This is a genomic window from Caballeronia zhejiangensis (assembly GCF_000698575.1).
GTDB classification, from domain to species: Bacteria; Pseudomonadota; Gammaproteobacteria; order Burkholderiales; family Burkholderiaceae; genus Caballeronia; species Caballeronia zhejiangensis.
Genome location: NZ_JFHD01000009.1, coordinates 114356 through 172026, shown reverse-complemented (window position 1 = coordinate 172026; position 57671 = coordinate 114356). Strand labels below are relative to the sequence as shown.

Below are 57671 nucleotides of genomic sequence, written 5' to 3'. Positions count from 1 at the left end.
CGCACGCGGCCGAAGCGCTCGTCGGCGCGGCGGCGGGCGCGCGCGACCGGTACGCGTTCCGTCAGGCCGTGAAGGTGACGATGTTCTGGTCGGCAATCGGCGCGGCGGGCTTTTCCATCGTCTTCTGGTTTAGCGGCGAATGGATCATCGGCAAGCTCACGGATCAGGCGGTCGTGAAGGCGGCGGCGGTGCGCTATCTGCCGTGGGCGTCGGTTCTGCCGCTCGCGTCGGTCGCGGGCTTTCAGCTCGACGGCGTGTTCATCGGCGCGACGCGCACGCACGAGTTGATGAAAGCGATGGCCGTCTCGCTTGCTGTCTTTCTGCTTGCTGCGTGGGCGCTCGCGGGATCGCTCGGGAATCACGGGCTGTGGCTGGCGCTCACTGTTTTCATGGTGGCGAGAGGTATTACGTTGGCGATTCAGGTGCCGGCGATCGAGCGGGCTTCGTGTGCGACTTTGGGAAGGTGAGGTATGGTGCGTCGGGTTCCAGCGCGGATGGCAAGTCTGCCCTCGCTTCGTCCAACGATTTTCTTGGAGGTCGGCACAGTCAGCATCGACAAGAGAAGACCTGCCATAACGTGCGCCAGATAATGGCCGCCCTGCGTCGGCGTGGCACGATCATGGTCACGTTGAGCGAAATCGCAATGCAGAACAGCCAACGAAACTTTGCGAGCGAATCGAAGCTATTGCCCCGCCAGCCCCTCCAGCAGCGCCTTATGAAACGCCGCCGGATCCTGCATCTGCGGCGCGTGCCCAAGCTCCGGAAACTCGACGAGTTTCGCGCCTTCGATACGCTCCTTCGCCAGCTTCGCGAGATCCGGATATCGCCCGAGCATCGGTCGAATCTCGGGCGGCGCGAAGTCCTTGCCGATCGCGGTCGTATCCTTGTCGCCGATAAGCAATAGCGTCGGCGTCTTCAACTGATCGAATTCGTAGACGACGGGCTGCGTGTAAATCATGTCGTACAGCAACGCCGAGTTCCACGCGACGATGTCCTTGCCCGGTCCGCGATACATGCCCGCCAGCATCTGCACCCACGGTTCGTAGTCGTCGCGCCACTGGCCCGAGTAGTACGTGCTCGTCTCATAGCGGCGGATGCCGTCGGCGCTCGTCTTGAGCTCGCGCGCATACCAGTCGTCGATGGAAATCGACGGCACGCCCTTCGCCTTCCAGTCTTCGAGCCCGATCGGATTCACGAGCACGAGCTGCTCCGTCTCGCGCGGATACATGAGCGCGTAGCGCACCGCGAGCATGCCGCCCGTCGAATGCGCGATGAGCGTCGCCTTCGACACGCCGAGCGCGGTCAGCAGCGCATGCGTGTTGCGGGCAAGTTGCTGGAAACTGTATTGATAGCGCGCGGGCTTCGTCGATTTGCAAAAGCCGATCTGATCCGGCGCGATCACGCGATAGCCCGCATCGCTCAAGGTCTGGATCGTCTGCTTCCACGTCGCCGAACAAAAATTCTTGCCGTGCAGAAGTACCGCGGTGCGTCCATTCGGATGCGCCGGATGCACATCCATATACGCCATGCGCACGACCTGGCGCTGCGACGTAAGCGCGAAGCGCGCGACCGGATACGGATAGTCGAAGCCCTGCAACTCGGGGCCGTATGCGGGGCCGTCGTTGCCGGCCGCTTGCGTGGCTTCGTCGGCATGTGCTTGTAAAGCGAAGGACATCGCGAGACACAACATCAAGGATCGAACGACGGACGGCTTGCTGCGCGCTGGTTTCATTTTTTGATCTGAAGATGACGTCGGCCGACGCATTCTAGCGCGGCTGAATTTCGCACGCGCCCGCATGCTGTATTCAGCGCTTATACTTTGCGACCCCGATCGTCGTCAGGATCATTCCAAGCATGCAACGCCGCATCAAGGCATTCGCCGCCGCGCTCCTCGCATTCGCGTGCATCAGCGCATCCGCGAGCGACTGTCCGCAGTTCAGCCCGAACGGCCGCGCGCCGGTCGTCGTCAATTCGAAGATGCGCGCGTCGACGCAGGAAGTCTGCTATTCCGACTTCGCGCTGCTGCACTCCGGCATCACGAAAGGGCCGCTGTGGTCGGCGGAACATCTGACCGCGAGCAGTGTCGACCAGGCGAAGAACAACACGCGCACGAATCGCTTCTTCGTCGACAAACGTCTGCCGCCCGACGAGGCCGCGCAACTGTCCGACTACAAGAGGAGCGGTTACGACCGCGGCCACATGAGTCCCGCGGGCGATCGCGCAAGCAAGAAAGGCATGGCCGAATCGTTCTCGCTCGCGAACATCGTCCCGCAGGATCCGTCGAACAACCGGCGCATCTGGTCGCGCATCGAGCAAGCGGTGCGCAGGCTCACGGAGGAATCGGGCGAAGCGTATGTCGTCACCGGGCCGCTCTTCTCGGGACGTCAGTTGCAGACGATCGGCGAATCGCGCGTGTTCGTGCCCACGCAACTGTATAAAGTAGTCTATTTGCCGCAGCGTCAGATCGCGTTCGCGGTCGTGATCGAAAATACGCCGACGAACACGTACACGATGAAAACCGTGCACGAACTGGAAGCGATGAGCGGACTCGCGTTTCCCGGCATCCCGGACGGACTGAAGGACAAGCGAATTGGAGGATTGCGCGGTGTTTAAGCCATTTGCAAACGATACGGATGTGATGAACATCGCGGGCGACGCGATCAACATCGAGAACGGCGTGAAGCGCCTCACGATCAGCGGCAATTTGACGATCGCCCGCGACAAGGCCGGACTCGCGAACGCGCTGGCGCTTCAGAAGGCGATCGGTGCGATCGTCGAAGCGTTGCAAAGCGATGCGTCGCTGCCCGCGAAGCTGCCCGACGAGCCGGATGCGCCGTCAGGCACCGCCGATAATCCGTTCATCTGAAGCGGCCGTCGCCGAAGACAGCCGCGCGGAGAATCGAAGTGATCGAATGCCATGTCGGCCCGAGCCCGCTCGGGCACATTTTGTATCGCGCCGAAGACGAATGTCTGACGGGTCTCTTCTTCATCGGACAGAAGTATTTTCCCGATGGTCTGCACGCGCCGACGCTGTCGGAGACAGCGCCGAGATCCCGCGTGATTGCCGATGCGCGCGAGCAGGTCGGCGAATACTTCGCGGGTACGCGTCGGAAGTTTTCGATTGCGGTGCAGTTTCGCGGAACACCCTTTCAGCGACAAGTCTGGGACGCGCTTTGCCAGATCCCTTTCGGCGACGCGTGGACGTACAGCGATCTCGCGCGCCGGCTCGGCTTGCCCGCGGGCGCATCGCGGGCCGTCGGCGGCGCGAACGGACGCAATCCGGTCGCGATCATCGTGCCGTGTCATCGCGTGATCGGCGTCGACGGGGAATTGACCGGCTATGCGGGCGGCGTCGAACGCAAACGCCATTTGCTCACGCTGGAGGGCGGTCCGGGGCGCGAACAACTCGCGCTCTTCTGAAGCAGCGCACAGTCGGCGACAAAACAAAAACCCCCGCGAACCATCGGTTCGCGGGGGGTTTTTTTCGACATCGTCCGATGATGAATTACGGCGTAAGCATCACTTCCACACGACGATTTTCCGCACGCCCGACGCTCGTTGCGTTCGACGCAATCGGATTGGCCTTGCCGAAACCCTTCATCGCGAAGTTCTCGGCGCTCAGGCCATGTCCCTTCAGGTAGTCGAGCACGGCCTGCGCGCGACGCTGGGACAAACCGAGGTTGTAGGCATCCGGGCCCATCGAATCCGTGTAGCCCTCGACCGTGACGGACGCGAAATTCGCACCCTTCGAGTCGGCGACGAGCTTATCCAGAATGCTCCTGGCCTTCGGCGTCAACGCGGCGCTGTCGAAGGCGAAGTTCGTCTTTTCGTCGAGCGAAATCTTGCGCGGCACGACAGCCGGGGCCTTCGCTGGCGCCGGTTCCGGCGTTGCAACGACCGGCTGGGGCGGCGTCACGCAGTTGAAGATTACGTTGCGCGGATCGCTCGGCGTCTTCGTTCCGGCGAGCGTCTGAAGCACGTTCACCTTTTGATCGCCGCACATCTTTTGAGCCGCGGTCATGCAGGCGCTGCCGTTTTCGAACAGACCGTAGCATTCGGCGCGAAAAGCCTTCTGGCCATCCGACGTTTGAATTTCGCTGATATTGAAGGCCGGTCCCGACGTGGACGAACAGCCCGCAAGTACGGCAGCGGCGATAAGACTAACAGCAAGGGTTTTCGTGAGCATCTTGGTGGTCATGCAAGTCAATTTCAAAGTGCGAGCCGCTGAGCGCGCACCTCGATTCCGGGCCGGGGAACAACCCAAAGGTGACGTGAAAAATGATGGATCGATTTCGGGTGCGCCAAACGTTCGATAAGCAATCCGAAAGCTGCGCGATTGTAGCGTGACAATTCGTGCGATTTAAGCGGACAACTCCCAAATACAAGGCCGGCGGCGCCCGTATCGAAACCCCTATTTGGGCGGGACCGGAAGGTCGCCGTCGGATTGCTTCTGAAGCTCCTGCACGCGGGTCTGCAGCGCGCGAAGTTGCGCCTGCGCCGCTGCCTGCTCCGTGCGAAGTTCGCGGATCGCATTCTGCTGCTCCACTTGATAACTCGTCACCTGATTTTGCTGCGCGCGTGCAATATCGAGATCGGCTTGCAGCCGGTTCGCGCGCGCCTGCTGGGCGGCGATCTGCCGGTCCGCATATGCCTTCTCCGCTTCGAGCTTGATGCGCTTTATTTCCGCATCGGCGAGCGTGTTCGACGTCTTGGCGAAATCCGCATAGACCGTTTCGGCCCGCGCGTCATTTTGCGTTTTGAACACGCGCCAGATATTGCTTTGCTGAAACAGCGCGGCGTAATAAATCATCTCGTCGGGATAATACGAGAGACTCGCGCCATAACTGCCATTCAACGTCCTGCGTAACGCCGTGATTTTCCCGGCGGCAAGCAGATTCTCGAGTTCCGCGACATCGCCATTGCTCGCAATAGCCGCTTCGGGCCTCATCGGCGATGAATCAGCGGCCCGCGCCAACGGACCGGACAAACCGGCGGCAATCAGCACGATTTCCGCAATTACCCAGCGCTTCATTGCGATTTTCCGTAATGGCAACGCGCGTCGCCCGGAAAGAATTATGGCGCGGCAAGGCAATCGATTCCAGACGACTCAATACTTCATTCGAACGCCGTTAATCCGTGCGTCTTTAAATGGTCGATGTGCGCTTGAAACTTACTTGCGACAAACGCGGCTCGCTCAGGTTGCGGATCGTTTCGACCGGCATGAAGATGCGCGAATCGGACGGCTCCACGGACATGCGCGAAAAAATATGGCGGTCGCCGTGGAAAACGAAAGGCGCGGCCGAGAGAATGCGCGCGTCGGGCAGGCTTTCGGTGGCGTGCGGCGCGGCGGCCGAAGCTGTCGCGGCAAAAAGAACAAAAAAGCTGGCGGCGAGCGCAAGAGCGCCCGGAATCGAGTGCGAACGGTGCATGGCGAGATGAAGGCAATGAAGGCGCGCGAGCGCCGGAGTGAAGCGGCGGGAGAAAACACGGCGCCTCTGTAAGACGTTCGTCATTTCATCACCCGCTGCTCCGAGTGCCCATGAGACAGTTCTCAAAGAATTCCTGTTGGCGGGCAATCGCTCCCATCCGCAAAAACGCTCGGGCGCAGAAAATGCGTGCATGATGCATTCGCCCGCGCGCGGCCCCGGCGGGCTCGCTTCAAAAGGCCGCAGCGACGACGCAAAGGCGCGTGGCCGCCCAAAACCGCGCACGCAAAGGCGCGACGGCGGGCATGAGCGGTATGGCTTCCAGCACGGCTTGCCAATAGTCAGCCATAATTCGCCTTCTCAAAAAAGCCGGTACGCCGAGTAAAAAAGAAAATCCCATGAACCAAGACGACAAGCACTCCACCGCTCAACCCCGGCAACACGCTGCCAACGACGGCAACGTGACGACGGGCGTCGCGGGCCTGGATGACATCCTGGGCGGCGGGTTCGTCGAGGGCGGCCTGTATCTGATCGAAGGCATGGCGGGCGCGGGCAAGACGATTCTTTCATCGCAGATCGGCTTTCATCGCGTCGCGCAGGGCGACATGGTCCTGTACATCACGCTGATCGCCGAATCGCACACCAAGCTTTTGTCTCATCTTCGCGGACTGTCGTTCTACAACGCCGACGCCATCTCCGACCGGATGCTCTTCGTCTCCGGTTATCACGAACTGATGCGCGACGGCCTGTCCGGCTTTCTCGCGCTGATCGCGGCGACGATCAAGACGAGCCGGCCGCGCTTCATGGTCATCGACGGCTTTCGCAGCGCGCGCGAATTCAGCTCGACGGAACTCGAACTCTCGCAGTTCATCCACGAGCTTTCGGCGTTCGTGAGCGCCGCGCGCTGCACGACGCTGATCCTCGCGCCGCTTTCGGGCAACGAGCCGCATCCGGAGCACACGCTCGTCGACGGGCTCATCGAACTGAACCGCTACAACACCGGCATGCGGCGTGCCCGCGAAATCGAAGTCCACAAGCTGCGCGCCCGCGATCATCTGCTCGGCAAGCACTTCTTCAAGATCACGGAGAACGGTCTCGTGACCTTTCCGCGCATCGAGGCGTCGCCCGCGAACGATGACGGCGCGCCGGACTTCAAGAACAAGTTGAGCTTCGGCTTTCCCGATTTCGACCAGATGCTCGGCGGCGGCATCGTGCGCGGCTCGACGACGACGCTCGTCGGGCCATCGGGCATCGGCAAGACGCTGCTGTCGCTGAAGTTCCTGCAGGCGGGCGTCGAACGCGGCGAGCGCTGCGTCTACTTCGGCCTCTACGAATCGCCCGAGCGGCTTCTCGCCAAAGCGTTGTCGGTCGGCATCGATCTCGCGCCGGCCGTGCAGGACGGACGTCTCGCGATCCGCTGGCATCCGGCTGTCGAACTCGCAATCGACGAGCTCGCCGTCGAACTGATGACCGCGGTGCGGAACACGAATGCGTCGCGGCTCGTGGTCGACGGCATCGACGGCTTTTTTCAGTCCGCGAACCGCACGGAGCGTTTCGGCCTCTTCCTCAACGCGCTCACGCACCGTCTGCGCGACGCGGGCGTGACGACCCTGCTCACCGAGGAAATGCCGCTCTACGGTGATTCGGTGCAGCCCACGACGTTGCGCGCGTCCGCGATGACCGAGAACATCGTGCTCATGCGTTATGTCGAGGCGAATTCCTCGCTGTATCGCATGGTGTCGATCGTCAAGCAGCGCGAAGGCCCGCACGATTCGGCGATCCGCCGTCTCACGATCGACTCGCGCGGCCTGCATATCAGCGAAGGCTTCATTGGCTCGACGGGTATCTTGTCCGGACACCCGTCGATCGCCGCGCCCGCGCTGTCTGTGTCGGACCCCGGCGCGCGCGCATGAAGAAGATCCTCGTCGTCGACGATGAATTCGACATTCTGACCACCTGGCGCCTCGTGCTCGAAATGGAGGGCTACGAAGTTTCGACCGCGTCCAACGGACGGACCGCGCTCGACGCGGCGCGCTCGAATCCGCCCGCCCTCGTCATCACCGACTGGATGATGCCGCACATGGACGGCGTCGAACTGATCCGTCAACTGGCCGCGAGCGACGCCCTCGCACGCGTGCCGGTGATCCTCATGAGCGCGGCGGCGCATGCGCCGGCGCTCGAGCATCCGCATGCGCAGTTTCGCCGCAAGCCGCTTTCTATCGACGATTTGATCGACGCCGTGAAGGGACTGATCGGTTCGGCCTGAATTGGCCCGGGCACGCTGCGTGCTGCTGATGAGCGTTCCGGCGAATCCGGATTTACGAGAAACCGCTCAACCGAAGGGAGGCACCATGGTGCAGGATCAAGTGGAAGGCGCGGCACAGAAGGTCGTCGGCAAAGTGCAGGACGCAGTCGGCGCACTGACGGGCGATGAAGGCACGCAAGCCGAAGGCAAGGTGCGGCAGGCTTACGGCAACTTGCAGCAAAGTTATGGTCAGACCGTCGACAACGTGCGTCTCGCGGTCGCGAGCCAGCCGATTCAGGGCGTGCTGATCGCGGCGGCCGTCGGCTTCGTGCTCGGCGCGTTGTGGAATCGCGATCGCTGATGTGTCTCGGGCATCGCGATGCAAAGCCGGCGCGAAGGTTGCGCCGGCTTTGTCGTTTCATGGCGTCTCGCGCACGATGCCGACGAGCGTCGCCGACCGCGTGCAGCCGACGGCGATCGCGACTGCCGCCACGACGAGCGCGCCATGCGAACCGCCGATCGCTGCCGCGAGCGCAAGTCCGCCAGCCGCCGCCGCGCTCATCGCGTATGCGACCGGCGCGGCCGCGTTGCCGCCCATCGCGAGCGACAAGTGCGCGCCGATGAGCGCGAGCATCGCGATGACGGAAATCACGTCCGACTGAACGCCGAGCACATAGGCGAACGCCGCGCATGCGCCTGCGCAGGCGAGATGCATCGATTGAAGGTTCGCGCTTGCTCCGTTCGTGTGCCGGCGAACGACGACGCAAGCCAATGCCGCCAGCGCGCCGCCCGCCAGCACCGCATACGCGCTGTCCGGGCCCGGCAGCGCCCACGCGACGAACGCCATCGTCGCGAAGAGCGATTGCGCCGATACACCCGGCGTCGCACGCGCGGATCGATACCCGATGAATCCCGCGACCAGCGCGAGCACGAGCGCGGTTCCGCCCGATGCGCCGCTCGCGAAGCACGCGGCGGCAACGAGCGCGCCCGTTTCCCGCCTTCCGCGCGACGCACGCATCGACGAACCCGCCGACAGCGCCGCGAGCACGCAGAGCGCGCCCGCGAGTCCATCCGCGATCATGCTTCGAGCACGTTCGACAGCGTGCCGATTCCGGCGATCGACACATCCACGCGCGCGCCGTCCTTGATCGAGCCGACGCCGATAGAGGTGCCGCACGCGATCACGTCGCCGGGAACGAGCGTCATGTCTTGCGACAGCATGCTCACTTGCTCGGCGGGCGAGAAAATCATGTCGTCGAGCGGATAGTTCTGGCGCTCGACGCCTTCGAGTGTCGTGACGACGCTCGCCGTGCGCCAGTCGAAGCCGTTGCCCGTCGTGACGATCACCGGCCCGAGGCAGGTGAACGTGTCGAAGCCCTTCGAGCGGCACCATTGCGCGAAGTTGGGATCTTCCTGCAGCAGCTCGATCGCGGTGACGTCGTTCACGCACGTGTAGCCGAAGATCGCGCTTTCGGCTTCCTCCACGGACGCCCCGCTCACCGTCTTGCCGATCACGATGCCGAGTTCGCCCTCGTACGCGATCTTGCCGTGATAGCTCTTCGGCCGGCGGATCGACTCGCCCGGCCCGATCACCGACATCGGCGGCTTGATGAGAAAGAGCGGATGCTGCGGCGGCGCCTTGTCGAGCTTCTGCGACAGCGCGTAATAGTTGTTCCACAGCGCGATGACCTTGCTCGGCTGACAGGGCGCGAGCAGCGTCAGGTCGTCGACGGCGAACGACATGTCGGTCGGGCGCGGATTGTCGAACATCGCGCCGTCGTGCTGCACGACGCGGCCAGAATGCTGATCGAGCGTACCGAAACCGATGCTGCCGCCGGCATCGCGAAAACGAATCCAGTGTGTCAAGTGTGTCTCCCTTATAAAGGGCGCGGACATACGTGGTCCGCGCCCCTGTCCCCTCCTCCAAACCTCAGATCAAACCTGCGCCGCGCGCCCACTTGTACTTCGCGCCGAGCACGGCAACGGGCAGTTCCGTCGAATAAGCGTAGGCCGGCACGCCATGCTCGTACAGGTATTCCGCGGCTTCTTCCACTTGCACGTCGCCCGCGAGCGACGCCACGATCGGCTTCTCGATGCCGAGCGCCTTCATCTCCTCCTTCACTTCGATGACGAGTTTCGCGAAGACCATCGGCGGCGTGATGATCGTGTGCCAGTAGCCGAGGATGATCGAATGGATGCGATCGTCCTCGAGCCCGAGGCGGATCGTGTTCTTGTACGTCGACGGCGGCTCGCCCCCGGTGATGTCGACGGGATTTCCGGCCGCGCCGAACGGCGGGATGAACTTGCGGAACGCGGCATCGAGATCGTCGGGCATCGCCATCAGCGAGAGGCCGTTGTCGACGCATGCGTCCGACAAGAGCACGCCCGAGCCGCCCGCGCCCGTGATGATGACCGTGTTCTCGCCTTTGGGCGTCGGCAGCTTCGGAATGCCGCGCGCGAACTCGAGCAGATCGCGCAGCGACCGCGCGCGGATCACGCCGCATTGCTCGAAGACGTCTTCGTAGATCTTGTCGTTGCCCGCGAGCGCGCCCGTATGCGAGCTGGCCGCGCGCGCGCCGAGGCTCGTGCGCCCCGCTTTCAGCACGACGACCGGCTTCTTCTTCGACACGCGCTTTGCGGCTTCGGCGAACGCACGGCCGTCCTTCAGATCCTCGCAATGCTGCGCGATGATTTCGGTGTTGTCGTCCTGCTCGAAGAACGTGAGCAGATCGTCTTCGTCGATATCGCTCTTGTTGCCGAGACCGACGATCGCGGAAACGCCCATCTTCGCCGAACGCGAGAACCCGATGATGGCCATGCCGATGCCGCCCGACTGCGACGACAGCGCCGCCTTGCCTTTCACGTCGTACGGCGTGCAGAACGTCGCGCAAAGATTCTTCGGCGTGTAGTAAAAGCCGTAGATGTTCGGGCCCATCATGCGGATGTCGTATTGCCGCGCGATTTTGACGATCTCTTCCTGACCTTCGTGATTGCCCGTTTCCGCGAAGCCCGACGGAATCAGCACCGCGCCCGGAATCTTCTTCTCGCCGACTTCGACGAGCGCCTGAGCCACGAACTTCGCGGGAATCGCGAACACGGCGACATCGATCACGCCGGGCACGTCCTTCACGCTCTTGTACGCCTTGCGGCCCATGATCTCGTCGGCTTTCGGGTGAATCGGATAGATCGTGCCCTGATAGCCGCCGTTGATGAGGTTCTTCATCACCGAATTGCCGATCTTGCCGTCCTCGTTCGACGCGCCGATCACCGCGACCGCATCCGGCTTCATGATGCGGTTCATCTGCGCGACGATCTGCTCTTGCGTCGGCCGATAGCGCGGTTCGGCGGGCGCGAAATCCATCACGATGCGCACGTCCGCCGCGACCGCGCCGTTCGGGCTCGCGAACACCGGATTCAGGTCCATCTCGGCGATTTGCGGGAAATCGTCGACGAGACGCGACACGCGCTCGATCAGGGTAATCAGCGCCTCGCGATGTACCGGTTCGGTGCCGCGCACGCCGCGCAGCACTTCTGCGGCCTGAATGCCGTCGAGCATCGATGCGGCTTCTTCGCGCGTGACGGGCGCGAGCCGGAACGTCACGTCCTTCAGCACTTCGACGAGCACGCCGCCGAGACCGAACGCGATCAGCTTGCCGAACGACGGGTCCGTCACCGCGCCGATGATGACTTCCTGCCCCGCGCCGACCATCTGCTGAATCTGCACGCCGACAAGCGTCGCCTTCGGGTCGTACTTCTTCGCGTTCGAGATGATCGTGTCGAAACCGGCACGCACATCGGCTTCATTCTTCAGGTTGACGAGCACGCCGCCCGCTTCGGTCTTGTGCAGGATTTCCGGCGAAACGATCTTCAGCACCACCGGAAAGCCGATGAACGACGCGAGCTTCGCGGCATCGTCCGCCGATTTCGCGACGCCTTCCTGCGGCACCGCGATGCCGTATGCATCGCAGACGAGTTTGCCTTCCGGCGCGGTCAGCGACGTGCGGCCTTCCGCCTTCACTCGGGCGAACACTTCCGCGACGCGGCGTTTCGCGTCGGGCGCGTGGAGCGGAACGACCGCCGCCGCGTGCGTGGATGAATTGGCTGCTTCGCCGCGGTCCTGGGCAACCGTGCTGTTCATTTGGTGCGTCTCCGTTATAGGGGCGTGCAGGGGCCTGCGCCGCCCTCTTTCGAAGGCGGACGTCAGTGCAAGGCAATGTGCTCAGATCGCGCCGAGGCTCTTCAGCGTGGCGATCTGATCCGGCGTGTAGCCGAGTTCGGCCATGACTTCGTCGGTGTGTTCGCCGAGCAGCGGCGAGCGCACGACTTCGGTCGGACTGTCGGACAATTTGATCGGATTGCCGACCGTCAGATACTTCCCGCGCACCGGATGATCGACTTCGACGACCGTTCCCGTCTTGCGCAGCGACGGCTCTTCGGCGATTTCCTTCATCGACAGGATCGGGCCGCACGGAATGTCGTGCTTGTTGAGGATTTCCATCGCCTGGAACTTGGTCTTCGACATCGTCCAGCGCTCGATTTCCTCGAAAATCTGCTTCAGATGCGGCAGGCGCGCGTTCGGCGTCTTGTAATCCGGATGATCGATCCATTCCTCCTTGCCGATCACCTTGCAGATTTCGCCCCAGACCGGCGCCTGCGTGATGAAGTAGATGTACGCGTTCGGATCGGTCTCCCAGCCCTTGCACTTGAGAATCCAGCCCGGCTGGCCGCCGCCCGATGCGTTGCCCGCGCGCGGCACGGCTTCGCCGAACGTGCCGTTCGGATATTGCGGGTACTCCTTCATCACGCCAGTGCGTTCGAGGCGCTGCTGGTCGCGCAATTTCACGCGGCAGAGATTGAGCACGCCATCCTGCATCGCGGCGAGCACTTTCTGACCACGTCCGCTCGTGTTGCGCTGATACAGCGCCGTGACGATGCCGAGCGCCAGATGCAGGCCCGTGCCCGAATCGCCGATCTGCGCGCCGGTGACGGTCGGCGGACCGTCTTCGAAACCGGTCGTCGACGCCGCGCCGCCCGCGCACTGCGCGACGTTCTCATACACCTTGCAATCTTCGTACGGTCCCGGGCCGAAGCCCTTCACCGACGCGACGATCATCCGCGGATTCAGTTCCTGGATGCGCTCCCACGTAAAGCCCATGCGATCGAGCGCGCCCGGGGCGAAGTTCTCGACGAGCACGTCGCACTTCTTCACGAGCGTCTCGAGCACCTTCTTGCCTTCCGGATTCTTCGTGTCGATGGTGATCGAGCGCTTGTTGTGGTTGAGCATCGTGAAGTAGAGGCTGTCGGCGTCGGGGATATCGCGCAACTGCTCCCGCGTGATGTCGCCCGAACCCGCGCGCTCGACCTTGATGACGTCGGCGCCGAACCACGCGAGCAACTGCGTGCAGGTCGGTCCCGACTGAACGTGCGTGAAGTCCAGGATTCGCACGCCGTCCAGCGCCTTGCCAGATGTGTTCACCGTCATGGCTTTGTCTCCCACTCTCTTTCGACGTTTATAGATTCGCGATTATTTGTACATCGTCCCGCGCCGTCGTGCCCGGAGCGCGTAGACCGTCGGACCGCAAAGCGACCCGCCTCCTGTGATATACAATATTCCACACACAGTATTAGTCAACCGTCCGCCGGTCGATGAAAACCCTGTGATGCAGCGCACGATCCCTTGAACGCCGCTGTGAGCAACGCTCGACCGATTTTTAATTCTGCAGTGCATCAATCACCGTCGTCCGCCTCGGCCCGTTAAGCACTCATTTAACGCTGCAGAAGCCCGCAAACGAAAGTTTTGCGCGTGGTGAAATCTGATATACAGTATTTCAGCGCGCCGACGATGCTGTTGCTCGGCTCGCTCATTCCCATCAGAGGACATCAGGAGACGAGATGAACATCCACGAATATCAGGCGAAGGCGCTGCTGCGAAAGTACGGCGTCGCGGTTCCGGAGGGCCGCGTCGCCTTTTCCGCGACGGAGGCCGCCGATGCGGCGCGCGCGCTGCCCGGACCCGTCTGGGTCGTGAAGTCGCAGATTCACGCGGGCGGCCGCGGCGCCGGGCGCTTCGCCAACGATCCGGACGGAAAAGGCGGCGTGCGCGTGGTGAAGTCGGTCGACGAAGTGCGCGAGAACGCGCAGAAGATGCTCGCGTCCGTGCTCGTGACCAAGCAGACGGGGCCGGCGGGCAAGGAAGTGAAGCGGCTCTACGTCGAAGAAGGCTGCGATATCGCGCGCGAGCTGTATCTCGGCATGCTGGTCGATCGCGCCAACTCGCGCATCACGATCATGGCGTCGACGGAAGGCGGCATGGAGATCGAGGAAGTCGCGCATCGCACGCCGGAAAAAATTCTCAAGGTCGCGATCGATCCGGCGACCGGGCTTCAGCCCTTTCACACGCGCCAGATCGCGTTCGGACTCGGGCTCACCGGCAATCAGATCAAGGCTGCGTCGAAGTTCGTCACGGCGCTGTATCAGGCGTTCGTCGATCTGGATGCGTCGATCGTGGAAGTGAATCCGCTCGTCGTGACCGGCTCCGGCGACGTGATGGCGCTCGACGCGAAGCTCAATTTCGACGACAACGCGCTGTATCGCCATCCCGACATCGAGAAACTGCGCGACGAGGACGAGGAAGATCCCGCCGAAATCGAAGCGGCGAAGCACGGTCTGAACTACGTCAAGCTCGACGGCAATATCGGCTGCATGGTGAACGGCGCGGGCCTCGCGATGGCCACGATGGACATCATCAAGCTCTACGGCGGCGAGCCGGCGAACTTTCTCGACGTCGGCGGCGGCGCGACCCAGGAGCGCGTCGCGACCGCGTTCAAGCTGATCCTGCGCGACCCGAAGGTGCAGGGCATTCTCGTCAACATCTTCGGCGGCATCATGCGCTGCGACGTGATCGCGCAAGGCGTCGTCGCGGCCGCGCGCGAGATCGATCTGAGCGTGCCGCTCGTCGTGCGCCTCGCAGGCACGAATGTCGATGCGGGCCGAGAGATTCTGCGCACGTCCGGTCTCACCATCATCCCCGCCGAAAATCTCGCCGATGCCGCCGACAAGATCGTCAGCGCCGTCGCTCAAGGAGTGGCCCAATGAGCGTTCTCATCAATAAAGATACGAAGGTCATCTGCCAGGGCTTCACCGGCGCGCAAGGCACGTTTCATTCCGAACAGGCGATCGCGTACGGCACGCGCATGGTCGGCGGCGTGACGCCGGGCAAAGGCGGCACGACGCATCTGGACTTGCCCGTGTTCGACACCGTCGCCGATGCCGTCGCGAAAACGGGCGCCGACGCCTCCGTCATCTATGTGCCGCCGCCCTTCGCCGCCGATGCGATTCTCGAAGCCATCGACGCGCAGGTGCCGTTCATCGTCTGCATCACGGAAGGCATTCCGGTGCTCGACATGCTGCGCGTGAAGCGCGCGTTGAGCGGTTCGTCGAGCCGGCTCGTCGGGCCGAACTGTCCGGGCGTCATCACGCCGGGGCAGTGCAAGATCGGCATCATGCCGGGGCATATTCACCGGCCGGGGAAGATCGGCGTCGTATCGCGTTCGGGCACGCTGACCTATGAGGCCGTCGCGCAGACGACCGCGGCCGGCCTCGGGCAGACGACGTGCATCGGTATCGGCGGCGATCCGGTGAACGGGACGAACTTCATCGATTGCCTGTCGCTCTTTCTGGAGGACGATGCGACCGAGGGCATCATCATGATCGGCGAGATCGGCGGATCGGCGGAGGAAGAAGCCGCGCAGTTTCTCAAGGACGCGAAGACGACGAAGCCAGTGGTCGGTTTCATCGCCGGAACGACCGCGCCGCCGGGACGCCGCATGGGTCACGCGGGCGCGATCATCTCGGGCGGATCGGGCACGGCCAGCGCGAAGATCGACGCGATGAAATCGGCGGGCATTCACGTCGCCGATTCGCCGGCCGCGCTCGGCGAAACGATGCTGCACGCGATGCGTTAGTCACGCGGGCAACCGGCGCGGGCCGAGCAAGGGCGCGCGCTATTGCTGAGAAAGGGCAGCATCGATAGACTTGCGCCTTTTTTCCGCGCCATGTTCGTCTACCTCGACTCTGCGATGGCGGTGGCCTTGCGCATCGGCCAGGTCACTGCCCTGTCGTTCGCGACATCGCAAGCCGTCGCGCCGGCTCCGAGTCATGCGCCCGGCTTCGTGCCCGTCGAGACGCGCGGCGCGCTGCCGAGCGACGACTATCCGCTTCGCGCATCACCGTTTCGATCGACGACGAAATAAAAAAACCGCACGGCGAACGCCATGCGGTTTTTTGCTTTCCAACTCAATCCGTCATCAGTCCAGAAAGTCGCAATTCGCCTCGACGAACGCCGCCAGATCGAGCGAATGCTGCTTCACGAGCCGCTCGACCAGCTCCGTGTCGCGCTTCTCCAGCGCCTCGATGATCCGCATGTGATCGACGATCGAGCGCGACGCCCGGTCGCTCTGCGAGATCGTCATCTTACGGATCGCGCGGACGTGCACGAAGATGTTCTTGATCGTGTCGAAGATGATTTCCGACTTCGACAGCCGCACGATCGCCGAATGGAACGCGATATTCGCTTCCGAATACTCGTCGATATGCTCGGCGGGCGTCGAGTCGCGGAAATTGTCGAACATGTGGCGCAGATGGGCGATTTCCTCGTCCGTCGCGCGCTGCGTCGCGAGGCGCGCCGCCATGCTTTCCAGCGCCGCCCACATGTGAATCATCTCGACGATCTCGCGCTTGGTCTTGCGCAAGATATAGACGCCGCGGCGCGGCACCGTGCGCAGAAAACCTTCCTGCTCGAGCAGCGTCATGGCCTCGCGAATCGGCGTGCGGGACACGCCGAGCGCTTCGGTCAGTTCTTTCTCGTCGAGACGGATTTCTTCCCGCGAACGATAGATGTCCGCCTCGGCGATCGCCTGCCGCAGCTTCGCGTACGCCTGATCGCGCAGCGAAACCGTGGCATTGATCGGCTCCAGCGAAAGCGTCAGCCCGGGCGGACGTACATCGGGGCGAACTTCCGGACTATCTACGGATTGAGTATCAGATGGCATTGATGGCTTGATTTCCCAAGTGCGGACGGCGAGCGTCGACACGCTTGCCCGAACCGCCGTTCTGGTCATCCGCCGCGAGACCGGCGAAGCGACCGTGATCCTGTGCGCGCTGCAGCATGCTTTGCGGCACGGCCGACGCAATCATAAACGTAACACCTACACCAACGGCAACCAGCGCGAATCCGACAACAACCAGCAGGGCGATGCTCATTTCAGGCTCCAGTTGAATCACTCAAGAGCCCTCAGTATATGCTGCATCGCAACAGCACGCAAGTATTTTGCATCTTGTATATCAGAAACAACGCTGGTCCCTTCGTCTGCAGTTTAGGCGGCTTTTTGAGATTGCGGGAGCGGCAGCGGCTTCGCCGTGCCCTGATTCACGCCTTCGCGCAGCTTGATCAATGCGAGAACGGCATCGAGCATCGGAGTTTCGACGTGCACGAGGCGGCCGATTTCCTGCACGACCGTCATCAGCGGATCGATTTCCATCGGGCGTCCGGCCTCGCAGTCCATCAGCATCGACGTCTTGTGCGCGCCGACCGCGCCCGCGCCGTTGATGCGCCGCTCAACGTCGACGCGGAAATTCACGCCGATCCTGTCGCCGATCGCCTTCGCCTCCAGCATCATCGCCTTCGAGAGCGCGCGCGTGCCGGGATCGCTCGTGAGCACGTCGAGCGTCGCGCCGGTCAACGCGCTGATCGGGTTGAAGCACAGATTGCCCCAGAGCTTCAGCCAGATTTCATCGCGGATGTTGTCGCGCATCGGCGCTTCCATATCCGCCTTCGCCATCATGTCGTGCAGCGCCTGCAGACGCGGCGTGATTTCGCCGCTCGGCTCGCCGATGGGAAATTTCTTGCCGTAGTGATGTTCGATGACGCCCGGCTCCGCGATTTCCGCCGCCGGCAGCAGCACGCAGCCGATCGCGCGTTCCGGACCGAACACGTCCCACTGGCGGCCGCCAGGATCGACGCTCTGCAGTTTCGTGCCTTCGAGCTCGCCGCCGTGTTTGTAGAAATACCAGTAAGGCAGACCGTTGACGGCCGTGACGATCGCGGTTTCCGGGCCGAGCAGCGGCGGAATCAGATCGACGACGCCCGGAATCGAATGCGCCTTCAGCGCGACGATCACGTAATCCTGCGGGCCGAGTTCGGCGGCATTGTTCGTGCAGCGCACCTTGACGGTGTGCTCCTCGCCATCGATCCGGAGCTTGACGCCGTTCGCCTGCATCGCCGCGAGATGCGGCCCGCGCGCGACGAAACTGACGTCCGCACCCGCTCGCGCCAGTTGCGCGCCCATATAGCCGCCGATCGCTCCGGCGCCGTACACGCAGATCTTCATGGTTCGTCTCCTGAGGGTTGTAGCTTTATATCTCTCTGATATACAAGATACTACATTCCGAGTGCAGACAGGACAAGGCGAATCGTGCGCTCGCAGACGAGCGAAAACCCGCATGCGCGAGATGCGCCGCGGGCTTCCTTCAGCGGCAAGAAGTCGGTCAGACCTCGACGGCCTGACCCGAGATGAAAGTATGCGACGAGGATGCGACGATGTGTGACCAGACGTTCGCCGCGCTCGAGCGCAGCGCGCGGCTCTTGCGCCGTACGAGCATGATCGTGCGCGACGTGTCCGGCACGAGCGGGATGATGCGCGTCTGCGCGCAGTCAATGGCAGCGCGCGCGTGCATCGGCAGGATACCGACGCCGAGGCCGGCTTCCGCCATGCGCGCAACCGCGGCAGCTTGCGTGAATTTCTGGCGCACCGCGCCCGCGACGCCGTGCAGCGCGAGCGCAGCCTCGATGGCGCCCAGGCTGCCGGTGTCATCGTCGAGCAGGAGAAGCGGCGTGCCGCGCAACTGCTGCCAGTCGATGCCCGCCGCCGCGCTCAGTCGATGTGACGCGCTGACGACGGCAGCAAGTCCATCGGCGAAAAGAGGCTCGGCGGCGAGTTCGTCGAGATTGTCGGGCGCGATCGCGACGCCCAGTTCCGCCTCGCCCGAACGCACGAGTTGCAGCACGGCGTTTTGCGGCCGATCCATCACGATGATCGTGACTTCCGGCAGACGTTCGCGACACGATGCGAGCATCGCGGGCAAAACGCTCGCCGTGAGAGCGCAACTGCTCGCGAGATTGACGACGCCCGGCTCGCCGCCCTCTTGCGCGCGCGGCCGCAGAGTCGCTTCCAGTTCCTCGACGAGCGGCGCAATGCGGGCGAGCAGCTTGCGTCCGGTTTCGGTGAGCGCGACCTGACGCGTCGTGCGATCGAAGAGCCGCAGCGCGATTTCATCTTCGAGTTCGCGAATGCTGCGGCTCACCGCCGATTGGGTGATGCCGAGATCGTCGCCCGCGCGCGTGAAGCTGCGATGCCGCGCGAGGGTGACGAAAAGCCTCAGTTGATGCAGCGATACGCTCAACGTCGGCGTGCCCTGTTTCATTGAATCGAGCCGGTCCGTAACGACGCGTTGATCGACGATTCGGCCGACGACTCTTCCGTGAGCGTGTTTTCGATCCAGCGCTTTCGCATCGGCGCGAGAACGAATTTCGCGCACAGTCCCGCCGCGATCGACGTCACCGCCGCCGTGATGAACACCGCGTTCCACGACCCGATCGACGCGAGCACCGAAGCGAGCGGCACCAGCATCGACGCCGTGCCTTTCGCGGTGTAGAGCGTGCCCGCGTTGGCGGCGGCGTACTTGCTGCCGAAGGTGTCCGCGCAGGTCGCCGGGAAGATCGAGAAGATTTCGCCCCAGCAGAGGAACGTCATCGCCGCGAACAGCATGAAGAGATACGGATTGTGGCCGAACTCCATCAGCCCGAGCAGCGCGACGCCTTCACCGAGAAAGATGATGAACATCGTGTTTTCGCGGCCGATCTTGTCCGAGATGAAGCCGCACAGCGGACGCGTGAAGCCGTTGCACAGATTGTCGATGGACAGCGTCATCGCGAGCAGCGGCAGCGTTACGCCGAGCAGATTCACCGGCATCTTGGCGAAGCCGTATTCCTTCGCGATCGGCCCGAACTGCGCGGTCGCGATCACGCCGCCCGCCGCGACGAACACGAACATCAGATACAGCACCCAGAAGAGCGGCGAGCGCACCATCTGTCCTGTCGTGTAGTCGATCTTCGTCGACACGATGCGCTTGGCCGGCACGATGCCTTTCGGCGGATTCGGCCGCACGAGCATCAGCGCGAGCACGAAGATGCACGCGCCCTGCAGGATGCCGAAGAACATGAACGCGTGCTCGTAGCCTGAGCTCTGGATCATGTTCGAGATCGGAATCACCGTGACAGCCGCGCCCGCGCCGAAGCCAGCAGCGGTCAGGCCCGCCGCGAGACCGCGCTTGTCCGGGAACCACTTGAGCGCCGTGCCGACGCAGGTGCCATACACGCAACCGGCGCCGATACCTGCGACCACGGCGGCGATGTACAGATGCGTGAGCGTGGTGGCGTGGGCGTCGATCATCCAGCCGATGGCGGCGCAAAGTGCGCCGCCCATCACGACCGGGCGCGGTCCGAATTTATCGACGAGCCAGCCCTCGACGGGCACGAGCCACGTTTCAGTGACGATGAAGATGGTGAAGGCGGTTTGAATCGCCGCTTGACCCCAATGGTGCTTCGCATCCATCGGAACGACGAAAAGAGTCCATGCGTACTGGAGGTTGGCGACCAGCCCCATGCATACGATGCCGACTGCGAGCTGGATCCATCTGTTGTGGTGACGCCCGTGCGATTGCCCGGACACAACCGTGTCTGCGCTTGCCATGTCTGTCTCCGTTATCTGTCTTAGCGCTCGTACGGCGCTTGATGTGCTGCGAGAAGCCGGCGCGGTGCGTCGGCGGCGAGCGGTCGGTCAGGGGAAATGCTCGGTCCAGGCGGCATGGGCGTGAGGCCGCCGGTCACGGGTATTGCGCATGTCGCGCGTTTTGAGGTGGGCGATCGATTCGCACATCCGGCAAACATCCGCTTCAGGCGATCGAAGAATCATTTCAAAGCGATTCCCAATAAAGTCCGGATGGGTTGTGCAGCCTTTGCAGGCTTCCATGCTGCGAGTGTGCTCGTGTTGCTTTGCGGCAAACTGGCCGATGCCTGGGGTCTGGCGTGGCCGGTTCGCTCTTGGCGCAACCGTCCGCCTTACAACTTTCGCGGACGTGAAAGCATCGTGGGGGAGAAAAACGATTAAGGAAAGTTAGAAAAAATTATTGTATAAATTAGTGATCGTTAATGGATGAGGGATTGCTGTGCTGCGCAACGCCACCCTGCGTCAACTCAAGATCTTCGAGACCGTCGCCCGTCGACTGAGTTTCTCGCGCGCCGCTGAAGAGCTCTACCTTACGCAGCCGGCTGTTTCGACGCAGGTGAAGCAACTGGAGGAGCACGCCGGGCTGCCGCTGTTCGAGCAGCTCGGCAAGAAAATCTATCTGACGCCGGCCGGAAATGAAATGCTTCACTACAGCCGCGCGATTCTGGAGCAATTCCGCGAAGCCGACGATGCGATGGCCCGACTCAAAGGCATCGCGGGCGGCACGCTCAACGTCGCGGTGATCAGCGCGGGCGATTACTTTTTCCCCCGCTTGCTCGCCGCGTTCACGCAGCGCAATACCGATGTCCGGCTCAATCTCGCGGTACACAATCGCGAGGAACTGCTGCATCAGCTGTCCGACAATCTCACCGATCTCGCCGTGATGGTCCGCCCCCCGCGCGATATGGACACGGTGAACGTCTCATTCGCGCCCCATCCGTACGTGATCGTCGCGCCGCCGGATCATCCGCTCGTCGGACGGAGGAACTTGCCGCTCGAAGCGCTCGCCGACGAACCGTTCATCGTGCGCGAGCGTGGCTCCGACACCTGGAATTCGATGGAAGAAGGATTCGGCGGACGGCTGCCGAACCTTAACGTCGCGATGGAAATCACCAGCACGGAGACGATCAAGCAGGCGGTGATCGCCGGCATGGGCCTGAGCTTCTTGTCCGCGCACACGATCAGCATGGAATTGCAGGTCGGAAAGCTGGCGGTGCTCGATATCGAGGGCTTTCCCGTGATGCTCAACTGGTTCGTCGTGCATCGGAACAACAAGCGGCTACCGCCGGTGGCGCTTGCGTTCAAGCAGTTTCTGATCGAAGAAGGCGCAGCGCAGATCGAAGCGATCACGCAAATCGTCGCGAAGACGGGCAAACCGAACGCATAATTCTTTCTGAATAGATAAGCGAAAAAACTTTAACTATCGCATATGGATCGACTTTTCTATCCTGCATTCAAGCCCCACGGCCATACAGGAGACGATCATGATCCATGCAACGCACGACGATGACCGCGAACTTCAGGCGCAAGTCTGCGCGTTCAACACGGCTTTCGAAGAACTCGACCTGATGTTCCGCTGGGATGTGCAGACGTATCGCGCGCTGGCATCGGCGGATAGCGATTACGGGAAGATCGCACAGTACATCGCAACCCATTCCCCGCATTTGCTGACGGCCTACAGCGCCGAGTTTCTTTGCCAGGCGATCGTCGAGCGCAAGAATTCGACAATCGAAGCCTGCCGGCAAAACACGGTCCAATATGAAGACAGCACGCAGCGGGCGCGGCTCTGGCGGGCGCGCAACGAGGAAACGGCGCGCGTCTGACGGGTCTTTCCGATCCAAACGGGCGGTTCGATGAGTCGGACCGCCCGTTTCCCTTTCGCCGCGGTTGGCCGCGGCGTTCATTCCGTCAAGGCGTCAGCGCCACCCAGACCGCCTTCGGCTCGGTGAAATTCTCGATGGCGACGTCGCCATGTTCGCGGCCGAAGCCCGAGTCGCCGCCGCCGCCCCACGGCAGGCGCACGTCCGTGAAACCGTAGGTATTGACCCAGACCGTGCCCGCTTTCAATTCCGCGGCCATGCGATGCACGCGGCCGATATCCGCGCTCCAGACGCCCGCTGCGAGACTGTACGCGGTGCCGTTGGCGATGCGCAGCGCGTCGGCTTCGTCGTCGAAGGGAATCACGCTCGCGACCGGCCCGAAGATCTCTTCCTGCGAGATGCGCATCTCGTGCTCGACGTTGGCGAACACCGTCGGCTCCACGAAATAGCCGCGTTCGCCCGCGCGCTTGCCGCCTGTCACGAGCGAGGCGCCCTCGCCCGTGCCGATGTCCACGTAGTCGAGCACGCTCTTCATCTGCTTGGCGGAAATGAGCGGGCCCATGTTGGTTTCGCGTTTGGACGGATCGCCGAGCTTGATCGTCTGCGCGCGCTGGGCGAGGCGCTCGACGACTTCGTCGTATACGGCGCGCTGCGCGAGAATGCGCGAGCCCGCCGAGCAGACTTGCCCCGCGTTGAAGAAGATGCCCGATGCGGCCGCGCGCACGGCGCCGTCGATGTTCGCATCCGCGAAGATCACGTTGGCGGACTTGCCGCCTAGTTCGAGCGTGACGCGCTTGAAGTTGCCCGCCGCGCCCTGCAGAATGCCGCGCCCGACGGACGGCGAGCCGGTGAACGTCACCTTGTCGACGCCCGGATGCGCGACGAGGGAATCGCCGACGACCGAGCCCTTGCCGGTCACGATGTTGAGCACGCCCGGCGGCACGCCGGCTTCCAGCGCGAGCCGCCCGACCATCAGCGCCGAAAGCGGCGTGATTTCGGCCGGCTTGACGATCAGCGTGCAGCCGCACGCGAGCGCGGGCGCGATCTTCCACATGCCGATCATCAGCGGGAAATTCCACGGCACGATCGCCGCGACGACGCCGATCGGCTCGCGCACGGTGTAGGTCAGCGCGTCGGGGCGTGCGGGCACGACCTGGCCGTTGATCTTGTCGCACCAGCCGGCATAGTAGGCGAGCGTATCGATGGCGGCGGGCACGTCCTGGCGTTGTACGCCGGAGATCGGCTTGCCGGCATCGAGACTTTCGAGCGCCGCGAGTTCTTCCTGATTTTCGCGCAGGAGATCGGCAAGCTTCATCAGGATTCGGCCGCGTTCGGCGGCGCGGATCGCATTCCACGGCTTGAGCGCGGCGCGCGCCGCCTGCACCGCGCGGTCGACATCGGCGGACGTGCCTTGCGCGACGTGGGCGATCGGATTCTCGTTCGAAGGATCGAGGTTCGTCGAGTAGTCGCCTCCGCTCGGCGGGACGAACTCGCCATTGATCAGCAATTCATAGCGCTTCAAATCCGCGGTGCTTTCCATGTCTCGCTCCAGTTGCTTTTTCGGATCACTTCATGTTGAGGGAGAAGAACCATCTATGAAAGCAAAACATTTTTATTGTTTATATAGGGCGGAATGTATGAGCGGATATAGCGCAGGCCGCGGAATCGACTCTTGTCCCAAATTTCTCTGATTCGTCCGATAGGCCGAGATCCGGCGCGCTCCTACCATCTCAAAACTCGCACTGATTGCAGGGAGATAAGGGTGGTGTCAGTCATCTCGCGCTCGAAAAACGATCTTTACATCGTGATGCGGCGAGGCGCGCTGCGCGCCATCGTTGGTACTGCCTGCTCGGTGGCGGTGCTGGCGCTGGCAGGCGGTCTCGCGCTGGGCCAGTATGACGTTCAGATGCGGCGTGCGCAGGAGCCCGCCGCCGTCCGATACGCCCAAGCCCCTTACAACGCCGATGAGCTCGCGCGTCTGAAGGCGTCGAACGCCGCGCTCGATGCGCGCGTGGAGCGGCTCGCTGCGCAGTTGGACACGCTCAGTGGGTTCGATCAACGCTTGCGCGCAAAACCGCCGCGCGCCACGGCGACCAGCGCAGTGGCCTCGGTGCGCGCGGCCTCCAGCGACGCAGCGGGCGGCCCAGAGCTTCCGCCCCGCCCTTGCCAGGCCGCCGACGCGCGACCGGAGCCGCGAAACCGAAGCAACGAACTCGACTGCCTGGCGACGACGCTTGGCGCGCTCGAACAAGACGCGGCGCAGCACGAGGCGGCGTGGGAAGCCTTTCCGGGGCGTCGTCCGCTCGCGTTCGGACGAACGAGTTCATCGTTCGGGAACCGTCTGGATCCGTTCAATCGTCACCTGAGTTTCCACCCGGGCGTGGATCTGGTCGCCCCGACAGGTACGCCGATTCTCGCGGCCGCCGGCGGCCGCGTGATCCACGCCGGACCGATGCCGGGCTATGGCAATACGGTCGAGATCGATCACGGCAACGGCTTTATCACGCGATACGCTCACGCTTCGAAGATCGAAGTGCGCGTCGGACAGCAGGTCGAGCCGCGCGAGACTATCGCCGAGGTGGGCTCGACGGGTCGATCGACGGGACCGCATCTGCATTTCGAGGTGCGTGTGGGCGGGAAGCCGGTCGACCCGGAAGGATATCTCGCGCTGTTTGCGGGCGACTCGCATGCGTGAGACGAGGTAAGAATTGGTCTGCCGGGTGGACCATTCCGACACGTTCAATTTGAAAGCAACCCGCCGGCGCTCTTCGAGAGCGAACTTGCGCTCGCTTTGGCGCTTGTGAGCGCGTCGGTCGCCGTGTTGACGCTCTGCGCCGCCGCTTTGCTCGCGGCGGCGGCTCCCGAGACACTCGACGCCGCCGACGCGGCAGCCGCCCCGGCGTTCGATACGGACTGCTGCGGCGCATCGCGTTTCACGGCTTTCGGATCCGCACCTTCGAGCACGAGCAGATTGCTCTGCACACTGATTCTCACCGGATCGGTGTCCTTCCACTGCTTCTTCGGAATCAACAGCTTCCACACGCCGTTGCTGCTCGGCGAGCGGAAGAACGCCACTACGCCAACGTACTCGGCGTCCTTCTGCATCGGTTCGGCAACGCTCGCGCTCGCGCCCGGGCGCAGCACGACGTCCTTGGTGGCGACGAGATCCGTCTTGAGCAGTTCGAGATCGGCGTTCTGCAACTGGACGTATTCGAGTTGCGCGAAGGTCTTCGAATCCTTGAGCTGATAGAACCGCACCACCGTCGAAAGCGGCTGGCCGGTCGCGTTCTCGTTCAACGCGGCGCGACCGTTCAGTTCGACGTTCATCGACTTGACTTGCGTGGTGAAGAGCCACTCGGCTGCGCTTACCGTGCTGTCCTTGGTGGCCTGCCATGCGCCGCAGCCGGCGAGCGTAAGCGCGCCGATGAAAAAGAGCGCCGAGTTCACGCTTCGGGTCGCGCGGGCGACGAGGCCATCGCCGCGTAATTCGTTCAATCTGTTGTGCCGCATTGCTGGTTATTGTCGATTTCGATTCGGTTTGATGTTTGAAGCCATCGGTCTTTTGTCGCGACCGCCCTTTAGCTACGATGGCGACGACAGACGCTGCCGCGCGTCATTTCTTGCCCGCCTTCGCCTTGCTTTCCATATCGAGCTTGCTGTCCGCCAGCGTCAGCTTTACCGGCGCGTCGTCAGGGAGCTTCCTGGCCGCGATGACCTGCTTCCAGCCGCCCGCCTGATCGGCGTTCCGATAGAACGCGGCAATTGCGATGAACGCGGTCTCCTTTTGCATCGGCTGCGACACGCTCGCCGATGCGCCGGGATTGACCACGGCAGACACGCTCGCTTGCAGATCGCGCCCAAGCACGCTGCGGTCGTGGTGGAGAAGCTCGTTGAACGACGCGCTGTCGAAGCGCGCGCGATCCTTCAACTGATAGACGCGCACCGCCACCGGATGCGGATGGCCCGAAGCGTCCGGATTCAGGCCGGCACGGGCGCGCATGTCGACGTCGACCGCTTTCACGCGCCAGTCGGTCATCGCTTGATAAGCGCTCGTGGCTCCGTCGGAGGTCGCCTGCCAGAGGCCGCAGCCTGACAGCCCGAGAATGAGCAACACCGCGCAGGCCATTTGATTCGGTTTCGACATCATTCGGCCTCTCATGCGGCATGCGGTTCGAGGTATGGGTTCGGCTGCGGTGCCGGAAACGCTTCGCAGACGCCCAACTCGACCGTGATCTCGCGTTCCTGCCGAACGGGCAGCACCACCGTCCAGCCCAGGCGCGGCGATACGGGCGCACGCGCTTTGCCCACCATTGGCTCGGGCGTGAATCGCGAGGACATCTGCATGCGCAGATGCACGTCCGCCTTCGTGCCGATATAGAGCCGCGCCAGGGCCATCAAATCGCGATGGAGCCACGCACCAGGCAACAAGTCGTGCGCCTGTTGCGCGTTCGTCGGACGCAGCGTCACGCGCACCGCGCGACTGCGGTAATGCACGCGCTTGCCGAGCACGTAGCCGCCGCCCAACCCGCGTGGTTTGCCTTCCATCATCGCTTTCGCGCTTAGCGGCTGGCCTTGGCCCGCGCGCCTCGCCACGGGCCAGAATTCGTCGACGCGCACATCCACGCCCGGCGCACCCAAAGCGATCACGCCCGCCAGCCCTTCCGGCGTGCGCGTGCGCTGAATGAGCAGACCAAGAAGCGCGAGCATGCGGGAGTCGGGCAAGCCCGCACGCGCGGGTTTATTGCCCCAGCCGAAGCCGGCGAGACACAGCAGGTTCCTTGAGTACGGATCGGCGCCGCCGTGCCGGAAGGTCTCCGGGTAGCGGTACTTCTTCCACGCGCGATACAACAGCGTCACGAACCGGTGATTGAACTGGTCCAGAAACGCTTCGACGGCTTCGTGCCCTTCCTCGCGCATGGCGATGTCGTCGAGGTAGTGCGTCGGCATCACCGCGTCTACGCCGTACAGGCCCATGAAGGTCGTGCGGATCGTCGGCGGCAGCGGTTCGCCGTATCCGCCGTCATCGAGGTCATCGAACTCGACGGCAGCGATTTCGCCAGCGGGAAAACCCATGCGCGCGCGCGACCGGAAACGCACCGGCTCGTGCGCGGGCGTATCGCGTTCACCGAAACCGGGACGATCCGGCGCGCTCGCTTCGAACAGCCGGCACAACTGCATGAAGTTCATGCGCGGGGCGCGTGCGAGCAACGCCGCGACCAGCGGCTCGACATTCGGAAAATCGCGCGGCTTCATAGCGGCGCCCGATGCGTCTTGCTGCGCGGCCATTCGATGCGCGCCTTCGATGGCAGCGTCACCAGCGCGAGCTTCGTGAAGAGGTTCACCTCTGCATACAGCTCGAAGAAGCGATGCAGCAGCTCCCCGAACAACATCACATCGCCTTCGCCCGAGAACGCTTGCGAATCCAGCGTGACTTCGACCAGCACGCCGCGCTCGACCGCGCCGCCCGTGATCTCTTCGAGCAATTCCTCCGACACATGCAGGATGCCCGCCAGCCGCCTTCGGTTCAACTCGTCGTTGGTCCAGTCGTAGAGCGCGAGGGCGCCACGCAGCACTTCTGCGTTCATCATCGACAGGAAGTTCGGCGCGAGATGCGACAGCACGCGCCATTGAAAGCGGTCGCCCGTGGGCGGATAGAGCGGTAATGTGGGCGCCACGAGATTGCGCACGCCACCGACGTTCGGCGTACTCTCGGCGAGTTCGTCCAGACGTGCTTCGCGCAGGCCCTTGCGCGGCAGCAGCCCGTTGGTGCCGGTCACGCGCAGCGACAGGCTTTCCTCGGGCAGATCCGCCATCGACTCCCATGCGTTGCCGCCCAAGATCAGCCACGTTTCATGCAGACCATCCAGCCCCGCGCGCACCCGCGTATGGAAATACCGCTCGGGCGACTCGTGCCGCAGCATCCCGCCGCGATGCCGAAAGGTCGCGAACGGCACGTACTCGTAGCGCTCCGAGGTAAGGTGATCGAACGACTCTACTGCGTCGACGGAATACGTTTCGACGTGCCCGCCCTGATAGCCTGCCGGCACCACGCGATACTCGGTCTCGTGATGATCGATCGTGACGGTTTCCGCGTCGAGTTGAAACAGATTGATGACCGGCGAACAGAACAGGCGCACGTTGTCCTTCGTGAAACGCTGGTCTGCCGGATACGCCTTCTTGAGCACGAACTCCAGTTCGAATTGCGTCGATGCTTCGGGAAGCTGATTGAGATCGAATCCGCAGATATCGACGAAGAGGAACTTCTCGCGGAACGTGAAGTATTCGAGCAGCAGTTGATAGCCGGAAAACGCGGCGTCCGCCTTCGGCCACAGGCGTTCTTCCGGCGAGAAACCCGCTGCTTCGAGCGTGACGCCCGAGAGCGCGCGCGCCTCGCCATCGCGTATTTCCGGCACGCGCCATTCGATCGATTCGACATGGCGGGTAAGCGCCAGATGCATCGCGAAAGCCGTCGGAAGTTCCGCGCTCAAGTGAAGGCGGATGCGGGACAGATCCGTTTCCGCCCGACGCGTCGAACGATCCAGCTCGAACGCGATGCGAATGACCGATTTGCCGTCGTTCCGCACGGCGGGGCCGGCGCGCGCGATCTGGATCGGCTGAAGCGTCACGGCCTGCGTCGTGCGATAGAGGCACTGCACCGTCTCGGGCGTGATGCCTTCACCGCCGTCCTTCGGGACCGGAATCGGCGCGGACCGTACAGCCACGCCCGCGGGGACGAGAATCGTGCTCTGCATCTTCTCGCCGAGCGGAATCAGCTCCACGACCGACAACGACGGAATCATCCGCAGATAGTGCGGCCACAAGAGGCTGACGAGGCCTTCGGTCAACTCGGGCAGTTCGTCGTCGAGCTTCTGCTGCAGACGGCCGGTCAGGAACGCGAAGCCTTCGTAGAGCCGCTCGACATACGGATCGCGGTCGCCGACGCGGTCCAGATTGAGCATGCGCGCACGGTCCGGATGCGCGCGGGCGAATTCGCGCCCGGACTCGCGCAGATAGCGCATCTCGGCTTCGTAGTAGCCGAGCACCGGATCGTCGTAACGGCTGTCGACATCGGCGTTCAGATCGCCGTCGATTACGTAGGGGTTCTTCATTGCCTTGTTATGAAAGCGTCAGCGCGCGGGCGGGATCGAGCACGGTCAGTTCGTTGCGCAATTCGTTGATGCGCGAGCCCAGAGCGATTTTGTCGGCGTCTTTGCGCGTGGTTTGCGTTTTGAGCGCGCGCATCAATTGCTGCTTTACTTCGAAGACCAGCGCCGGTTCCCAGCGCGTGAGCGGCAGCGAGTGCGACGCGGCGTCCAATTCGGCGAGCAGCGCGAGCGCGGTATCCGCACGGCCCGCCGAGTCGGCGACGCGCGCCATCACCAGGCGTTGCAGATATCGATGGCGTTCGGTCTTCATGCCCGGTAACGCATCGAGCCACGCAAACGCCGCTTCGATGCCTTCGCGTGACGACAGATCGCGCGCTTGCGCTTCGATTTCGGGCCAGTCGCCTGCCGCGTGCTCATCGGCATCCGCGGATACCGGCAGCGACGCCACGCTCTCGCCCGCTTCCAGATCGCGCACCACGGCGTGGCGGGCGATCCATTCGAGCGTGGCGTCGTCGGCGAACGGAGTGCCGTCGTTGAACGCGAGCCGCTCGATGCCCGGCAGCCGTTCGAGAAAGCGCGCGAAGTCGGCGCGCAGCAGATCGCGCCATGCGTTGTAGGGCGCGCCCACGTTATCTAGCGCGACGTGCTGGAAATACTGCAGGTCGAACCACAGATGGTTGACGCCCTCCATGAACGCGCCTTCGACGCGTTCGAGCAGTTCGTTCCACTGTTTCTGCAGCACGAGCCGCTTGAAATGCTGGCGGATTTCGCTGCGTGGCGGCTCGATCCGCGTGCGCCCGCTCGCATCCCCCGGCGGCACTTCGTGCAGCGTGTCCCAGCGGATGCTGCGCACCAGACGCGCCGCCGGCAGATAGCCGTTTTCCTGATCGCGCAGCCATGCGGCCATCGTGCGTGCCTGATCGAGCAGATCGCGTGCGGAGACTATCGGACCGCATGACGGCAGCGACGAGCTTGCGGGAATCGGCGCGCTCGCGCTCGGTTCGGCGCTTTGTATGGCGTCGTCGTGGCGCTCAACTGCTCGCACGCGCGAACGATCAACGCGTCGTCGATATTCGAGAGCTTGCCCGCTTCGTCCTTCACTTCGAAGAAGGCATCTTCATAGCCGGGATCGCGGCCGACGCCGTTCTCGCCAGACAACGGCGTGAGCCACGTGTTCCATGCATCGAGACGCGCTCTAGTGAGCTGATCGGCGTCCTGAGACGGGAGAAGTTTCTTGAGCAATCCGGCCAGCATCATCGACCTCCCGGCAGCGGCACGCCAACTTTCTGCGCCGCTGAGAACGCGCCTGGCGGTAAAGGCGGCGGGTTCGGGCCCGAACCTCTCTCAGCAACGGACTTTGTCATGAAGATGTGCGTCGGCAGCGTGAAGTGGCGCAGCGCCAGCACATCGAGCGGCCCCGCGCCGCTTTCAGCGCGCAGTTGCACCGAAAGCGCCGGACCCACGCCCTGGTCGGGCGTCCACGACAACACGTAGCGCGCGTTGTCCTGCTGCGAGACCTTGGCGCGCTCCATCAGACGGATGAGCGCAAAGCGGCCTTGCGCGTACATCGTCGAGCGCAGGCCGCCTTCCTCCGTTTCCCATTGAAGCTGCGCGTCGTTATCCAGCGCCTGGCCTGGCCATTCGAACGGCACCCACTGTTCCATCTGATTGAAGTAATGAAGCTGCTGTCCCGATGACACCAGCTTCATGTCCGTGATGCCCGGTGTGGGCGCGCCGCGTAGCTCGAAGCGCACGCGGGCGTCGCCCGAGGGGAACAGCGCGGTCGATACACGCGTCAGCTTGTTCAGCGCAGCGAGGAACGCGGGATCGAGCGTCAGCGTGCCCTGGTCGGATCCCTGCGCCGCGACCCACTGATCACCTTGACGCTTGACCACGCCCGCCAGTTCCGTCGCCACAAACTGAGCGATGACACCGTTATCCATTCGCATGAAGCGCGCCATGTCGGGCAGCGACGCGTCGTTGTCGGAATCCGCGAACGGATAGCGTCCGCCAAACGCGCGGTTCCAGTCCGCCAGAATCGACGTGCGCCAGATCTCGTTCAGGCTCGATGACGCGGGCTGCACGACCACCTGCCAGGTCTGCTCGAGCGGCGCTTCGAAGAGCCGGCCGAAACCCGACCATTGCTCACCGAGGCTGGCCGCCAGCCGGCTTGCGTAGTCGCGACTGTCGGCGATATCGGATGTCTTGCCTTGCAGCACGGCTTGCGCGGCCGCGCGCGACATCGCGTCCGGATCGGCGCTGGCCATCATCTGCTGCGTCTTCAGGCGCATCGCGGTCACGCGCTCCAGATAGCGCGGCAGGCTCAGTTCGCCGAGCGCGGCGCTCTGTGTCGGCGACTTCGCGTTGGCCGGTGCGGGCGCGGTGAGATCGGCGCCCGTCAGACGCAGAATCGGGCCGAAGGCGACCGCCAGCGGAGCCAACTGCGGCTGCGCTTGTTTCGACGGATCCTTCTCGTCCTTGCCCGCCCACTGCTGCGCCTTTGCAATCAGATTGTCCGAGAGCGATTGCGTCGACGCGCCCGCACTCGCCTGATAGACGATCGCGTTCATCAGCGCGACCAGCGGCGAGCGCTGTGGATCGCCAAGGAGCGTCAACTGATCGACCGTACCCGAGAGCGACGATGCGCTCTGCCAGCGGATGCTATTCAGAAACAGCGCCCATGCGCGCGTGTAGTCGTTGAAGTAGCGCTGGCGCAGTTCGGCTTTCAGCGTCGTAGGAGCAGTGTTGTCGAGCTTGGCGTCGGAGAGCACCCAATCGCCCGTGACCGTGCGCTGTTCGCTCGCTTCATCGATCGCCTTCGGGATGCGTTCGTCCCACGCCGCGCGGGTGAAAACACCGGGCACGGTCGCCGTTGTGTTGAAGAGGCCGCGGCTTGGGTGATCGCCCAAAAGCGTGGCGAGCGTCACCGGTGGGTACTTCGGCTTCGTCTCCTCGATGATTTGCTGGTAGATGGCGTCGGTCGAGTTCTGGATGCCGCGCACGCCGATGATCGTCTGGCGGGCGGCGGCCACGAGCGCAACGTCCGGGGTGATTGCAGCCGCTGAGTCGCGCTTCAGGTGGCTGGCATAGAAAGCGATTGCGTGCTGGCGCGTGTCTTCCCACGTACCCGGCGTCACCGATGCGTTAGACGGGCGCGCCGGTGCGTTGGTGGCCAGCATATGGGCGCTCAGAAACGACGCGTCGGCGTGCTCCGGGTGAGCGAGCATCAGATACGTCTTGAGCGTGTCGTACGCGGCTTGCACCTGCGCGTTGCCGCCGCTGGCGATCTCGGCGTCGGAGAGCGAAGCGAGTTGTCGCAGCCGCTCCTCGAGCTTCGCCTGGATCGGTGCAATGAGTATGCGCGAGGCTGCCTTTTCGTAGGCCGGCCAGAGGGCATCGTAGAGCGCAGCGTCATGATTCAGGCCGAAGCGCAGGTGCCACGGCGCGCCTTCCGCGCGATGGGTTTCGAGCGTGTCGAGTTGCTTGTCGAGCGCATCGAGCGCGAGCAGGGAGTGCGTGGGGTCTTGCGTTGACGACGCTTCGATCAGTGCGGACGCCGCCTCCTGCATCGCAGACCGGTTTGAGGCGAAAGAGATCATCGAGCCGAGCAGCCAGACCGCGACTATGGCGGTGGCGGCCCATGCCGCCGTGGTCGACCATGAGAAGCCGACGCGACGGCCATAGAGTTTGCGGCTGTGCGCGGCAATGTCTTTCCACACCGCATGATTGAACAGCGCTGCGCGTGACGATTCCGTCCAAGCCTGCTTGCGTTGTTCACCACCTTCCGATTCGCGCGCGTAAGGAATCGCGGCGAACAGCAAACCATGAATCGCAGTGCGCCATATCTGGGGGCTTCCGACGCGCACAGCGAGATCAGAAAGGGCTGCGCGCAATTCCTCCAATCGCTGCGCCAGTTCCGCAACGACCCCATCGTACGGATCGAGCGAAAGACGCGCAACACCCAGATCGGACAAATCGCCCGCGAGTCGTGCAAGTGTGCTTTCGATGTACTCCTTGTCGGCGGGTACGCTCGTCCAAACATGCCCGACGCTTTCGTCGTGCTTGAATACAGAACCTTCGCATTCCGTCAAATTCACTAAATACGTGGGCGCGGCCCAACGCAAGACGCGCGCATGTCGCGTCAAGCGTTGTCCGACAGTCTCTGCGTCGAACGGATTGTCGATCAAATCTTGGGTGTTTGTGACCTCCACGATTGCATCGATTGCTCGACGACCGCGTAGTTTGCGCAGCCCATTGAGCCAGTTTATATCCGGTTGCCCGTCACTCTGGCTTCCACTTAACAACAGCGCATCATCTACGAGATGCCAGCCAGTGGCTGGAAGACCCGGCACTAGCCGCTCTACCAGCGAATGGTCCCCATTCACAAGCAGCCAGCGCGCTTTATATCTCCAGCGCATACCATACCGATCACGCAACGCATCGCGCAGCGATTGCATGCGTTTCGAGATCTCATCTGTCGCGATTCCGGCTCGTCCGACGCGCGATTGACTCTCCTTGTTCTCATCGTAGCGACGAAACCAGCGAATCGCCTTCAAAGAAGCGGTCCAAAGCACCGCTCCTTCAATTAGCTTCACGAAGAGGAGAAGAACAAGGAACACCGATAGCAACGAAAGTTCGGCGATGATTAGCCCGGGACCCGACAGGCCGACGCTCGGCCCCTTCACCGCCAGAGTCAGGGCAAGCGCCAAATAGATGATGACTATAGCGATCCCTATGAACAGCCAGACGGGTGTTTCTACTTTCTGCTTTTCTTTGACTGCCTTCACGTTTCCTTCCTGCATACCAACGCGATCAATTCATTATCCTGGGCACACAGAACCAGTTGAGGGTTTGCGGTCGAATCGGCATTGGCCGCAGCAAGCGCGCTGGCAAGCCACTGCCCAGCCCCCGCGCAGTCACCGACCGAAGCCTCGATTTGCCGCCATTGTGTCCCCTCCTGAAGACTTGCGGCACGGCGTATCTCGCCAAAATCATCGGCCGGCAAGCCTTGAATCCACATCGAGTCCAGATTCTTCGTGTCTGCTTCGCCCCAACGACTCGCAAGCCCGAGCACGTTTCCCACCTCGTTTTTCTCGCCCCGCGCGGGACGGTGAAGGCGCAGCGCTTGAACATTCGTGCCTTTCAATGATGTCGGTTCGCCTAGCAACAGAGCCGTCCCGACCTCGGCTACCCCAGCGTCGAGCAGTGTGCTGATGGCTTCACGAAGTTGCATTGCAATCACCAAATGAAGCGCCTTTTCGTCCTGCAGATCCAGCCATGCATCCGTGGCGAAGATTGACAACGTTTGGTCGTATTCGACTCGCGTCTTGAGCAAAGGGTGCCGTTCGTATAGCTCCCGGCGCACGTGCTTCACCACGCGCTCCGGCTTGAGCCGAGATTGAAGGCAGAGATGCACATGCAGCGACATATCCCACGGAATATCGGCGAGAGGCTCCGCGAGATCGTTCAGGAGGCTCGCAATGAGCCAGTCGCACACAGCCAAATGACGCGTATGCTCGCCGAGCTCGTTGCCTGGATAGAACGGCTCTCCCGGCACGTCGATCCATCGGGCATGCACGTCTTTGCCGGGGAAGGCCCCACTCGGGCGTAGTTTCGACTCAACTTTCCCTCCCAGAAGGCTTTGTAGACTGTTTTCTTCCTTGTCGGAGGAAAACCGCCAACCGTAACCGAAAATGGCCAAAGGACGACTGGCCGCGGTATGACATGCCTGTTCCGCCTGTTCGCTGACCCAGTTGCGAGCAAGTGCCGAGTGAAGCGCTGTATGTCCATAGGCCAAGCTCGCGGCAAGCAAAAAGCTCCATCCGAGAACTGGGTAGCCCACCGCGCACAGCCAAAACCAGGCACTGGCTACCGGACTTCCACCGGTCCAAGACAACACCGTTATAGTCGCCCCGATGCAAAGCGCCAGGCATAGCAACGCAAGCCAGAGCAGAGCGGACGGACGTGGCGCCATGGGCACGTCGGCCCGCGGCGGGATTCGCTCGAAATCAATGGGCATTGGCTAACGGACGCACGCTCCACTTGGGGACCCGATCAAATACGCGCCACATTGCGTATGATCGCCGTAACGCGAGATCGGCATCCTGCCGTCTTTGACGCGTCGACTCCCCTCGACGATCGGGTGGTCGCCATGCGTCGGGCATGAAACTATGGCTCTGACACGAGCGGCTCTCCGCCCCTTGAGCTCGGTTCGACCTGAACCTGTCAGCACATTGCCGTTGTGGCTGGCGGTGTCGCCTTCGTAGACAAGCCCTTTCATAGTGTCTGTTTATCCTTACATAATACGAGGCTTTGAATTCCATTTATGGCTCGCCACGGAATACATCTTCCATTGATAAACGCTTTTTTGGACAACCTATTTCTCTAACGCTCTCTATCTGCGAGCGCCTTTGGTCACGCGAACCACGACGCGACGCGGGATTTTTCCCTTGACGCCCGCGCTTCAACCTCGGGTATCTATATTATCTAAAAATTGGAACTGGCAGACCATGAAAACCAGCTTCCCAATAAGCGGCTGTGAGGTTCAGTTTAGCCACCGAACGATCCGTAACTTCAAGAGCGATTAACCGGAGCAACACCATCACGTTGCGATTCGTTAACGTTAACGAACATATGACGACGCCTACGGCCGCGAGGGCATCATGTTTTACATTGCTTGTTTCGTGACTTCATTTTTTACAATTTACAGCCCTGAGAACTTATCGCCACAACTTTTTAGCCGATTTCCAACGCCGCGCGGCGCCGTTCGCTTGAGAATGAGCCTGATAGCTTATTCATAAAGTAGGCGTGAGCACGGTCTCCAGTGACCAAGGAGACTTGATTCAGCAAGCTCCCATACTTAATCAGACCATATAACTTTTATTTAGCACCTATGTCCCTAAATTCTTCTCGCGGTAAGACTTCGTAGCCCCTTTGTCGTACTGACGCGTCATTGTCGCACCGACGGTCGAATACCTTTCGACCTTTTCTAAATGCGATCACTCCAGCGCTGGAATCGCTTTCATCCCTCGCCAGCACCATTCTGTCGAACAAATAATAAACGTATCCGTCGTTCTCGAAACGCACATGCACCTCGCCGCCACCAACCAGTGGCCTAGACGATAAATAGAACTTCGTCTTGCTGTCTTTGCTTGATAAATCCATACGAACTTTCCCTCGCAGTCCTGCTCGATAGATGACAGAACCATCACTCGACTCGCATAGCGAGCTCGTCGACCGAGAAAATTCACAATTAAAAATTACCGCCTCTTTAGTTGAACACAACCCTTCGGCACGAGCCGTATCACCACATAAAAGTTCGAATATGCCTGCGGCAAGTAACGCAAATTTTTTCATTATCGCTCCGCTGGCAGATTCAGTAACTGTGCGATTCGATTGAATCTTGCCAATCGATCAGCAAGCCCCTTTTGCCCGCCGTTAACTCTTCTCGTAACATTGACCACGGTTCCGCTGTCAGCGATCGCGTTAAGCGAATTTCTAGACCAAAAGACGTAGGCAGATTCGACTGCATAGTTTAGATCTGACAATAACTCTGGGAACTGAACGAAATCCCTCACGTCCTCGGGCGAACGACGATTATGCTCTTCCATGAATGATCTGTAGTTCGCGCGACCAGTGGTTTGGATGAATCCCCGTCCGCGATACTTATAGCCATCCCCACTCTCTTCGTCGCCATTTCCATTTCGATTTGCGTAAACGTAGTTCGCAAGATGTTCTGAATTGTACGCATAGTACTCAGATTGCGTCCAAAGCTTATCCCTCAGCCTACCCATCGTGCAGTCATCGCAACCTTCATCGTAACGTTTCTCTCCTCCCTTGCATCCGAAAGTCCTTCTCATTTGCTTCGGACTGTATCTAAGCCTTTCTTCCGCGGCCCGAAGGAAGCTTTCGTGAGCAACTTGAGACAGAAAATGTGCAATCCTTCTAGGAGAATCGACGGAATATAATCCGGCATAATCGTTAATCGGATCCAAAATTGTCTGGTAATATTCTCTCGAGTTTTCAGGTCCAACCGCTAATAGCATTTCAAGGGAGATCAATCGAGGCTTTTCCTGAAAATTCCCCACCAATCCCACAGGATGCAGATGAAACACATCCGCCTGAGGAAATCCCGGAACCTTCGCCTTCACCTCATCCCACCACACGAGCTTCTCGATACGCTTCTGCTCTTCTTTGTACTGGGGGTTCGGCGTGGCGTTCTCGATTTCCGTGTAGAGCTGTCGCCACTTCTGCGGATTTGTCCACTCGCTTTCATGCTTCACAATCAATCGGGATGCCGCTTGCATCAGCCATGGATAGTGGCCTGACTCACCTGCATAGGCTAAGCACAAGTCGTCTGCAGCACGGCTGCCATCGCCTTGCGGAAACAGCTTTCGGTACACCGCCTGCATCATTGGACTCAACTTGCTCAAGGCCTTCGCATCTGCAGCACCGGTATGACTGGCAAAGTCCACCCACGCCTTGGTCCTCGAGAACATGGTGTGAGCCGGATCTTGTGCCCCGTCGATACAAGCGAAGTCCACCCATTTCTGGGCGAACTCTCGCGTCACAGTTCCGCCCGCGAACTGCTCTTCACGCACCCATCCCTCGATCGCTTGTCCTCGCTGATCCGCGCTGCCAACGCGCCACCAGTTCATCTTTCGTCCGTTGCGATCCGCCGTCGCTTCAGCGTGTCGCTTGTTCGTATCCCGCGCCAGTTCGGCCAGTGACCACCGCTGCACCACGCCCGTCACCGGCGGTTCACTACCCGCCTGCTCCGCGTTGCGATAGAGCTTAGTCCCCTCCGCGATACGCAATAGCGTCGGCTCGGAAGAAAGCCCCAGCCGCTTCCACTCGTCGGGATGCGCGCTGTGGGACGCGACCCACGTCCTGCTTTGCTCAATGAACGATTTGACGCTGTCGTCACAGAACACCTCGATGTGCGCCATTTTCGTGGCGGACGGCGGATTCGCATTCAATGAATCAAAGCGGCCAAGATGGCCTATCAATTCGCCCGCTTTCACGGCGATGCCCTGCGCATTCGCGTCGTCTGCTCCACCGGCCAACAACGTAACCATGACGCGATCGAAGGCATCGTCAGGCATGATTTCCTGCACCACCGGACCACCGTTCTCGCTACCCAGAAATATCCAACCGCCCACTACTGTGGTGGGCGGAGCATCGCCCACCTGGGCCGCGTACGGTTGCGCACCATGCGCGTCCGTGATCTTGCCCCAGCCATGTTGCCGCTCGCCAATACTCACAGACGCACCTTGGGGCAGAATGCCAAGCGCCGGACGTGCTCCACGGCTCGTCTTCGGAGCGCTGCGGATTCTCAAACCTTGCTGACTAGCATCTGGCGCCTGACCGGTTCGGCTCGGAGCTGCCTTGTCCCGCGCATAGGACGTGACTTTGTACTGAGCAAGCGCAGATAGATACGCCGGTTTGGCCTTGCCCGTATCGCGCTCATACTCCTCGTACGCTTGCAGATGCATGTACAGGCTATAGAAAGTCAGCTTCGTGCCTTTCGGGAACTCCATCGAATGGCGAACCAAAGCGAATCCGGTGCTATAGGGCGCTTGCACGTTTCCGAGTTGGCTCACCGGATAAGTCCGGTCCACCCGGTATGCAATGACGTGGCCATCTGCAATGCATCGCACGCCTTGCTTCAAATCCAGCTTGCTGCCCGCGCCGCTGTCGGTGATGTGGATACCGCCGTGCCAAAAGCCTTTCTTACTCACCAAGAAGGTTCCGCCGGGTTCCTTCTCCGAGAGCAGTTGGTAAATCTCGTGTTCGTCGGTGAACCTGACTGCCGCATCCGTATCCCTCTGCCCCTTCTTCAGGAACGGGAAGGCAAACGACAACTTCTTGACCTTTGTGTCGGGCGGCGTCGCTTGCGGTGCGTTACGAGGGACTGCAGGCGCACTGCGTTGGCCACCTGAAGCGGGCTGGGGTGCAGACGCAGGTTGCGGCGCCGAAGCGGGTCTTGCAGCAGTTGCTGATGTTGCCATCTCGATTCTTATTCAGAAAATCCAAAGGAAATCGGGTTCTTCATGTCCTGCACCGGCGTGCTTGACCAGGACGGGAATGTGAAGCTTCCGCCGTCGGCGTCAGCGATGGTCAGATCCCCCTTTATCTCTATCTCACCTGAAGGACTACCAAGCATGATTCTACCGCCCATCAATTTGATATAGGCTCCCGAACCATCACCGATCGTCACACCCTTGCGCCCGGTTATCGTTACCTCGCCATCTGAGGAACTCACAACCATGCCTTGCATGGCCAACAACTCCATCGCGTCGCTCTGCGCCTGTATCTGCACCTTCCCCTTCGCGGCAAACAAACCGATTCCCAACTTTGCCGCGAAGAATGAAATCGCTTCACCGGCAGCGGCAGTTATGCGCTTCAATGCGCCAAAGTCGAGACCCTCGCCTGAAGTAACGAACATCTGCTTGCGCGACGCAAGCTGTAGTTGCTGTCCGCTGGCAACACCAATGCCGTCCGGCGCGGTCGCTACAAGCACTGACCTCCCCAATTTGGTCAGTTTCTCCTCGATGAGCGAACGTTGCTGGTCGACCTCTGCGAGCCATGCCTTAGCAGTGCTGGCGGAATCGTTAAGCGAGCGCAACAGATCCCGGGCCTGACTGAGCGTAGTATCGGCGTCCTGCATCGCGAGTTGCTGGCCATTCGAGTTCTGCTGCACTTCCGCTGACAGCAGCACTCCCTTTCCACCCCGGACCGCCACATGCTCGTCCGAACGCAACTCCGCCCCCCGCCCACGCTCCTTGCGCTGCCCATCGACCATATGCCCCAGATTCAGTTCGCTGGTCTGATACGGCGTCGTCAAATGGATGTGCTCGAAATTCTCCTTATCCTCCATGCGAAGTTCGTTCTTCGCAGCCGTGCGGATGAGATTTCGGGTGTTGTTCAGGTTGTTGACCAGATCCGGATTCAGGCTGTCGTGCAAGCTCCCCACGATCACGGGCCGATTCGGATCCTGTGCCGTGAAGATGAGCGCCACCTCCGTGCCGTGGATCAACGGCATGTGATGACCGTAGTCCGCCCCCGCATAAGGCTTGGCCATACGAATAGGACGGCTCGCGCCCCCCGGACTCCACTCGTCCAGATCGAACGGCATCTTGACGACATACCGTCCCTTTTCATCGAGATAGCCATAGTGATAGTTGCCGGGAGAATCCACCCTGGCCGGCCAGATGCCTTCGGCCTTGGGACGCTCGATCACGTCGATGCTCGTGCGCCACTTGCGATCCGCCGGGATCGCCCGAAAAGTGTTCCAGTACGACACGCCCCGGCCGCCGCCGCAACGCATCGACGTAACGAGCAGGCCGTTGGGCGCATCCTTGGGATTCACGTCCAGCCTGATCACCTCGCCCACTTCGAGCGAGAACGGATTGCCCCGAGCGCGATAGCTGATCTGCGTGGCGATGTGCGCTTCATGGCGCAGACGCGCGATCTGGCGACCTTCCTCCAGCGTTTCGTAATGCTCGCCCCACGTCCCATCGACACCATCGGTGGTCTTGTCCGCGCGCGCGGTGTTCTCCTCGACCAACAGATTGACGTCCGCCTGACGATGGTTGTAGTCGTTCAGTTGCACCGCCTCGGGCACGCGCTGCGTGATCGTCCTGAGCGAACGGATCGATTCGGCACCCACGCTTTCCAGCCCCGAGTGGCTGCGATACGGAACCACCCGCTGCTTGCGGGCATACGCATCCAGATCATCCCCGAAGATGATCACCGTCCGATCGCTCTTCTGCTCGAAGCGAAACCAGATGCCCGCTTCGGCGCAGAGGCGCTGAATGAACGCGAACGTGGTCTCGTAGAACTGAGTCTCGTATTCGAGCCGCTTATACGTGCCGCGCAGACTCTTGAAATCGAAATCGACACCGAGGCGATAATCGTAGTGGCGCAGCGTATCGGTGATGATCTCGACGACCGATTGCTTCTGAAACAATCGGCATGTGCGGCCTCTCGCCAATTCCGCGATCTTCGGCACCAGGGTGACGCGATACCGGGTTTCATCGGTCGATGTGCCGAGCGTCTCAAACCTGTCAATGACGCCATGCGTGACGCTAGGCTCCGGCGCCTTGCTGAAGTCCTTCCATCGTTCACCGAACATCTGCCGCAGATAAGCTTCTTGAGGATCGATGGGGGCGATGGTCAACACCGCAGACCGCCCAACGACCTGATCCATCGGAATATCGGCGACAGGGCTCGTAAATTCGATATTGAACTTGTAGAGCGCGCTAATTTGCGCCTCGCCATTGAAGCTCAATACTGAGATGGGCGCGGGGTGGGGCTTCAACTGGAGGCCGTAGGCCTGACTTGGCAATACCATTGACATGCGAAAGCACTCTCCCTGCTAAGCGCCACTTCGACGACAACTTAGGTAGACGTTTTAACGACCCGAGGATTGCATCGCGCAATCGCTTGGCATTCCGAATCGGGATAATTTAGCAGGGGATTGTGACCTAATATTCCGTCGCTCGGAGCGACGTCATTGTCATTTAGGAATGGTCCGAAGACGCTTGCGGCACTGATCGGAGGTGGGGCCGCTCGACATGGAAACTGCACCGAGCCTTTAGCATGTCCAGGTTAAAGCAGCGATCGCAGCGATCGCAGTGACGCGCACCCAAACTGCAATTCTGCACGTTGCTCGTGCTCGCAGAGGCGGTGCGGAGCGGGAGGTCATGACACAACTGGTTGCGCGCATCGGGCTCGACCGCCCGAGCTTCGGTCAAACGATGATCGTTAACGCCCGCTGATGGGCAATCGTCGCGCGTATCGAATATTTGAGAAAACTAAGCCCGATTCTGCATCAACAGCAGCGTCTCCCCGTCCTGCACGACGTTCCCCAGTTGATTCAGCACGCGCAGCTTCAGCGTCGCGATTCCTCGGTCGATGCGCTTCGTCACCCGCTTACCGACGACTTCGATTTCGACCTGAATGCGATCGCCGATATGAAGCGGCGCCCGAAACGACCAGTTCCATCCCAACGTCGCCAGCGCGCTCATGCGCACCGGTGAGCGCGTCTTCAGACCATCGGTGAGCGCGAGGCCGAGCAGTCCGTGCGCGATCCGGCCGGAAAATCCCGCCTGCTGCGCGGCCACATCGTCGAGATGGATGTCGTACATATCGCCCGATACACCCGCGTAATTGACAATATGCGCTTCCGTCAACGTCATGCCGGACGTGACGAAATGATCGCCTATCTCGAGGTCGTTCAGGTCATACATGCCCGGCGCGAGCAAACGCCCGCGCTGTACGGCGGCTTCTTCGTTCTGTAATTGGGTCATGTCTTCCATCTGTCCTTGTAATGTGCCTTCAAGAAAGTCGGCGTTCAAAGTCCGAGCGTCTGCATGACGAGCCGCATTCGCTGAACCGCGAGATCGGGATTGCGCAGCAGGCCGGCCTTATCGGCGAGACGGAACACGTCCGCGAGATAAACCGGCGGACGTGCGCCGTGGTGACCGCCGAGCATGAAGAAATGCGGCTGAAATCCGTTCAGGTAGGCGAGAAAGACGACGCCCGTTTTGTAGTACTGCGTCGGCATGCGAAAGATGTGGCGCGAGAGCGCCACCGTCGGCGCGAAAACCCGCTCGTATCGCGCGAGATCGCCTGCAGCGAGCGCCGCGAGCGCCTGCGATGCAGCCGGCGCGATCGCATCGAAGATGCCGAGCAACGCGTGCGAGTAACCTTCTGCATCGCCCTTGATGAGCGACGGATAGTTGAAATCGTCGCCCGTATACATCCTGACGCCTTCGGGCAGGCGTCGCCGGAAGGCAATCTCGCGGGCATCGTCGAGCAGGGAAATCTTGATGCCGTCGATCTTGCCAGCGTTCTCCGTGATGACCGTCAGGCACGCGTCGGCTGCTTCGTCGAGATTGTCGCTGCCCCAGTATCCCTTCAACTCCGGATCGAACATGTCGCCGAGCCAGTGAAGGATCACGGGCTTGTCGCACATCGCGAGCACTTCGCCATACACACGCAGATAGTCATCGCGACTTCGCGCCACGCGGGTGAGCGCGCGGCTTGCCATCAGGATCACCCGGCTGCCCGTGCGCTGAATCGCTTCGAGCTGCGTCGCATAGGCGCGGATGACGTCACCGCACGACGTGGCCGACTGCGCGGGAAGATGATCCGTGCCGCATCCCGACGCGATCCGCGCACCGGCCATGTCGCGCGTTTCCTGCATCGTCCGCTCGATGAGCTCGAGCGCCGTGTCCCATGTGAGGCCCATGCCGCGCTGCGCGGTGTCCATCGCCTCCGCGATGCCGAGCCCCTGGCCGATCAGATATCGCCGATATTCGATCGTGCGCGCCCAGTCGAGTGCGGCGGGCTGATTCAGTTCGCCGCTGCGAAGCGGATCGGCCACGACGTGCGCGGCGGAATAGGCGATGCGGTTGAATGTCGATCCCGCCGGCGCGCCGCCGATCGGATCGCCTTTGAGCGTGTAGTTTTCGAACTCGCCGGAAGCGGTCGGAAGAACGATATGCATGGTAGTCAGGTCCGGATAGGCGCGTCGAAAAGGATAGGGAACGCTGCGGGCATGTCGATGCCGAAAAACGTCGCGAACGCCGCGAGCTGCCCGTCGATCATCGGCCGTCCGTTGGTCGCGCGACAGCCGCACTGCCGCGCATGTTTCAGCAGCGGCGTTTCGGCGGGCGTCATGATGATGTCGACGACCTGCATCGCTTCGGAAAATGCGCCAAAGGAAGCCGGCATGCCATCGCCCGGCTTCATGCCGACCGGCGAACAGTTGATGAGCAGATCCATGCCCGCGACATTCGCCGGATCGACATCGACGCGAGCCTCGCAATCCGGATAGAAGCGGTTCAGTCGCGCCGACAACTGCTCGGACAGCTCGCGCTGCGGATCGCTCAGCGCGATGCTCGCCGCGCCCGCCTCGGCCAGCGCGTGCGCGACCGCGGCGCCCGCACCGCCCGCGCCGAGCTGCTTCACGCGCTGGCCGCGAACCTCGAAGCCGAGTCGCGTCAGTCCCTGCACGAGGCCTGTGCCGTCGAACATATCGCCGTACCAGGTGCCATCCGGCTGCTGCCGCATCACGTTGATCGCGCCGACGCGCCGCGCCGTGTCCGACATGTCGTCGACCATCGCCATCGCGCGCACCTTGTGCGGCACGGTGACGACCAGGCCATCGAGATTGCCGAGCGCCTGAAGTCCGGCTACGGCCGGCTCGAACACGTTCACGGGCACATCGAACGGCAGGCATGTCGCATTGATGCCGCTTGCGTCGAAGAGCGCGTTCATCAGTTGCGGTGTCTTCACCTGCGTCACCGGACTGCCGACGATGCCGAAGAGGCGCGTCGATCCATCGATTCGAAGAGCTTGCAACTCGCGCTTCACCGCTCGCCCCCCGCTAACTCAGCAAGCCGCGGATGACACGGCCAGCCTTGCGACGCCATCACGGCATCGAGGCCCATCGGTTCGGGACGGAAGAGTCGCTCGTCCATCAGCTTGAGATCGGGCGAGATGACGGGGCGAAACGCCATGTGCGCGAGCACGTCGCGCTCGAGATCGATGCCCGGCGCGATCTCGATCAGTTCGAGCGCGCCATCGATGGCGCAAAACACCGCGCGCTCGGTGACGAAGAGTGTCGTCTGCTTGCGCTCCTGCGCGAAAGGTCCGCTGTACGACACCTGCTGCAGCTTCGACACGAACTTGCGATGCGCGCCTTCCTTCAGGATCTGCAGCTTGCCGCCTTCGCAGGACACTTGCAGGTTGCCCGCCGTGAACGTGCCGCCGAAGACCATCTTGCGCGCGTTCTGGCTGATGTTGATGAACCCGCCCACGCCGATCAGCTTGTTCGCGAAGCGGCTGATATTGACGCTGCCCTGCGCGTCGATCTCGACCGCCGAGAGAAACGCGATATCGATGCCGCCGCCATCGTAGAAATCGAATTGATACGGCATGTCGACGATCGCGCTGTAGTTGCGCGCGGCGCCGGCATCGAGTCCCGCCGCGGGCGCGCCGCCGATCAGCCCTTGCTCGTTCGTCAGCACGATGTGATGCAGCACGTCCTCTTCCGCCGCGACGAGCCCGATGCCCGTGCACACGCCCGAGCCGACGTTGCACACCGCGCCCATGCTCAGTTCCATCGCGAGACGCCGCGCGATGATCTTGCGTTCGTCGAGCGGAAGGCGCGGAAAACCGCCGAGCGGAATACGCATTTCGCCGGTAAACGACGGATCGTAAGCCGTCTGATACGTCACCGGCTGATCCTCCTGAACGACGACCGCGTCGACGAGCATGCCCGGAATCTTCACCGTCTTCGCGGGCAAGGTGCCGCGCTTCGCAAGCCGCTTCACCTGCACGATCACGACACCGCCGTTGCGCTTCGTCGCCTGCGCCATCGAGAGCATGTCCGCGAAAACGGCTTCATGCTCCATCGATATGTTGCCGTCTTCGTCCGCCGTCGTGCCGCGCAGAAAAGCGACATCGACTTCGAACGGCTTGTAGAACAGCCACTCGCGGCCGTCGAGCTCGATCAGGCTGACGAGTTCGTCATCGCTCGGCGCGCCCTGAAGCCCACCGCCATTGCGCGGATCGACGAAGGTATGCAGCCCGACATGACTGACGAGCCCCGGCCGCCCCGCCGCCATCTCGCGCGTGAGCTGCGAGAGCGCGCCCTGCGGCAGTGTCCACGCTTCGACTTCCTTGTTCAGCGCCATCTGCGCGAGCGCCGGCGAATCGACCAGCGTGCCGCATACGACACGCTTGAGCAGCCCCGTATGCGCGAGCCGCGATGCGCCGCGTTCGCCGCGATCGCCGAGGCCGACCGGATGAAACGACGTGATCCGGCGCGGCTCGCCCTGCGCGAGAAAGCGCCGCTCGAGCGCCTCGATCAGCGCTTCCGGCACGGCGTGCCCGCTTCCCGATCCGCCGATCATCAAGGTATCGCCATCCTTCAGCAGGGATGCAGCCTGGTCGGCGGTCAAAATTTGCATGTCATCTACTCCGGTATTGTCTGTGTTTGCGTCGATGCCCGCATCGGCGTCAGATTGCCGAATGCGATTCCTGGAACACGGGCTGATCGTCCCGATGACGCGAGAGGCGTTTGCCGAACAGCGCCGCGATCAGCGTGAGCAGGCAGAAGACGGCGAGGAACACCATCACGTAAGTCGGCTTGCCGCCCGCGTATGCGACGAGCGCGGTCGCGATGAACGGCGTCGGCCCGCCTATCAGCGCGCCGGAAAACTCGCGGCACATCGCGATGCCGGAGAAGCGGTACTGCGTCGGAAACAGATTCGACAGGAACGCGCCCTGTGCGCCGCAGGTGCAGCCCCAGCTGATTCCATAGACCGCGCTCATCGCGATCGTGGCGAGCACGATGTCCTTCGAATCGATGGCGCGGAAGAGCGGCCACACGAGCGCGAGCGCGATCATCGCGCCGGCGGCGAACACGTTGCCGCTGCCGTATTTGTCCGCGAGCATGCCGCCGACGGGCGCGCAGAAAAGCGAGAAGCCCAGCGCGATGATCAGTACGACGAGGCTGTCAGCCTTCGCCATGCCGACCGTGTTGGTCATGTAGCTCAGCGCAAAGGTATTGAGCACATAGCTGAGCGCCTGATGGCCGCCCATCGCGAAGAAGCCGCACAGCAACTCGCGACGGCTGTTGCGAAACAGGTCCGCGACGGGCACTTTCTCGGCCTTGGCCTTCGCGCTCGCCTTCTCCATCGCGGCGACGTATTCGGGCGTTTCATCGAGCTTCGAGCGGATGTAGATCGCGACGCCGAACAACCCGAGCGACAGGATGAACGGCACGCGCCACGCCCACGTGAACAGGATGTCTTCCGGCACGTACGAGATCATCAGGAACGTCGCGATCGCGATCATCACGCCGAAGTTGGTGGCCGCGTTCGGAATCGACGTAAAGAACGCGCGCCGGCTCGGCGGCGTGTATTCGGCGATCAGCGTGATTGCGCCGGCGAGTTCCGCGCCGGCGCCGAAGCCCTGCATCATGCGCAGCAGCACGAGCAGGATCGGCGCGATCACGCCTGCCTGCTGCCACGTCGGCAATATGCCGAGGCCGACGGTCGCCGCGCCCATGATCGTCACGCAGAACACGAGCGCGGGTTTGCGGCCGTATTTGTCGCCGATATGCGAAATGACGATGCCGCCAACCGGCCGGATGATGAAGCCGACCGCGAAGGTCGCGAACGCCGCGAGCGTGCCCGCAAGCGACGACAACTGCGGAAAGAACAGCTTGTTGATGATGAGGCCCGATGCCGCTGCGTAGAGCCCATAGTCGTACCATTCGATGATGGTGCCGAGCGTCGACGCGAACACGGCGCGTCGGATGTTCCTGCGGTCTGCGTTCTGCGCATGTGCGACTTGCATGGCGCTGTCTCCTGCTTCTCTTTGGTCTGGTTATGTTCGACGTGACGTACTTGTCCGCGAATCAGTTCCGGCTTGCGCGATTGCCGAATGCGTTGGCGCCCTCCTCGTAGTTGCCCGAGGCGAAGCACAGCGACGTCAGCTCGTTCTCGTAGCGAATGCCCTGTTCGACGCTCATCGAAAGCGATGCGCGCACGGCCGCCTTGACCGACTGCGTCGCGATCGGGCTGAACTCGGCCATCTTGCGGCACAGCGCCATCGCGGTTTCGACGACGGCCGCATCCTCGACCACCATCTCGACAAGGCCGATGCGGAGCGCCTCGTTCGCATCGATGGTGTCGCCGGTCAGCAGAAGGCGCATGGCCTGCCCGTAGCCGATGAGGCGCGGCAGCATTTGCGACGCACCGCCGCCGCCGACCCAACCGCGCACCACTTCAGGCGCGCCGAACTTCGCGCTTTGTCCCGCGACGCGGACATCGGCGCCAAGCATCATTTCCAGGCCGCCGCCCAGCACCCAGCCTTTCAATGCCGCGACGACGGGCTTGGTGAATTCGCGCACGACCATCGCGTAATCGGTGCGGGCGCGAAACTCCCACGTCGTGCGATACGTCTTGAGCGAATGGAGATCGCTTCCCGCGCTGAATGCGCGCTCGCCTTCGCCGCGCAGCAGCACCGCGCGGATCGCTTCGTCACGCTCGATGTCCTGCCGGATGCCGGCGAGCGTCTGCGTCATCTCGGGCGTGATCGCGTTCATCTTCTCCGGTCGATTGATGACGATCTCCGCGACCGCGCCGTGTTTGCGCACCACCATGTGTTCCTGCATCGCGCCTCCTTTTTTTTCACTGCCGAAGCAGTGATGTCCCATTCGAGTATTCCCTTATACTTACTTACTAGTAAGTACGTTGAGCGGACATTAACATCATTTCCGGGCACTACGCAACGAGATTTTCGGGAGGCGAAAAATGGAACGCGCGCAGTCGTTTGCGGAGAAGGCGGCGAAGAGATCGACAAATGGGGGTCGTGTAAAATCGACCGCAAATTCCGCAGCATCCCCGTCCGTTGCTTCGCCTCGTTCGAGGCCGAGCCGGCAGTCCGATCCCCACCGAGATGAACCGTTGAGTCAGAACGACAAGACCGACAAAACAAGCGCCGCGCCCAAAAAATCTCCGATGTACGACAGCATCAAGGATCTGGCGAAGAAGCTCCTGATCGCGCACGGCTATCACAAGACAACGTTTGGCGTGATCGCCAAGGAGCTCGGCATCACGACCACCAACATCCACTATCACTTCGGCAACAAGAACAGTCTCGTCGAGGAAGTGGTGAAGGAATACGTGGCCGGCGCCACCGCGGGACAGAAGAAAATCTGGCTCGACGAAACGCTGTCGCTGCGAGAGAAGCTGCAGGCGGAAGTCGCCTACAACCGCAATCTGTTCCGCAAATACAATCCCGGCGGCAAGACGCGCAGGCCGTGGAGTCTGATTGGCCGGCTGCGCCTGGAAAGCGACGTCCTGACCGACGAGGCGCGCGCGGCGCTCGCGGGCTTCACGACCGAGATCCACGCGGCCGTCGAAGTCGCCGTCGAGCATGCGAGCCGCACCGGCGAGCTGAAGCGCGACACGCCGAAGGAAGACCTGATCTTCCTGCTCACGCACCTCGTCGACAGCCTGTCGGTATTCGCACAGGACGCGGGCGGCTTCGAGCGCGTCGAACAGTTCATGAACTCTTTCTCCGTCGTGGTGCTCGCGAAATACACCAAGTGAATCTTTCCCGTCGATGTCATCGGCGGCTGGACAATTAGATCGATCTACCTTATTGTCTTTCAACGGAGACAATAGACATGAACGAGACCGGTTTCAAGCTCGCAGTCGTCGGCGCGGGCATGGCATCCGCGCCGCATCTGGCGAGTCTGCTGGCCTTGCAGGACCGCGCGACCGTTCGGTATGTCGTTGCGAGGTCGCAGGAACGCGCAAGCGCTTTCGCCCGACAATTGCCGCATGCGCGCGTCACGCTCGATCTCGACACGGCGCTCGCCGATGACAACGTCGACGGCGTGCTGCTGCTGACGCCGCCGAACACGCATCTCGAACTCGGCGCGATGATCGCGGCAGCGGGCAAACATCTGCTGGTCGAGAAGCCCATCGACGTCACCACGTCTCGCGCGCGCGAGCTGGTCGCGCTATGCGAGCAACGCGGCATCGTCGCGGCTGCGGTGCTGCAACATCGCACGCGCGACGCAGCGCGCAAGCTCCGTCAATTGCTCGACGCGGGCGCGCTCGGCGACATCCACAGCGCGAGCATCGCCGTTCCGTGGTGGCGTCCGCAGTCCTATTACGACGAACCCGGACGCGGCACGCGCGAGCGCGACGGCGGCGGCGTGCTGATGACGCAGGCCATCCATACGCTCGATCTTTTCTTGTGGCTGGTCGGCCTTCCCGACGAAGTGTTCGCCTACGCGATCACGAGCCGCGCGCACCGCATGGAATGCGAGGACACCGTCGCGGGCGTCATGCGATACCGAAGCGGCTGCGTCGCGTCGCTGCACGCCAGCACGGCCATCTTTCCCGGCTTTCCCGAACGCATCGAATTGAGCGGCAGCAACGGCAGCGCGACGCTCGGCGGCGGCAGGCTCGTCGTGCAGTACATGGACGGCACCACGCTCGACGAAGGCGAAACCGCTTCGCTCGGTTCAGGCGCGAACCCGATGGCCTTCTCTCATCACGCCCATCAGGCCGTGATCGCCAATTTCATCGACGCCGCCACGCACGGAATCGAGCCGGTCGCGTCATTGCGCAGCGCCTTGAATGCGCATCTGCTGATCGACGCGCTGATCGCCTCGTCGGATGAGCATCGACTCATGATCGTCAACCCGGACTCGTCATCATGACTTTCGCACTGAACGCCGCAGTTTCCGGAGACACGCGCCTCTTCGCCATCGTCGGCGATCCGATTGCGCAAGCGCGCTCGCCGCTCGTCTTCAACGAGATATTCCAGCGCATGGGCGTGAACGCGGTGCTCGTGCCGATGCAGATTCCCGCCGCGTCGCTCGCGACCGCCATCGCCGGACTGAAGACGATCGGCAATCTCGATGGCATCGTCGTCACGGTGCCGCACAAGATATCGATGACCGGCCTCGTCGACCGGCTCCTGCCGATTGCGCGGAAAGTGGGCGCGATCAATTGCATGCGCCGCGTCGAATCGGGCGAATGGGTCGGCGAGATGTACGACGGCGAAGGCTTCACGCGCGGACTGCGAAAACAGGGCCACGAGCCGCGCGGCATGTCGGTGTTTCAGGCGGGTGCGGGCGGAGCCGGAAAAGCGCTCGCGCATGCGCTGTCCCGCGCGGGCGTGAAAGCGCTGCAATTGATCGATGTGGATCGCGCGAAGCAGGACGCGCTGATCGCGGAGCTTGCGCACGCCTATCCCGATGCGAACGTCTCGGCCGGAAGCGCCAGTCCCGCGGATGTCGATATGGTCGTCAACGCGACGCCGTGCGGCATGGCGGCCGGAGATCCGTTGCCGTTCGACATCGCCCGGCTCGACCGCCGCGTGCTGGTGGCGGACATCATCATGAAGCCTGAACGCACACAACTGCTCTGTCAGGCCGAGGAACGCGGCCACCGCATCCATCTCGGGCGTCATCTGCTGGAGAATCAGGCGGAGATCGTCGCCGAGTTCTTCGGCATCGCGCATGGCTGACCGGAAGACGGATCTCGCGGCCGATTCGGATACACTCCGGGCATACGACTCATCGACCGTTCCAATGACCCGAGGCAAACCAGGTTCTCCCGTCACGCTGCTGGATATCGCAAACGATCTCGGCCTGTCCCGCGCCACGGTCTCGCTCGTGCTGCGCAACAGCCCGCGCATCTCCGAAGCCACGCGCGAGCGCGTGCTGGAAGCGTTCAAGCGCAAAGGCTACGTCTACAACCGCCATGCGGCGGGCATGCGCAGCAATCAGACGAACACCGTCGGCGTCGTCGTCAACGACCTCGCCAATCCGTATTTCACGATGCTCGTCCGCTCCATCGAGGCGAGCCTGAGCACGCAAGGGTTCATCACGCTGCTCGGCAACACCGACGAATCGCTCGAACGCCAAGGCCGCTTTCTCGATACCGTGCGGCAGCACAATATCGACGGTCTCATCGTCTGTCCGACCGAATCGACGACGGCCGCGCAGATGCGTCAGGTGCTCGCGTGGGGCATTCCGTGCGTCTTCGCTTCGCGTTACGTGCCGGGCCTCAAGGCCGATTACGTCGGCGTGGACAATCGTCGCGGCATGGCGCTCGCGACCTCGCATCTGATTTCGCTCGGGCACAAACGCATCGCGATGATCGGCGGCGTGATGCGCGCGTCGACCGGCAGCGACCGCGCCGAGGGCTATCGCGACGCGCTGCGCGACGCGAAGATCAAACTCGACGAACGGCTGCTCGTGCCGTCGCCGCTCACGCGTCACGACGGAAAGCGCATCATCACCGAACTGCTTGCGCTGAAGAATCCGCCGACGGCCGTCGTATGCGGCAACGATATCGTCGCGTTCGGCGTGATGCTCGGACTGCGCGCCCACGGCATCGAGCCTGGCGCAGACTTCGGCGTCGTAGGCTTCGACGACGTGCCGGAAGCCGAACTCTGGGAGCCGCCGCTGACCACGGTCCAGGTCTTGCAGGACGACATCGGCCGCGCCGCCGCCGATCTGCTGCTCAAGCGCATGACGGAGCCTTCGCGGACGCCCACGCGCATCGTCTCGGAGCCGGTTCTCGTCATCCGCGGAACCTGCGGCGCGCGCAAATAAGCGCTTCATACCCGGACGTGCTCCGTTCGGGTTTCCCTTATAAAAATCTCCTTGCACCGTATCCGCGCAGCTTTTACCCTGTAGTAGATCGATCTAACAGATTTTCGCAGTCGCATCGGCAGCGTCTCTTCGCGCCTTTTTCGTCGCAATGCAATATGGACATCAGACCCATAGGAGTCCGAGACATGCATGACTATCTGCTTTCTCGCCGCAAGATTTTGATGCTCACGGCTGCGTCGGCGGCCGCGGGTTGCCTGCCGCGCCTGGCGAGCGCCGACACCCCGACGATCCGCATCGGCGATGTCGTCGACCGCCACAATCCCGAGGTCATCACCGAGAATCTGATGGCCAAGCGTCTGAAGGAAACGACCGGCTTCGACGCGCGCGTATTTCCGGACGGCGTGCTCGGCTCCCACACGCGCATGAACGAGCAACTGCGCAACGGCACGCTCGAAGTCACGGTGACCAACGTGGCGGATCTAGAAGGCTACGACAAGCGTCTCGGACTCTTCGCGATGCCCTTCGCGTTTCCCGACCGGAAGTCGCTCTTCGCGGCTCAGGACGGTGCGCTCGGCAAGGCCTATGCGGGCATCCTCGACAATCTCGGCTTCGTGCTGCTGGGCTGGTTCGACTCGGGCTTGCGCAGCGTCTACAACCGCACGCGTCCGATCAACGAACCCGGCGATCTGAAGGGCCTGAAGATCCGTACGCAAGGCAATCAGATCATGATCGCGACGTTCAACCAGCTCGGCGCACAGGCGACGCCGCTCGACACGACGCAAATCTATTCCGCGTTGCAGCAGGGCGTCGTCGATGGTGCGGAGAACTCGGTGACGTTCTTCGTTCAGCAGCATCACAGCGAGGTGGCGAAGCACTACTCGTACACGAATCACTTCTTCTCGATCGATCCGATGCTCGCCAGCAAGAAGTGGTTCGACTCGCTCGACCCCAAGAAACAGGACGCCGTGAAGGAAGCCGCCGCGCAGGCTCAGCAGCACGAACGCGATCTGTGGCTGGCTTCCGATGCGAAGTATCTGGCCGAAGCGAAGAAGGCCGGCGTGGCGTTCAACGACGCGAATCTTCCCGCGTTCCAGGCAGCGGTCAAGCCGATCTATACGAAGTACCGCGCCAACTTCGCCGAACTGGGCACCTACCTGCCCGCCCTCGGATAACCGCCGGAGGTTCCCGACATGAAACCCGATCCGCGTTCGCGCGAGCCACGGGACAGCATCAACAAGGTTGCGGCGTTGCGCGTGCTCGCGAGCGTCGAAGACCTGCTGATAGCGGTCCTGGTTTTCGCGATCTTCTGCGTCGTTCTTGCGGGCATCCTGTCCCGCTTCGTCTTCCACGTCTCGCTCTCGTGGAACATCGAGGTCAGCGTCACGTTGATGATCTGGATGACCTTCATCGGCATCGCGGTCGGGGTGCGCGACAAGGTGCACGTCGCTTTCGAACTCTTCGAAGACAAGCTGAGCGGCCGATGGCTCGCGCTGGCGTCATTCGCGCAGATGCTGTTGATGGGCTTCCTGCTCGTGGCGCTCACTTGGGGCGGCTGGCAGTTCATGCAGCTCGGGCTCAACCAGATGACGCCGAGCGGCATCCCGCAATGGATATCGTTCGCCGCGATTCCCGCCGGCAGCGCGCTGGGTCTGCTGCATCTCGCGGCGCACGCATGGGACCTGGCCGCCCACGCTAACCTCGAAAGCGCGCAACACGGCCACGGCCATACCGAGACGAGGACGCAATGATTCTGACCGTCGGACTGCTCGCGCTATTCGTCGTCGCCGGCGCGCCGATCATCGCTTCGCTGGGCGCGGTCGGCACCATCGACGGCCTGATGCAAGGCCTGCCGCTGACCAACATCGCGCAGGCGATGTATCACGGCGTCGATTCGTTCACGCTGCTCGCCGTGCCGCTGTTCATCCTCGCCGGAGAAATTCTCTTTCACTCGGGCTCGGCCGGGCGCCTCGTCAACTTCATGAATCTGCTGGTGGGCCGCGTGCCCGGCGGGCTCGGCGTTTCCGCCGTCGCCTCGACGATGGTCTTCTCCGGCTTGAGCGGCTCCGTCAACGCGGATGCCGCCGCGATTAGTTCGGCGATGCTGCCGTCGATGGAAAAAGCCGGCTATCGCAAGGAATGGTCGTCCGCGATTATCGCGGCGGCGGCCGGCACGGGCATTCTGATTCCGCCGTCGATCACGATCATCGTGCTGGCGACGGTCGCGAACATGTCGGTCACGAAGCTCTTTCTCGCGGCGACGCTGCCTGCCCTGCTGGTCGGCATCACGAAGATGCTCATCATCATGTATCGCGCGCGCTCCGAGCCGCCGGTCGCGCCGGTCCACTTCAGCGTGCGCGAGCTCGGCCGCGCGTTCATGCTCGCGATCCCCGCGCTCGGTGCGCCGATCATCATCCTGGGCGGGATCTTCATGGGCTTCTTCACGGCGACCGAGTCCGCTGCGGCGGCGGTGGCCTACGTGACGATCATCACGCTCGTGCAGCGATCCATTCCGAACCGCGCATGGCTCGGCATTCTGATCAAGGCGGGCCGCACCAGCGCAATCGTGCTGTCGCTCGTCGGCGTCGCGCAGATTCTCGGATACATGCTGGCGTACAACTCGGTCGGCGAGCAGGTCGCCGAATTCGCTACGCAACTGACCGGCAACAAGTTCGTCTTCACGGTGTTCATCGTGGTCGTGTTCTGGCTGCTGGGCGCGTTGCTCGACGGCATTCCCGCGCTCATCCTGCTGATTCCGCTATTCCTGCCGATCGCGCAGGACGCCGGCTTCAGCGACATCCATTTCGCGATTCTCGCCATCGCCATCGTCGGCATCTCGCTCGTGACGCCGCCGATCGGCACGGCCTGCTTCATCGTCACCGGCGTCGCCAACATCCGAATGGTGAATCTTGTGCGGCCCATGCTGCCATTCATGGCCATCATGTTCGTGACCATCCTGCTGCTGGCTTTCGTGCCGGCGTTCTCCGAATGGCTACCTCATCTCCTGTACTGACGCCGCGCCGCGCCCCGCCGCTCGCGCTCGTCACCGGCGCGCGCCGCGGCATCGGCGCGAGCATCGCGATCGAGCTGGCGACGCGCGGGTTCGATCTCGCGCTGATCGACATCGATGACGACAACGCGAACGAAACGATGGCCGCCGTCGAAGCGCACGGCGCGCGCGCACGCTTTTACCGGCACGATCTCGCCGATAGCGCCGCCCATCGCGCGCTCGTCGAGCGCATCGTTTCGGACTGCGGGCCGATCACCTGTCTCGTCAACAACGCGGGCGTCTCGGCCGGGCAGCGCGGCGATCTGCTGGAGGTAGACGAGCAGTCCTATGACCGCGTCGTCGATATCAACATGCGCGGCACGTTCTTTCTCACGCAGGCCGTGGCGCGCCACATGGCCGCGATCGGCAGCGAAGATTCGCGCAGCATCGTCTCGGTGTCGTCGGTCAGCGCCGAACTCGCGTCGACGGAGCGCGGCGAATACTGCATGTCGAAGGCCGGGCTGGGCATGCTCACCAAGCTGTTCGCGCTGCGCCTCGCGCCGCTCGCAATCGGCGTATTCGAAGTGCGCCCCGGCATCATCCGCACGCCGATGACGGAAGGCGTCGCCGCGCGCTACGACGAACGCATCGCCGGCGGCATCGTCCCGATGAAGCGCTGGGGCGCGCCGCAGGACGTCGCGTCGGCCGTCGCGGCGCTCGTCTGCGGACAGATGGCGTTCGCGACGGGCAGCGTGCTCAACGTCGACGGCGCGCTCTCCGTTCCGCGCCTGTGACCACGACGACCGAGGAACCATCGATGGGACACATTCTCTCGCGTCGCGAAGATGCCGTGCTCGTGCTGGAACTCAGCAATCCGGGCAAGGCCAACGCGCTCGACTTCGCGATGCTGGCCGCGCTCGACGAGCAGATCGCGCAAATCAACCGGGACGACGGCATTCGCGCCGTCGTGCTGCGCGGCACGCCGGGCGGCGTGTTTTCGTCCGGCGCCGACATCCGCGAATGGTCGGCGCTGAGTCCGGAGACATTCGCGACGCAATGGGTCGGCGAAGGCAACGCGGTGTTCCGGCGCTTCGAACGGCTGCGCTGCCCGACCGTGGCCGTCATCGAAGGACTGTGCTTCGGCGGCGGCCTGGAACTCGCGCTGTGCTGCGATCTGCGGCTCGCTGGCACCGGCGCGCGCCTGCGCTTTCCGGAAGTTTCCATCGGCGCCATTCCCGGCTGGGAGGGCGGCGACCGCTTGCAGCGCATCGCGGGCCGCGGGCGCGCGCTCGAAGCGGTGCTGCTGTCGCAGGAGATCGATGCATCGACCGCGCTGCAGTGGGGCATCGTCAATGCGTTCTGCGCGCCGCAGGAAGTCGAAGCGCAGTTGCAGGAATGGACCGCGCGCCTGTGCCGCGTATCGCCGCGCGCCGCCGCGCTCGCCAAGGCGCTGATCGTCGATGACCACGACGATCCGCACGCAGCCTATACATCGGCCGCGCTCGCGGTCCGCTCCAGTCCCGACGCGGAGCTCGGCATCCGCGCCTTTTTCGCGAAGACGGCCGCCGTCTTCTGATGTCACGACACCATGAACATACTTTTCCAACGCACGCATCAACGATCTTTCGGCACCTGGCCGCTCAACGGACAGCAACTGCGCGACGCGCTGACGGACGCGATCGAAACCGGCTATCGCGCGATCGATACCGCGCAGCTCTACGACAACGAACTCGGCGTCGGCTCGTCGCTGCGGGCGATCGGCATCCCGCGCGACGAGTTGTGCATCACGACCAAGATCGCGCCCGCCAACGATTCCGACGAACGTTTCATGCCGTCGCTGCGCGAAAGCCTCGAGAAGCTGAAGATCGAGCAGGCCGACGTCCTGCTGCTGCACTGGCCGCCCGCGGACGGCAACGTCGCGCCTTCCGTGCGGCGCCTCGAAGAAGCGGCGCGCGCGGGCCTGACGCGTCATATCGGCGTCAGCAACTTCAACGCCGCGATGATGCGCGCCGCGAAAGCCGCGACCGCGCTGCCGCTCGTCACCAATCAGGTCGAGTTCCATCCGCTCTTGAACCA

54 protein-coding genes and 1 pseudogene (2 of these 55 running past the window's edge) are annotated in these 57671 nt (G+C 62.5%); 24 read left to right on the top strand and 31 right to left on the bottom strand.

Going from position 1 to position 57671, the window contains the following annotated elements:
* Positions 1-467 carry the final stretch of an MATE family efflux transporter gene (locus BG60_RS14795; protein ID WP_051079090.1) on the top strand. 826 nt of this gene lie to the left of the window's left edge, so the window shows 467 of its 1293 coding nt (coding positions 827-1293); its start codon lies beyond the left edge, outside the window; it ends in the stop codon at positions 465-467.
* Positions 468-682: 215 nt separating this feature from the next.
* Here BG60_RS14795 and BG60_RS14790 read toward each other — a convergent pair whose 3' ends face one another.
* Positions 683-1675 (bottom strand): alpha/beta fold hydrolase, encoded by a 993-nt coding sequence (locus tag BG60_RS14790; RefSeq protein ID WP_235366205.1) that lies wholly within the window; start codon positions 1673-1675, stop codon positions 683-685.
* A gap of 179 nt (positions 1676-1854) precedes the next feature.
* On the opposite strand from BG60_RS14790, the gene BG60_RS14785 reads away from it, so the two are divergent.
* The 3 genes from BG60_RS14785 to BG60_RS14775 are packed head-to-tail and all read left to right on the top strand — an operon-like array spanning position 1855 to position 3420.
* The gene (locus BG60_RS14785; RefSeq protein WP_008353873.1) at positions 1855-2613 is read left to right on the top strand and encodes a DNA/RNA non-specific endonuclease; all 759 of its coding nucleotides are present in this window, start codon (positions 1855-1857) and stop codon (positions 2611-2613) included.
* Positions 2606-2866: a hypothetical protein gene (locus tag BG60_RS14780; RefSeq protein ID WP_033536088.1), complete on the top strand. Its 261-nt coding sequence runs from the start codon at positions 2606-2608 to the stop codon at positions 2864-2866. The genes BG60_RS14785 and BG60_RS14780 overlap by 8 nt, the downstream gene beginning before the upstream one ends.
* A 38-nt stretch (positions 2867-2904) precedes the next feature.
* Complete coding sequence (locus BG60_RS14775) at positions 2905-3420, top strand: methylated-DNA--[protein]-cysteine S-methyltransferase (protein ID WP_008353883.1); 516 nt, start codon at positions 2905-2907, stop codon at positions 3418-3420.
* 85 nt (positions 3421-3505) lie between these two features.
* Here BG60_RS14775 and BG60_RS14770 read toward each other — a convergent pair whose 3' ends face one another.
* From BG60_RS14770 to BG60_RS38230, 3 genes are all read right to left on the bottom strand, one after another.
* On the bottom strand, positions 3506-4198 hold the full coding sequence (locus tag BG60_RS14770) for an OmpA family protein (protein WP_008353884.1): 693 nt from the start codon (positions 4196-4198) through the stop codon (positions 3506-3508).
* Positions 4199-4411: 213 nt separating this feature from the next.
* Positions 4412-5032, bottom strand: a complete 621-nt coding sequence (locus tag BG60_RS14765; protein WP_008353885.1) for a DUF2968 domain-containing protein — start codon at positions 5030-5032, stop codon at positions 4412-4414.
* 112 nt (positions 5033-5144) lie between these two features.
* Positions 5145-5621, bottom strand: coding sequence for a hypothetical protein (locus BG60_RS38230; RefSeq protein WP_144403652.1), 477 nt, complete (start codon positions 5619-5621; stop codon positions 5145-5147).
* 203 nt (positions 5622-5824) lie between these two features.
* Between BG60_RS38230 and BG60_RS14755 the strand changes: the two genes are divergently transcribed.
* From BG60_RS14755 to BG60_RS14745, 3 genes are all read left to right on the top strand, one after another.
* The gene (locus tag BG60_RS14755; RefSeq protein ID WP_008353887.1) at positions 5825-7339 is read left to right on the top strand and encodes an ATPase domain-containing protein; all 1515 of its coding nucleotides are present in this window, start codon (positions 5825-5827) and stop codon (positions 7337-7339) included.
* On the top strand, positions 7336-7692 hold the full coding sequence (locus BG60_RS14750) for a response regulator (RefSeq protein WP_008353888.1): 357 nt from the start codon (positions 7336-7338) through the stop codon (positions 7690-7692). The genes BG60_RS14755 and BG60_RS14750 overlap by 4 nt, the downstream gene beginning before the upstream one ends.
* Before the next feature lie 85 nt (positions 7693-7777).
* Positions 7778-8032 (top strand): CsbD family protein, encoded by a 255-nt coding sequence (locus BG60_RS14745; RefSeq protein WP_008353889.1) that lies wholly within the window; start codon positions 7778-7780, stop codon positions 8030-8032.
* Positions 8033-8089: 57 nt separating this feature from the next.
* On the opposite strand, the gene BG60_RS14740 is transcribed toward BG60_RS14745, so the two are convergent.
* The 4 genes from BG60_RS14740 to frc all read right to left on the bottom strand — a co-directional run bounded on the left by BG60_RS14740 (position 8090) and on the right by frc (position 13153).
* Positions 8090-8752 carry a hypothetical protein gene (locus tag BG60_RS14740; RefSeq protein ID WP_008353891.1) on the bottom strand — a complete coding sequence of 221 codons (663 nt, stop codon included), beginning with the start codon at positions 8750-8752 and terminating at the stop codon, positions 8090-8092.
* Positions 8749-9537, bottom strand: coding sequence for a fumarylacetoacetate hydrolase family protein (locus tag BG60_RS14735; protein WP_008353893.1), 789 nt, complete (start codon positions 9535-9537; stop codon positions 8749-8751). Before BG60_RS14735 ends, BG60_RS14740 begins: the two co-directional genes overlap by 4 nt.
* 64 nt (positions 9538-9601) lie before the next feature.
* The gene (locus tag BG60_RS14730) at positions 9602-11809 is read right to left on the bottom strand and encodes an acetate--CoA ligase family protein (RefSeq protein ID WP_008353894.1); all 2208 of its coding nucleotides are present in this window, start codon (positions 11807-11809) and stop codon (positions 9602-9604) included.
* 81 nt (positions 11810-11890) lie between these two features.
* Positions 11891-13153 carry a formyl-CoA transferase gene (gene frc, locus BG60_RS14725; protein ID WP_008353895.1) on the bottom strand — a complete coding sequence of 421 codons (1263 nt, stop codon included), beginning with the start codon at positions 13151-13153 and terminating at the stop codon, positions 11891-11893.
* Between the two features lie 410 nt (positions 13154-13563).
* Between frc and sucC the strand changes: the two genes are divergently transcribed.
* The 3 genes from sucC to BG60_RS14710 all read left to right on the top strand — a co-directional run bounded on the left by sucC (position 13564) and on the right by BG60_RS14710 (position 15923).
* Entirely contained in the window at positions 13564-14766 is a 1203-nt protein-coding gene (gene sucC / locus BG60_RS14720) for an ADP-forming succinate--CoA ligase subunit beta (RefSeq protein ID WP_008353896.1), read from the top strand.
* A complete protein-coding gene (gene sucD, locus BG60_RS14715; RefSeq protein ID WP_008353897.1) occupies positions 14763-15635 on the top strand; it encodes a succinate--CoA ligase subunit alpha in 873 nt (290 codons plus the stop codon). Before sucC ends, sucD begins: the two co-directional genes overlap by 4 nt.
* 90 nt (positions 15636-15725) lie before the next feature.
* Positions 15726-15923: a hypothetical protein gene (locus BG60_RS14710; RefSeq protein WP_033536086.1), complete on the top strand. Its 198-nt coding sequence runs from the start codon at positions 15726-15728 to the stop codon at positions 15921-15923.
* 54 nt (positions 15924-15977) lie between these two features.
* Here BG60_RS14710 and BG60_RS14705 read toward each other — a convergent pair whose 3' ends face one another.
* The 5 genes from BG60_RS14705 to oxlT form a co-directional block, all read right to left on the bottom strand.
* The gene (locus tag BG60_RS14705) at positions 15978-16721 is read right to left on the bottom strand and encodes a GntR family transcriptional regulator (RefSeq protein ID WP_008353900.1); all 744 of its coding nucleotides are present in this window, start codon (positions 16719-16721) and stop codon (positions 15978-15980) included.
* On the bottom strand, positions 16711-16932 hold the full coding sequence (locus tag BG60_RS14700) for a hypothetical protein (RefSeq protein WP_051079075.1): 222 nt from the start codon (positions 16930-16932) through the stop codon (positions 16711-16713). Before BG60_RS14700 ends, BG60_RS14705 begins: the two co-directional genes overlap by 11 nt.
* A 113-nt stretch (positions 16933-17045) precedes the next feature.
* Positions 17046-18059, bottom strand: a complete 1014-nt coding sequence (locus BG60_RS14695) for a 2-dehydropantoate 2-reductase (protein WP_008353901.1) — start codon at positions 18057-18059, stop codon at positions 17046-17048.
* A gap of 157 nt (positions 18060-18216) precedes the next feature.
* Positions 18217-19152 carry a LysR family transcriptional regulator gene (locus BG60_RS14690; RefSeq protein ID WP_008353902.1) on the bottom strand — a complete coding sequence of 312 codons (936 nt, stop codon included), beginning with the start codon at positions 19150-19152 and terminating at the stop codon, positions 18217-18219.
* Complete coding sequence (oxlT, locus tag BG60_RS14685) at positions 19149-20480, bottom strand: oxalate/formate MFS antiporter (protein WP_008353903.1); 1332 nt, start codon at positions 20478-20480, stop codon at positions 19149-19151. Before oxlT ends, BG60_RS14690 begins: the two co-directional genes overlap by 4 nt.
* Before the next feature lie 120 nt (positions 20481-20600).
* Here oxlT and BG60_RS38730 point away from each other — a divergent pair, with 120 nt between their 5' ends.
* The 3 genes from BG60_RS38730 (at position 20601) to BG60_RS14675 (ending at position 22339) form a co-directional block, all read left to right on the top strand.
* On the top strand, positions 20601-20897 hold the full coding sequence (locus tag BG60_RS38730) for a hypothetical protein (protein ID WP_160172892.1): 297 nt from the start codon (positions 20601-20603) through the stop codon (positions 20895-20897).
* A gap of 61 nt (positions 20898-20958) precedes the next feature.
* Positions 20959-21903, top strand: a complete 945-nt coding sequence (locus BG60_RS14680) for a LysR family transcriptional regulator (protein WP_033536098.1) — start codon at positions 20959-20961, stop codon at positions 21901-21903.
* 97 nt (positions 21904-22000) lie between these two features.
* Positions 22001-22339 (top strand): hypothetical protein, encoded by a 339-nt coding sequence (locus BG60_RS14675; RefSeq protein WP_008353905.1) that lies wholly within the window; start codon positions 22001-22003, stop codon positions 22337-22339.
* Between the two features lie 85 nt (positions 22340-22424).
* Here BG60_RS14675 and BG60_RS14670 read toward each other — a convergent pair whose 3' ends face one another.
* Positions 22425-23876: an aldehyde dehydrogenase family protein gene (locus tag BG60_RS14670; RefSeq protein ID WP_008353906.1), complete on the bottom strand. Its 1452-nt coding sequence runs from the start codon at positions 23874-23876 to the stop codon at positions 22425-22427.
* A 222-nt stretch (positions 23877-24098) separates the two neighbouring features.
* On the opposite strand from BG60_RS14670, the gene BG60_RS14665 reads away from it, so the two are divergent.
* A complete protein-coding gene (locus BG60_RS14665) occupies positions 24099-25031 on the top strand; it encodes a M23 family metallopeptidase (protein ID WP_008353907.1) in 933 nt (310 codons plus the stop codon).
* Positions 25032-25075: 44 nt separating this feature from the next.
* On the opposite strand, the gene tssJ (BG60_RS14660) is transcribed toward BG60_RS14665, so the two are convergent.
* The 17 genes and pseudogenes from tssJ (BG60_RS14660) to BG60_RS14585 all read right to left on the bottom strand — a co-directional run bounded on the left by tssJ (BG60_RS14660) (position 25076) and on the right by BG60_RS14585 (position 48640).
* Positions 25076-25831 carry a type VI secretion system lipoprotein TssJ gene (gene tssJ, locus BG60_RS14660; RefSeq protein ID WP_284502726.1) on the bottom strand — a complete coding sequence of 252 codons (756 nt, stop codon included), beginning with the start codon at positions 25829-25831 and terminating at the stop codon, positions 25076-25078.
* Positions 25832-25949: 118 nt separating this feature from the next.
* Positions 25950-26483 (bottom strand): type VI secretion system lipoprotein TssJ, encoded by a 534-nt coding sequence (gene tssJ, locus BG60_RS14655; RefSeq protein ID WP_008353910.1) that lies wholly within the window; start codon positions 26481-26483, stop codon positions 25950-25952.
* An 8-nt stretch (positions 26484-26491) separates the two neighbouring features.
* Positions 26492-27622 carry a type VI secretion system baseplate subunit TssG gene (gene tssG / locus BG60_RS14650; RefSeq protein WP_008353912.1) on the bottom strand — a complete coding sequence of 377 codons (1131 nt, stop codon included), beginning with the start codon at positions 27620-27622 and terminating at the stop codon, positions 26492-26494.
* Entirely contained in the window at positions 27586-29445 is a 1860-nt protein-coding gene (gene tssF / locus BG60_RS14645; protein ID WP_008353914.1) for a type VI secretion system baseplate subunit TssF, read from the bottom strand. The genes tssG and tssF overlap by 37 nt, the downstream gene beginning before the upstream one ends.
* Before the next feature lie 7 nt (positions 29446-29452).
* Positions 29453-30699, bottom strand: a pseudogene (gene tssA / locus BG60_RS14640) (type VI secretion system protein TssA).
* On the bottom strand, positions 30696-34229 hold the full coding sequence (locus BG60_RS14635) for an ImcF-related family protein (RefSeq protein WP_241484859.1): 3534 nt from the start codon (positions 34227-34229) through the stop codon (positions 30696-30698). The pseudogene tssA and the gene BG60_RS14635 overlap by 4 nt, the downstream one beginning before the upstream one ends.
* Positions 34226-35461, bottom strand: a complete 1236-nt coding sequence (locus BG60_RS14630) for a hypothetical protein (RefSeq protein WP_034471901.1) — start codon at positions 35459-35461, stop codon at positions 34226-34228. Before BG60_RS14630 ends, BG60_RS14635 begins: the two co-directional genes overlap by 4 nt.
* Before the next feature lie 3 nt (positions 35462-35464).
* A complete protein-coding gene (locus tag BG60_RS36885) occupies positions 35465-35722 on the bottom strand; it encodes a PAAR domain-containing protein (protein WP_075583508.1) in 258 nt (85 codons plus the stop codon).
* 599 nt (positions 35723-36321) lie between these two features.
* A complete protein-coding gene (locus BG60_RS38225; RefSeq protein ID WP_152563207.1) occupies positions 36322-36798 on the bottom strand; it encodes a hypothetical protein in 477 nt (158 codons plus the stop codon).
* Positions 36798-39305 (bottom strand): glycoside hydrolase family 19 protein, encoded by a 2508-nt coding sequence (locus BG60_RS14620; protein WP_063936109.1) that lies wholly within the window; start codon positions 39303-39305, stop codon positions 36798-36800. The genes BG60_RS38225 and BG60_RS14620 overlap by 1 nt, the downstream gene beginning before the upstream one ends.
* A 155-nt stretch (positions 39306-39460) precedes the next feature.
* Positions 39461-41803 carry a type VI secretion system Vgr family protein gene (locus BG60_RS14615; RefSeq protein WP_034471898.1) on the bottom strand — a complete coding sequence of 781 codons (2343 nt, stop codon included), beginning with the start codon at positions 41801-41803 and terminating at the stop codon, positions 39461-39463.
* Between the two features lie 457 nt (positions 41804-42260).
* Positions 42261-42755: a MaoC/PaaZ C-terminal domain-containing protein gene (locus BG60_RS14610; protein ID WP_235366203.1), complete on the bottom strand. Its 495-nt coding sequence runs from the start codon at positions 42753-42755 to the stop codon at positions 42261-42263.
* 44 nt (positions 42756-42799) lie between these two features.
* Positions 42800-43957, bottom strand: coding sequence for a dihydrodipicolinate synthase family protein (locus BG60_RS14605; RefSeq protein ID WP_008353921.1), 1158 nt, complete (start codon positions 43955-43957; stop codon positions 42800-42802).
* A gap of 5 nt (positions 43958-43962) precedes the next feature.
* Positions 43963-44814 carry a shikimate dehydrogenase family protein gene (locus tag BG60_RS14600; RefSeq protein ID WP_144403650.1) on the bottom strand — a complete coding sequence of 284 codons (852 nt, stop codon included), beginning with the start codon at positions 44812-44814 and terminating at the stop codon, positions 43963-43965.
* 8 nt (positions 44815-44822) lie between these two features.
* The gene (locus tag BG60_RS14595) at positions 44823-46427 is read right to left on the bottom strand and encodes an acyl CoA:acetate/3-ketoacid CoA transferase (RefSeq protein ID WP_008353923.1); all 1605 of its coding nucleotides are present in this window, start codon (positions 46425-46427) and stop codon (positions 44823-44825) included.
* Positions 46428-46476: 49 nt separating this feature from the next.
* Entirely contained in the window at positions 46477-47820 is a 1344-nt protein-coding gene (locus BG60_RS14590) for an MFS transporter (protein WP_008353924.1), read from the bottom strand.
* A 61-nt stretch (positions 47821-47881) separates the two neighbouring features.
* Positions 47882-48640, bottom strand: a complete 759-nt coding sequence (locus BG60_RS14585) for an enoyl-CoA hydratase/isomerase family protein (protein WP_008353925.1) — start codon at positions 48638-48640, stop codon at positions 47882-47884.
* Between the two features lie 292 nt (positions 48641-48932).
* On the opposite strand from BG60_RS14585, the gene BG60_RS14580 reads away from it, so the two are divergent.
* From BG60_RS14580 to BG60_RS14535, 10 genes are all read left to right on the top strand, one after another.
* Positions 48933-49580 (top strand): TetR/AcrR family transcriptional regulator, encoded by a 648-nt coding sequence (locus BG60_RS14580; RefSeq protein ID WP_008353926.1) that lies wholly within the window; start codon positions 48933-48935, stop codon positions 49578-49580.
* 77 nt (positions 49581-49657) lie between these two features.
* Positions 49658-50704: a Gfo/Idh/MocA family protein gene (locus BG60_RS14575; protein ID WP_008353927.1), complete on the top strand. Its 1047-nt coding sequence runs from the start codon at positions 49658-49660 to the stop codon at positions 50702-50704.
* Positions 50701-51516 (top strand): shikimate dehydrogenase family protein, encoded by an 816-nt coding sequence (locus tag BG60_RS14570; RefSeq protein WP_008353928.1) that lies wholly within the window; start codon positions 50701-50703, stop codon positions 51514-51516. The genes BG60_RS14575 and BG60_RS14570 overlap by 4 nt, the downstream gene beginning before the upstream one ends.
* Before the next feature lie 64 nt (positions 51517-51580).
* On the top strand, positions 51581-52609 hold the full coding sequence (locus BG60_RS14565) for a LacI family DNA-binding transcriptional regulator (protein WP_008353929.1): 1029 nt from the start codon (positions 51581-51583) through the stop codon (positions 52607-52609).
* Positions 52610-52794: 185 nt separating this feature from the next.
* Complete coding sequence (locus tag BG60_RS14560) at positions 52795-53781, top strand: TRAP transporter substrate-binding protein (RefSeq protein WP_008353932.1); 987 nt, start codon at positions 52795-52797, stop codon at positions 53779-53781.
* A gap of 18 nt (positions 53782-53799) precedes the next feature.
* The gene (locus tag BG60_RS14555; RefSeq protein ID WP_008353934.1) at positions 53800-54357 is read left to right on the top strand and encodes a TRAP transporter small permease; all 558 of its coding nucleotides are present in this window, start codon (positions 53800-53802) and stop codon (positions 54355-54357) included.
* Positions 54354-55619 carry a TRAP transporter large permease gene (locus tag BG60_RS14550; protein WP_008353936.1) on the top strand — a complete coding sequence of 422 codons (1266 nt, stop codon included), beginning with the start codon at positions 54354-54356 and terminating at the stop codon, positions 55617-55619. The genes BG60_RS14555 and BG60_RS14550 overlap by 4 nt, the downstream gene beginning before the upstream one ends.
* A complete protein-coding gene (locus tag BG60_RS14545) occupies positions 55595-56389 on the top strand; it encodes a 3-ketoacyl-ACP reductase (protein ID WP_008353938.1) in 795 nt (264 codons plus the stop codon). The genes BG60_RS14550 and BG60_RS14545 overlap by 25 nt, the downstream gene beginning before the upstream one ends.
* Before the next feature lie 23 nt (positions 56390-56412).
* Positions 56413-57171 carry an enoyl-CoA hydratase/isomerase family protein gene (locus BG60_RS14540; RefSeq protein WP_008353939.1) on the top strand — a complete coding sequence of 253 codons (759 nt, stop codon included), beginning with the start codon at positions 56413-56415 and terminating at the stop codon, positions 57169-57171.
* A 12-nt stretch (positions 57172-57183) separates the two neighbouring features.
* A protein-coding gene (locus tag BG60_RS14535) for an aldo/keto reductase (RefSeq protein ID WP_008353940.1) crosses the window boundary here: on the top strand, positions 57184-57671 show its 5' portion. 331 nt of this gene lie beyond the right edge of the window; 488 of the gene's 819 nt are visible here — the first part of the coding sequence; its start codon is at positions 57184-57186; its stop codon lies off the right edge, out of view.

Bases quoted from the DNA above. Each gene is read 5' to 3' on its own strand.
- BG60_RS14790 (WP_235366205.1), bottom strand. From the start codon at position 1,675: ATGTCCTTCGCTTTACAAGCACATGCCGACGAAGCCACGCAAGCGGCC.
- BG60_RS14785 (WP_008353873.1), top strand. From the start codon at position 1,855: ATGCAACGCCGCATCAAGGCATTCGCCGCCGCGCTCCTCGCATTCGCG.
- BG60_RS14770 (WP_008353884.1), bottom strand. From the start codon at position 4,198: ATGACCACCAAGATGCTCACGAAAACCCTTGCTGTTAGTCTTATCGCC.
- BG60_RS14765 (WP_008353885.1), bottom strand. From the start codon at position 5,032: ATGAAGCGCTGGGTAATTGCGGAAATCGTGCTGATTGCCGCCGGTTTG.
- BG60_RS38230 (WP_144403652.1), bottom strand. From the start codon at position 5,621: ATGCACGCATTTTCTGCGCCCGAGCGTTTTTGCGGATGGGAGCGATTG.
- BG60_RS14755 (WP_008353887.1), top strand. From the start codon at position 5,825: ATGAACCAAGACGACAAGCACTCCACCGCTCAACCCCGGCAACACGCT.
- BG60_RS14750 (WP_008353888.1), top strand. From the start codon at position 7,336: ATGAAGAAGATCCTCGTCGTCGACGATGAATTCGACATTCTGACCACC.
- BG60_RS14745 (WP_008353889.1), top strand. From the start codon at position 7,778: ATGGTGCAGGATCAAGTGGAAGGCGCGGCACAGAAGGTCGTCGGCAAA.
- BG60_RS14740 (WP_008353891.1), bottom strand. From the start codon at position 8,752: ATGATCGCGGATGGACTCGCGGGCGCGCTCTGCGTGCTCGCGGCGCTG.
- BG60_RS14730 (WP_008353894.1), bottom strand. From the start codon at position 11,809: ATGAACAGCACGGTTGCCCAGGACCGCGGCGAAGCAGCCAATTCATCC.
- frc (WP_008353895.1), bottom strand. From the start codon at position 13,153: ATGACGGTGAACACATCTGGCAAGGCGCTGGACGGCGTGCGAATCCTG.
- sucC (WP_008353896.1), top strand. From the start codon at position 13,564: ATGAACATCCACGAATATCAGGCGAAGGCGCTGCTGCGAAAGTACGGC.
- sucD (WP_008353897.1), top strand. From the start codon at position 14,763: ATGAGCGTTCTCATCAATAAAGATACGAAGGTCATCTGCCAGGGCTTC.
- BG60_RS14710 (WP_033536086.1), top strand. From the start codon at position 15,726: ATGTTCGTCTACCTCGACTCTGCGATGGCGGTGGCCTTGCGCATCGGC.
- BG60_RS14705 (WP_008353900.1), bottom strand. From the start codon at position 16,721: ATGCCATCTGATACTCAATCCGTAGATAGTCCGGAAGTTCGCCCCGAT.
- BG60_RS14700 (WP_051079075.1), bottom strand. From the start codon at position 16,932: ATGAGCATCGCCCTGCTGGTTGTTGTCGGATTCGCGCTGGTTGCCGTT.
- BG60_RS14695 (WP_008353901.1), bottom strand. From the start codon at position 18,059: ATGAAGATCTGCGTGTACGGCGCCGGAGCGATCGGCGGCTATATGGGC.
- BG60_RS14690 (WP_008353902.1), bottom strand. From the start codon at position 19,152: ATGAAACAGGGCACGCCGACGTTGAGCGTATCGCTGCATCAACTGAGG.
- oxlT (WP_008353903.1), bottom strand. From the start codon at position 20,480: ATGGCAAGCGCAGACACGGTTGTGTCCGGGCAATCGCACGGGCGTCAC.
- BG60_RS14675 (WP_008353905.1), top strand. From the start codon at position 22,001: ATGATCCATGCAACGCACGACGATGACCGCGAACTTCAGGCGCAAGTC.
- BG60_RS14670 (WP_008353906.1), bottom strand. From the start codon at position 23,876: ATGGAAAGCACCGCGGATTTGAAGCGCTATGAATTGCTGATCAATGGC.
- tssJ (WP_008353910.1), bottom strand. From the start codon at position 26,483: ATGATGTCGAAACCGAATCAAATGGCCTGCGCGGTGTTGCTCATTCTC.
- tssG (WP_008353912.1), bottom strand. From the start codon at position 27,622: ATGGCCGCGCAGCAAGACGCATCGGGCGCCGCTATGAAGCCGCGCGAT.
- tssF (WP_008353914.1), bottom strand. From the start codon at position 29,445: ATGAAGAACCCCTACGTAATCGACGGCGATCTGAACGCCGATGTCGAC.
- BG60_RS14630 (WP_034471901.1), bottom strand. From the start codon at position 35,461: ATGCCCATTGATTTCGAGCGAATCCCGCCGCGGGCCGACGTGCCCATG.
- BG60_RS36885 (WP_075583508.1), bottom strand. From the start codon at position 35,722: ATGAAAGGGCTTGTCTACGAAGGCGACACCGCCAGCCACAACGGCAAT.
- BG60_RS38225 (WP_152563207.1), bottom strand. From the start codon at position 36,798: ATGAAAAAATTTGCGTTACTTGCCGCAGGCATATTCGAACTTTTATGT.
- BG60_RS14615 (WP_034471898.1), bottom strand. From the start codon at position 41,803: ATGTCAATGGTATTGCCAAGTCAGGCCTACGGCCTCCAGTTGAAGCCC.
- BG60_RS14610 (WP_235366203.1), bottom strand. From the start codon at position 42,755: ATGACCCAATTACAGAACGAAGAAGCCGCCGTACAGCGCGGGCGTTTG.
- BG60_RS14605 (WP_008353921.1), bottom strand. From the start codon at position 43,957: ATGCATATCGTTCTTCCGACCGCTTCCGGCGAGTTCGAAAACTACACG.
- BG60_RS14595 (WP_008353923.1), bottom strand. From the start codon at position 46,427: ATGCAAATTTTGACCGCCGACCAGGCTGCATCCCTGCTGAAGGATGGC.
- BG60_RS14590 (WP_008353924.1), bottom strand. From the start codon at position 47,820: ATGCAAGTCGCACATGCGCAGAACGCAGACCGCAGGAACATCCGACGC.
- BG60_RS14585 (WP_008353925.1), bottom strand. From the start codon at position 48,640: ATGCAGGAACACATGGTGGTGCGCAAACACGGCGCGGTCGCGGAGATC.
- BG60_RS14575 (WP_008353927.1), top strand. From the start codon at position 49,658: ATGAACGAGACCGGTTTCAAGCTCGCAGTCGTCGGCGCGGGCATGGCA.
- BG60_RS14570 (WP_008353928.1), top strand. From the start codon at position 50,701: ATGACTTTCGCACTGAACGCCGCAGTTTCCGGAGACACGCGCCTCTTC.
- BG60_RS14565 (WP_008353929.1), top strand. From the start codon at position 51,581: ATGACCCGAGGCAAACCAGGTTCTCCCGTCACGCTGCTGGATATCGCA.
- BG60_RS14560 (WP_008353932.1), top strand. From the start codon at position 52,795: ATGCATGACTATCTGCTTTCTCGCCGCAAGATTTTGATGCTCACGGCT.
- BG60_RS14555 (WP_008353934.1), top strand. From the start codon at position 53,800: ATGAAACCCGATCCGCGTTCGCGCGAGCCACGGGACAGCATCAACAAG.
- BG60_RS14550 (WP_008353936.1), top strand. From the start codon at position 54,354: ATGATTCTGACCGTCGGACTGCTCGCGCTATTCGTCGTCGCCGGCGCG.
- BG60_RS14545 (WP_008353938.1), top strand. From the start codon at position 55,595: ATGGCTACCTCATCTCCTGTACTGACGCCGCGCCGCGCCCCGCCGCTC.
- BG60_RS14540 (WP_008353939.1), top strand. From the start codon at position 56,413: ATGGGACACATTCTCTCGCGTCGCGAAGATGCCGTGCTCGTGCTGGAA.